This window comes from Nocardia sp. NPDC059154 (assembly GCF_042755705.1).
GTDB lineage: Bacteria > Actinomycetota > Actinomycetes > Mycobacteriales > Mycobacteriaceae > Nocardia.
Genome location: NZ_JBHZCS010000008.1, coordinates 1 through 57,671 on the forward strand (window position 1 = coordinate 1; position 57,671 = coordinate 57,671).

Sequence of the window (57,671 nt, forward strand, 5' to 3'; positions counted from 1 at the left end):
ACCGAGTGCGGACAAGCCCAACACCAGTGCCCAGCCATTCTGCTCCTCGAACTCGTCGGCCACCCCCGGCACCCCAGCCCTTCCGGGGCCGGGACACGGCCCGGCCGATTCCCCGGCGGGCAGTGCCGGAGCCCCCACTTCCGCTGTGCCCGGTACGAATTCGCAGCTTCCGGGGGCCGGTTCGCCGGGCGGCGCGTTCACGCTGCCCGGTGCCGCCGCAGCGCCGTCGAACCCGATCTCGCTGACCACCATTCCGGCCGCGCAGACTGCTCCAGTCGCGCCCGCCGCCGTCACCCCGGTCGCCGCACCCGTGGTGCCTGTGGCCGCCGCGCCCGTCGCGGTCGCGCCGGTGTCCATGGCGCAGCCGGTCGCGGTGACGCCGTTGCAGACCACCATTCAGCCCGATGCCGCCAACCAGCCGATCGCGAATCTGCTGTCGACACACGGCGGTCCGTCGCCGCTGACCGCGCCCGCGGCCGTGGCCCCCGCACTGTTCGATCATGGTCGCCAGCCGGTGCTGGCCAGTGGTGAGCCCACCGCGCCCGTCCACCCGTCGCCGCTGATGGACAAGCCGGTCCAGCCGGCGGCCACGCCGGCGCCCGCTCCGCACGTCAGCGTGCCGGCCAAGACCGATCCGGCGCCGGTGTTCACCACCGTGCCGCCGATTCCGACCACCAAGATCCCGGGCCTGGACCCCGATCTCACCAAGGGCGGCAGCACCCCGGTGGTGACTCCGCCGGTGACCTCCGGTGGCGACACCGACGTCACCGTCAAGCCGCAGAAGCCGGTCGACGATTCCGGCACCCACGGCAGTACGCCGACCGTCACGGTGCCGACCGACGAGCCCGTGCCGACCCATCAGCCGACCGTCACCAACCCGGCGCACCCGACCGTCCCGACGGCGCAGCCGACCGTGCCGACCGTGCCCGATCACAGTGGGCAGCCCAGTGTTTCGGTCGCGCCCGCGCCGACCGTCGCCCCGGTGCCGACCGTGCAGCAGCCGATCACCACGCCGCCGCACATCGACCCGCCGCAGCCGGTGAAACCCATAGCGGACCAGTTCGATTCGGGTAACCACGTGCTGCCGATCGCCGACGACTCCGCGCTGCACCCGCTTTCGGTGCACGACGGCGGTCTGCTGGTGCACGATGCCGGGCTGTTCTCCGGCCTCGGTCCCGATGCCTCGTTCGTCGACGCCCACTCCCCGGTGCAGGGTCCGGGCGATCACATGCTGCTGCTGTGAGCGCCGCCGGTCATCAGGTAGCGGTGAAGAATCCCGATGCGCTGGGTCCGCTGGTCGACCTGCTCGACCGGCTGCTCGAACTGACCCACGCCTCCGGCCGGCTCGATCTGTCCGGGCGGCTGGGCATCGCGCGTGCGCGCCTGGCCGACCCGCGGGTGCGGCTGGTCGTGGTGGGAGAATCCAAGAGCGGGATGAGCACGCTGGTCAACAGCCTGGTCGGGGCCGCGGTGAGCGCCACCGAGGGCCAGGCCAGCGTCCCGGTGATCGCCGAGTACGGTCCGCAGCCGAGCGCCACCCTGGTGAAGGCGAGCCCGGGCGGCACCGCCCAGCGCACCGCCGTGGATCCGCAGGCCGCACTGGCCGAGCTGGATTCCGGGGACGTCATCCGGGCCGAGTTCACCCAGCCCAGCCCGCTGCTGGCGGAGGGCTTCGTGGTGCTGGACGCGCCCGGCGCGCCCGCCGAGGCGCCGGCCACCTGGTCGCTGATCGCCGCCGCGGACGCGGTGCTGTACGTGGCCGATGCCCGGGCGCCGTTCACCCCGGCGCAGATCGAGCAGCTGCAGCGGATTCAGCAGGTCTGCCCGACGGTCGTCTGCGTGCTCAACAAGATCGACCAGTATCCGCAGTGGCCGCAGGTGCAGCAGCACGACCGGCAGCTGCTCGACGACGCCGGGCTGGCCTTCGCGGTGGCCCCGGCCTCGGCGCGGCTGCACGAGCACGCCGCCGCGGCGGGGGACGCGCAGCTGGATCTGGAATCCGGTGTGCCGCAACTGCTCGACCATCTGCGCTCCTATGTGCTGGGCCGCGCGGACGCCGTCGCGGTGGAGGCCGCGGTGCGCGACATCCGGCTCATCACCGACCATCTGTCGCTGGCCCTGCGCAGTGAGGCCGAGACGCTGCGGGATCCGCGCCGGCTGACCGTCATCACCGAGCAGCTGCGCCGCACCCGAGAGGAAGCCGAGCAGCTCCGCCAGCGCTCGGCCAACTGGCAGGTCACCCTGGCCGACGGCGCGGGCGAGCTGATGGCCGACACCGAACACGATCTACGGCACCGGCTGCGCAGCCTGATCCGCGACGCCGAGGCCGACATCATGAAGGGCGATCCGGTTCGGCGCTGGGCGGATTTCGGCGCGGATCTGGACGCCAAGATCTGTGAGGCGGTGGAGGAGAACTTCGTCATCGCCCACTACCGGTCGGTGGAGCTGGCCGAGCAGGTGGCGGCGAAGTTCCCCGACAGCGGCATCCCCACCCCCGATCTCAAGCTCGACAATCCGGGCGATGTCGGCGCGGTGCTGGAACCCGTTGCCGCGCTGGACAATCTGGACAGCGCCAAGCACGGCATCACCCAGCAGGTGCTGACCGCCCTGCGCGGCTCCTACGGCGGCCTGCTCATGGTCGGCCTGATCACCAGCCTGCTGCACATGTCGCTGGTGAACTGGTACTCCGGCGGCGCGGCCGTGCTGCTGGGCGTGAACGCGCTGTGGGACGACCGCAAGGCCCGCCGCCAGCGCCGCCAGGCCGAGGCCAAGATGGCGGTGGCCCGGCTCATGGACGATGTGATCTTCCAGGTGAGCAAGGAGTCCCGCTACCGGCTGCGCGCGGTGCAGCGCAGCCTGCGCGATCACTTCACCGAGATCGCCACGGCCACACTGCGTTCGGTGGACGCCTCGCTGCGCGCCGCCGAGGAGGCGGCCACCGTGCACTCGGGTGCGGGGCGGGAGGCGCGGCTGACCGAGATCGAGCGCTCGCTGGTCCGGTTGCGCGATATCCGCGAGCACGCGGATGCGATCGGCGAGAACCCCTCGTACTGACGAGAACACCTCGTGTAAAAAGGAATCGGCCGCGAGAGCGGCCGATTCCTTTTCCTGCATGCCTTTCTCAGCGCCCCGGGTGTGCCGGATGGAACTGGCCGGTGTGCCGGGATTCTTCCCCCCGGATCACGTGCATGACGGCATTGATGAGCGCCAGGTGGGTGAACGCCTGCGGGAAGTTGCCCAGGTGGCGTCCGGTCCGCGAGTCGATCTCCTCGGCGTACAGCTTGAGCGGGCTGGCGTAGCCGAGCAGCCGCTCGCACAGTTGCCGGGCGCGGTGCAGCTCACCGATTTCCACCAGCGCCGACACCAGCCAGAACGAGCAGATGGTGAACGAACCCTCCTCGCCCGACAGGCCGTCGTCGGTGGTCTCGGTGCGGTAGCGCAGCACCAGGCCGTTCTCGGTCAGGTCGTCGGCGATGGCCAGCACCGTGGCGCGGACCCGATGATCGGTGGGCGGCAGGAAGCGGACCAGCACCACCAGCAACAGCGAGGCATCCAGGGTGTCGCTGCCGTAGCTCTGGGTGAAGACGCCTTGGGAGTTCACGCCGTTGTCGAGGATGTCGGCGCGGATCTCGTCGGCGATATCGTGCCACTTCTTGGCGTAGTCGAATTCCCCGTGCAGCTCGGCCAGTTTCGCGCCACGGTCCAGCGCCACCCAGCACATGACCTTGGAGGACGTGAAGTGCTGTGGCTCGCCGCGCACCTCCCAGATGCCGCGATCCGGGTTGCGCCAGTTCTCGATGGCGGCCTGCACCTGCCGTTCAAGCATGGGCCACAACGTTTCCGGTACCTGCTGACGCGATTTCACGTGCAGGAAAACGGAATCCAGAATCGTGCCCCAGATGTCGTGCTGGTCCTGGTTGTAGGCGCCGTTGCCGATGCGCACCGGCCGCGCGCCATCGTAGCCGGACAGGTTCGGGAGTTCGGATTCGGTTATCTCACGTTCCCCGCCGATGCCGTACAGCACCTGCAGCGGAGTGGGCTTCCCCTCGTCGTCCGTGGTGACGTCGTGCAGGAAGGCGAAGAAGTCGTCGGCCTCGCGATCCAGCCCGAGCGTGTACAGGCCCCACAGTGCGAACGACGAGTCGCGCACCCAGGTATAGCGGTAGTCCCAGTTCCGTTCGCCGCCAGGGGTTTCCGGTAGCGAGGTGGTTGCGGCGGCCAGTAGCGCCCCGGTCGGCGCGTAGGTGAGGCCCTTCAGCGTCAGCGCGCTGCGTTGCAGGTACCCGCGCCACGGATGGTCAGGGAAGCGCCCCAGCGTGATCCACTGCCGCCAGCACTCGGTGGTCTGCCACATCTTCTCCGCCGCCTCGGCGAAGGTGCGCGGCGGCGGCAGGTCCGACCAGGACAGGGCCACGAACACCTCGTCGCCCTCCTTCATCCGGGTGCGGGCGCGGGCCTCGCGGCCCTCCAGCCCCAGCCGCAGATCGGTGGTCAGCGTCAGGCTCGGGGCGCCCTCGATATCGCAGGTGGCACTGGCCCTTTCGTACACGTCGCCGCTGTAGTGCCAGGTGGCCGGGCCGCGGTGGTAGTCGAAGGCGGGCTCGCAGCTCATCTCCAGTTCCACCACGCCGTTCACGCACTTCACCGTGCGCAGCAGCATGTGCTCGGCATCCCAGTCCATGGGCGTGCGCTTGTGGCTGCGGCTGCGGGAGCGGTTGTTGTGCCACGGACCCAGCACCAGCGCGTCGCGCACGATGAGCCAGCCGGTCTCGGTCTGCCAGGTGGTCTCCACGATCAGCCCGCCCGGCAGATACCGGCGCGCGGCGGGCACATTGCGGCCGTAAGGGCCGAGGCGGAAATGTCCGGCGCTGCGGTCCAGCATGGCTCCGAAGACACTGGGGGAGTCCGGGCGCGGCACACACATCCACTCGACCGAGCCATTGCGGGCGATCAAGCAACTGGTCTCGCAGTCGGACAGAAAGGCGTAGTCGTCGATCGGGGGATACACCGAATGATGCATGCCGCCGACGGCGGAAGGCAGGAAGCTGTCGGACAGGGTCGGGTCGGTCCGGTCCAGTCCGTCGCGCGGTGCGTCCACCTCGGACGGTTCATCGCAGGTTTCGGCAGGATCGACGTCGATCTCGCTGCCGAGCGGCCGTTCGCTGTTCTCGGGCTCGTCGTACGACTCCATACCCAACATCATCGGCCCGGGCAGCCCGAATCGTCCACCGCCGCGATGTCGGCCTAGGCTGGGGTCGTGCATGCGATTGCAGGATGGTGGGACGGCGTCGAACTCTGGGTGGCCGGCCTGCCCTTCGTTCCCCAGTTCGCGGTGGTGCTGGCCGCCATGGTGCCGGTCTGCCTGGCCATCGCCTACCTGCTCGACCGGACGCTGCGGGTGGTGCTGCACGTGCTCGGCCGTGATCGGATCGCCGCACGGGAGACCGCGATCCCCGCCACGCCTTCGCGCCGCATCCGGAAGGAAGCCGCCTGAGATGCCTCGCTCTCGTGTCCAGCTCGCCCTGATCGCACTTCTTGTTCTCGTAGTCGTCGCCTGGTTGTTCACTCGCTGAGCGAGTTTCGGTACCACTCGGGCGAATTCTCGGCGTACTGTGCAGACCCATGTCAACCGATGAAGGCCTGGAACTGGTGCTGTCCGAAGAAGACTTCGAGGACGAGCCCCGTCTGATCGCCACCCACCTCTGCGGCCCCGACGAGGCCATCGACATGGTGAAGGCCGCCCAACTGCTGGGCCTGGGCGTGCGCCTCACCAACCGCATCCGTCCCGACGAGGAGGATGCCGAGAGCGCCACCGAGGAGTGGATCCTCGACATCCTCGAGACCCCGCCCGTGGTCGAGGGCGACGAGTAACCCTGCGGGTTACCGAGCTTCGACTCGAATGGGGTGCGGGCGCTCGGCCCCGCCCCCATTTCCTTGTCAGTCGTCGGATCCGCGGATTCGCTTGCCCAGCTTCGAGAGTGTGTCGCTGACTTCCTGACCCACCGTGCCGACCGCGGCCCCGACATCGCGGCCGAGGTTGCGCACGGTGCGGATCAGGGGGTCCTCGGACTGGTCGAAGTTCTCCCGGTAGGACCGGGCGGCGTGTTTGATCTCCTCGCTGATGCGGGCGTTCTTGTCCTGGTCCCGGCGCGGGTACTGGCCGTCGAGAATCCGGTCGTAGTCGCCGCTCGCGATCCAGCGTCGCAGTTCGGCGGCCCGCAGCACCGAGAACGGATGGGTCTGCAGCTCCAGATTGAGGAGTTTGAGCACGCCGTCGCGCAGGTCGCCGGCCCGGTCGTAGTCATCGGCCTGGGCCAGGAAGGCGGCATGGCTCATCTGGTCCACCCGCGATCCGCCCGCCAGCTTCATGTGCACCCGGACCGACGCGTCCACGTCCTGTCCGACCAGCAGCCCGGCCCGGTCGCCGGACAGTTCGGATTTACGGCTCCACTCCAGCAGCGCCGCCACGATGGCGCGTAAAGCCCAGCCGCCCACCGGCATCCAGCCGACATTGGCCGCCAGCCGCATCAGGTGCATGAGCATGGTCCGGTAGACCGCGTGTCCCGACAGGGCGTGCCCGAGTTCGTGGCCGACCACGAACCGCAGTTCCTCGTGATCGAGTAGATCCAGCAGCCCGGTGGTCAGCACGATGAACGGCCGGTCCATGCCGATGGTGAAGGCATTGGCCTCCGGCTGCTGTAAGACGAACATCTCCGGCGTGCGTTGCGCGTCGAGGATCTTCACCGCGTCCTCGCGCAGCTGATGGATGTTCTTGAACTGCCGTTCGTCGACCCGTACCGCGGTCGCCAGGTACATGAGCCGGTGCTGCCGCTCCTGCAACAACCCGGACAGTGTGCGCAGCAGGGTGTCGAATCCACTCAGCTGCCGCAGCCCGACCAGTGCGGTGCGGTCGGCGGGATGCTCCCAGGCGCGAGTGGAGATGCCGGGGAACTCCCGGCGGAGACGAGCGGGTGTGGTCATCGATTCCCCCGTGTGTGTGCAGCAGGCGACGCGGTATCGGGCCGCTCGATACAGTCTGCCGCGTTCGTCCAGGGTTGTGCTCGAGTCGATTCCAACCGCCGTCCGAAATTCGCCACCTGACGTGCTGCTCTGCTAAAGTCGCCGGGTGTCTTCGAGTGTTGTGCCCCAGGTCCGCCATGAATTGGCGTTGATCGCTGTGGGTTGCCTCGCGGTCGCGGACATTCACTGTCGCTGATGGCCGATCGGGCACTGCTGCACGTCTGAGTAGACTTGGCGCGCGCATTTTTCGCAGTTCGTGTTCGTCCCCCGGCGGCCCTCGGGCCGGAGCGCCACCGTTGCGACATCCCACGCGACGGGTCTACGGCAGTACGTTCATTCCCGCCGGTCGACGTCCCACCGGCGGGTGCCCTGAAAGGTCCACGCCGATGTCGCGCAATATTCGTCTGTCCCGCCGATCTACCTTCGCCGTCGCCCTCACCGCGGTCGCGGCCACCGTGCTCACCGCCTGCAGCGGCGGCGCGAGCGACACCAAGGACAGCGGTCCGGCCAGCGGAGGCGGCGGCAATATCAACCTCTACGCCTACTCGGTGGCGAAGGCCGCCTACGACAAGGTGATTCCGGTCTTCAACAAGACCGACCCCGGCAAGGGCACCCAGTTCCAGGCCTCCTACGGTCCCTCCGGCGATCAGTCCCGCAAGGTGAAGGACGGCGCCGAGGCGGATGTGGTGAGCTTCTCCGTCGAGCCCGACATCACCCGCCTGGTGGACTCCGGTCAGATCGACGCGGGCTGGAACTCCGACGCCAACAAGGGTGTTCCGTTCGGTTCGGTGGTGGCCATCGCGGTCCGCAAGGGCAATCCGAAGGGCATCAAGAACTGGGACGACCTGCTCAAGCCGGGCATCGAGGTGGTCACCCCCAACCCGTTCAGCTCGGGCTCGGCCAAGTGGAACCTGCTGGCCCCGTACGCCGCCAAGAGCGAGGGCGGCAAGAACCCGCAGGCCGGTCTGGACTACCTGAGCCAGCTGCTCACCCACGTGCACGTGCAGCCGAAGTCGGGCCGCGAGGCCACCGACGCCTTCCTGCAGGGCACCGGTGACGTGCTGATCAGCTATGAGAACGAGGCCATCTTCTCCGAGACCAAGGGCGATCCGATCGAGCACATCGTGCCCGACACCACGTTCCGGATCGACAACCCGGTCGCGGTGCTGAAGAACGCCAAGAACCTCAAGCAGGCCATCGCCTTCCGCGACTTCCTCTACACCAAGGACGCGCAGCAGGCGTTCGCCGAGGCGGGCTTCCGCCCGGTCGATCCGCAGGTGCGCGCGGACCACGCCAAGGACTTCCCGACCCCGCAGAAGCTGTACACCATCGACGATCTGGGTGGCTGGAAGGTCGTGGACAAGGATCTGTTCACGCCGAACACCGGTTCGGTGGCCCAGATCTACGACAAGGCCACCAAGTAGCCGGGTGACCTGCGACACAAGCGATACTCGAAACCGTGAGTGACAGCAGCTCGAACGCCGGAGCCGATCCTGGTTCCGGCGTTTCGGTAGACGACAACCCGCGTCGGTCGGCGGGTCCGGGCCGGATCCGTTCCTGGTTCCGGGTGAGCGGGTCGGTGGGCCCGCTCGGCATCGGCACCTCCGTGCTGTGGCTCAGCATCATCGTGCTGCTGCCGCTGGCCGCGCTGACCGTCAAATCCTTCGAGGACGGCTGGTCCGGGTTCTGGGACGCGGTCACCGCGCCCGGCGCGCTGGACGCGCTGAAGGTGACCGTCTTTGTGTCGATCATCGTGACGCTGATCAATGTGGCGATGGGCACGCTCATCGCCTGGGTGCTGGTGCGCGACGAGTTCCCGGGCAAGGGCTTCGTGAACGGGCTCATCGATCTGCCGTTCGCCCTGCCCACCATCGTGGCCAGCATCGTGCTGCTGGCGCTGTACGGGCCGCAGTCGCCGTTCGACATCCATCTCAACGCCACCCAGCCGGGTCTGGTGGTGGCGCTGGCGTTCGTGACGCTGCCGTTCGTGGTGCGGTCGGTGCAGCCGGTGCTCATCGAGGCCGACCAGGATGTGGAGCAGGCGGCCGCGTCGCTGGGCGCGGACAACTGGACCACCTTCCGGACCATCATCCTGCCGACGCTGGCGCCCGCCATCGTGAGCGGCTCGGGCCTGGCGTTCGCGCGCGCCATCGGCGAGTACGGGTCGGTGGTGCTGATCGGCGGCGGCATCCCGAAGAAGACGCAGATGGCCTCGCAGTACATCCAGCAGCAGATCGAGGTGGATCGCCCGGTGAACGCCGCCGCGGTCTCGGTGGCGCTGCTGGCGATCTCGCTGCTCACCCTGTTCGTCCTGCGGGTCACGTCGGACCGCTTGGCGCGCAAGGAAAGGGAGGCGTAGATGAGACTGGGCTTCTGGACCAAGATCTCGCTGCGCACGGTGGCGCTGGCGTATCTGTTCGTGCTGTTGCTGGTGCCACTGGGCATCATCCTGTGGCGCACCTTCGAACGCGGTTTGGGCGCGTTCTACGAGTCGATCTCCACACCCGCGGCGATCTCGGCGTTCAATCTGACCTTGACGATCGTGGCGATCGTGGTGCCGGTGAATGTGATCTTCGGTGTGATCATCGCGCTCGCCCTGGTGCGCGGAAAGTTCCCGGGCCGCAATCTGCTGCAGGCCGTGGTGGATCTGCCGATGGCGACTTCGCCGGTGGTGGTGGGTGTTTCGCTGATCCTGCTGTGGGGCGCCAACGGCTGGTTCGGCGGGCTGGACCACCACGGGTTGAAGATCATCTTCAATCTGCCGGGCATGGTGATCGCCACCATCTTCGTGACGCTGCCGTTCGTGGTGCGCGAGGTGGAGCCGGTGCTGCACGAGATCGGCGACGATCAGGAGCAGGCCGCGGCCACCCTGGGCGCGTCGGGCTGGCAGACGTTCTGGCGCATCACGCTGCCGGCCATCCGCTGGGGTCTGACCTACGGCATCGTGCTGACCGTGGCGCGGGCGCTGGGTGAATTCGGCGCGGTGATCATGGTGTCCACGGGCCTGCCCGGAAAGTCACAGACGCTCACCCTGCTGGTGAACGGGCGATACGTGAACGATCACAACACCTTCGGCGCGTACTGTGCGGCGACGCTGCTCATGGGCATCGCCCTCGTCGTCCTTCTGCTCATGACCCTCCTCGAACGCAAGCGGGGCACTGCCAAATGATCACCGTGACCAATGCGAACAAGCGGTACGGCACCTTCGCCGCTCTCGACGATGTCAGCATCGACATCCCGTCGGGGGAGCTGACCGCGCTGCTGGGCCCGTCCGGTTCGGGCAAGTCGACGCTGCTGCGCTCGATCGCGGGACTGGAGACGCTCGACAACGGCCTGGTCACCATCGCGGGCCGCGACGTCACCAACGTGTCGCCGCAGAAGCGCGATATCGGTTTCGTCTTCCAGCATTACGCCGCGTTCAAGCACATGACCGTGCGCGACAATGTGGCCTTCGGGCTCAAGATCCGCAAGCGGCCCAAGGCGGAGATCAAGAAGAAGGTCGACGACCTGCTCGAGATCGTCGGCTTGGACGGCTTCCAGCACCGGTATCCGGCGCAGCTGTCCGGTGGTCAGCGTCAGCGCATGGCCCTGGCCCGGGCGCTCGCGGTGGACCCGCAGGTGCTGCTGCTGGACGAGCCGTTCGGTGCGCTGGACGCGAAAGTCCGTGCGGACCTGCGCACCTGGCTGCGGCGGCTGCACGAGGAGGTGCACGTCACCACCGTGCTGGTCACCCACGACCAGGAGGAGGCGCTGGATGTGGCCGACCGCATCGCGGTCATGAACAAGGGCCGCATCGAGCAGGTCGGCACTCCGGAGGACGTGTACGACCGGCCCGCCAATGAATTCGTCATGTCGTTCCTGGGCGCGGTGGCCAAGCTGAACGGGCATCTGGTGCGGCCGCACGATATTCGCGTCGGCCGGGATCCGAGCATGGCGCTGGCCGCACACGAGGGCACCGCGCAATCCGCCGGTGTCACCCGCGCGACGGTGGAGCGGGTCGTGCAGCTCGGGTTCGAGGTGCGGGTGGAGCTGCGCAACGCGGCCACCGGTGATCTGTTCACCGCGCAGGTGACGCGCGGTGACGCCGCTGCATTGCACCTGGCAGAGGGCGAGACCGTGTACGCCCGTGCCACCCAGATCCCGGAGCTTCCGGTCTCGTAAATGAGTCCCGTTTAAGCGATTTCGGTGAGAAGTCGCGACACGCCCAATTGATCCATCGTTTGGCGAGTTGCCCCGACGCAGGTACGCCGGATCTCGTGCTGAAGTAGCGTGAGCCTCGAAACGTGCAGGTCCAAAGGGGAAATAGTGGACGTGACGAGTGCGGGTGGAAAACGGGCCGGGATCATCGGCGCCGGTATCGCGGGGCTGGTCACCGCGAAAGTGCTGCGGGACGACGGATTCGAGGTCGTCATCTTCGAAAAGGAGGGCGCAGCGGGTGGGGTGTGGATCGAGGCACGGACCTATCCGGGCCTGCGCACCAACAACTCCCGCGATACCTACGCCTACTCCGATCACCCGTATCCGGAGTCGGCCGAGGTGTTTCCGACGGCCGCGCAGGTGCGGGAGTACCTGGCGTCCTATGTGGAGCGCTTCGGGTTGACGCCGCTGCTGCGGCTGTCGACCGAGGTGATCCGGGTGTCCGAGGTGGACGCGGGCTTCGAGCTGAAGATCTGCGGCCCGGACGGGGTCGAGGAGCTGCGGTTCGACTTCGTGGTGGTGTGCGCGGGCGTGTTCTCCACCCCGCGGCTCCCGGTCATCGAGGGCGAGGACGAGTTCGAGGGCGTGCGACTGCATTCCAGCCGGGCCACCGATCCGAGGCTGTTCGCCGGCCGGCGGGTGGTGGTGGTCGGGGCCGGGAAGTCGGCGCTGGACTGCGCGGCCTGGGCAGGGGAGCACGCGCGGGAGTGCACGCTGGTGTTCCGCCGGGCCCATCCGATGCTGCCGCGGTTTCTGCCGGGCCGGGTGCCCTCGGACCGGATCATCCTGAATCGCAGCACCGAAGCGTTCTTTCGCTATCACCGGCAGACCCTGATCGAGCGGTTCCTGCACGGGCCCGGCAAGAAGTTCGCCGAACGGTATTGGCGGGCGGTCTCGGCCTCGATGCGGTTGCTGCTGCGGTCGCCGAAGGTCATGGTGCCGGACGCACCGCTGCCGGCGGGGATCGAGAATCTGGGAGTCAGCGACGAGTTCTTCCGGATGGCCCGGCGCGGTCGAATCGCCTTGCGGCGCGACACCATCGCAGCCTTCCCCGGCGGCACCGCGGTCCAACTGGCGGGGGGTGATCGGCTCGACGCCGATGTCGTCGTCTTCGCCACCGGCTGGCGGCAGGAGCTGGAATTCCTGTCGCCCGAGCTGGCCAAGACCGTCCGGGTCGAGGGCCGGTTCCAGCTCTACCGGCACATTCTGCCGCCGACGCTGCCGCGGCTCGGTTTCATCGGATACGGCTCCTCCGACGCCTGCCAGCTCACCGCCGAGGTGTCCGCGCACTGGCTGTCCCAGCATTTCCTGGGTGAGCTCGCCCTGCCGGGCGTCGACGGCATGCACAGGGAGATAGCGCGTGTCGGGACGTGGCTGGGCGAGGTCATGCCGGAGCGGCCCGAGGGCTACTACCTCGGCCCGTACCTGACGCACCACATCGACGAGCTGATGCGCGACATGGGTCTGCCCACCCGGCGCACCGACAACTTCGTCACCGAGTACTTCGACACCCTGCTACCCGGCCGGTACGCCGATCTCACCGAGGAACGCCTGCAGGCCCGGATGTCCGGGTCGCGGCATCGCCGGTATGTGAGCGCCGGCGGTTCCCTCGGCGGAGTCGCGGCGCTCACCATGGCCTATGCCTGCTACCGGAGGATCCGGGGCCGGTGGGTGTAGCGGTGCCGGTTCGCAGCGCGGAGTTCGCTCAGCGCAGGGTCCGCACCCAGCGGCGGGTGTCGGCCGGGTCGATGACGTCGTCGAGTTCGAGAACCGTTGCGGCGGTGAGGGCCTTGCCGCTGTCGTAGGCCGCCTGGACCAGTGCGTCGAAGGCGGCCTGCCGCTGCGCCGGATCCTCGATGGCGGCCAGCTCCTTGGCGAAGCCCAGGCGGACCGCGCCCTCCAGGCCCATGCCGCCGATCTCGCCGGTGGGCCAGGCGATCACGAAGCGGGGTGCGCGGAAGGAACCCGCCGCCATCGCCTGTGCGCCCAGGCCGTAGCCCTTGCGCAGGATGACGGTGCCGAAGGGCACGTCGAGGGCGGCGGCGTCGATGAACAGGCGGCTGAACTTGGTGACGGTGGCGTGCACCTCGGCCTCGGGGCCGACCATGAAACCCGGTGTGTCGCAGAGGGACACGATGGGCAGGCCGTGGGCGCCGCAGAGCTGCAGGAAGACGGACAGTTTGTCGGCCGCCGGTGCGTCGATGGCGCCGCCCAGGTGGTGGCAGTCGTTGGCGATGAGGCCGAAGGGGCGGCCCTCGACCCGGACCAGGGCGGTGACGATGCCGACGCCCCAGTCCCGGCGCAGTTCCAGCACCGACCCGACATCCACGATGGCGTCGATGGCGGCGCGAATGTCGAAGGCGCGCAGCCGGTTCTCGGGCACCACGTGCCGGGCCAGGCGGGGGTCGGGTGCTTCCCACTCCGCGTCCGCCCCTTGGAAGTACGAGAGGTAGCGGCGGGCGAGATCGACCGCCTCGGCCTCGTCGGCGGCGACGATGTGGACCACGCCATTGCGGCGCTGCACCTCGATCGGGCCGATGTCCTCGGGCGCGTACACGCCCAGTCCGCCGCCCTCGATCATGGCGGGGCCGCCCATGCCGATATTGGCGTCGGGGGTGGCGATCACGACATCGCACATGCCCAGCAGGGCGGCATTGCCGGCGAAGCAGCGGCCCGAGACGATGCCGATGAGCGGTACGGTGCCCGACAGCGCGCCCATGGCGCGGAAGGTGGTGACGTCCAAGCCGGAGATGCCGCCGTGGTCGGTGTCGCCGGGCCGGCCGCCGCCGCCCTCGGTGAAGAAGACCACCGGAAGCCGTTGCTCGCGAGCCAGTTCCAGCATGCGGTCGGTTTTGGCGTGATTGCGCATGCCCTGGGTGCCGGCGAGCACGGTGTAGTCGTAGGACATGACCAGTGCGCGGGTGCGGTCCGGGCCGAAGCGGCCGGCATTGATGGTCGCCACGCCCGCGATCAGGCCGTCGGCGGGGGTGTTGGCGATCAGGTCCTCGAGGCTGCGGCGGCTGCGCTGGGCGGCGACCGCCAGCGCGCCGTATTCGACGAAGCTGTCGGGATCGACCAGGTCGGTGATGTTCTCGCGGGCGGTGCGGCGGCCGAGCCGATGCCGCTTGGCGACTGCGGTCTCGCGCCGGGCGTCGAGGGTGATGTCGTGGCGGTCCAGTACCTCGGCGAGGTCGGCGCGCACCGAATCCAGGTCCACCACGGTCGATTCCGCGGCCGGGCCGTCGTGATCGGCGGCCACCCAGGTGACCAGGATGGCGTGCGGGTCGACCACGTCACCCGGTGTGACCGCGTGCCGCAGCACCCGCAGCGGTTCGGTCGCGCGCAGCACGTGCTGCATCTTCATGGCCTCCAGGACCGCGACCTCGGCTCCGGCGGCGAGCACCGTTCCGGGCTCGGAGAGTGAGACGACGGTGGCGCCCATCGGGGAGCGCAGGGCCTGTTCGTTTTCGTCCAGATCGAGCTCGGCGGCAGCGGCCTGCCGTACCGGCTGCGGTCCGGTCGGATCCTCGAAACCCTCTGCCCGGGAGCGCAGGTCGTCGAGGCGCTGCTCGAACCAGGCCGTGCTCACCGGGCCCGCGTCGCCGAGTTCGGCCAGCACGGCGCGCAGCAGGTGCAGGTTGGTGTCGACGCCGCTGATCACGGTCTCGGCCAGCGCGTCCGAACACCGTTGCAGCGCGGCGCGGTACGACGGCGCCGACGCGATGATCTTCGCGAGCAGCGAATCGAACTGCACCCCTTGCCGCATCCCCACCTGGGCGGCGGTGTCGACCCGCACGCCCGTGCCGGTCGGGGCGTCGAAGCGGCTGATCACGCCGGTGCTGGGCAGCACCGCGCCGTCGGCCGCGAGCAGTTCGGCATTGACCCGCGCCTGCACGGCGTAGCCGCGGGTCTCGTTCTTGGGCAGGTCGAGTTCGGCCAGTGTGCGGCCCTGTGCCAGGTCCAGTTGCAGCGCGACCAGATCCACGCCGGTCACCGCCTCGGTCACGGTGTGCTCGACCTGCAGGCGCGGATTCACCTCCAGGAACCAGACATTCGTGCCGTCCACCAGGAACTCCACGGTGATGACGCCCCGGCAGCCCACGGCCTCGGCGATCAGTACCGCCTCCCGTTGCACCCGATCCCGCACGGCCGCGGGCAGTTCCGGCGCGGGCGCGATCTCGATGAGCTTCTGCCGCCGCCGCTGCACGCTGCAATCGCGGTCGCCCAGCGCCACCGCGCCGAGCCCGTCGGCCACCACCTGCACCTCGATGTGCCGCGCCCGGTCGACCAGGGCTTCGGCGTAGACGCTGTCGTCGCCGAATCCGGCGCGGGCCTCGGCCCGGCAGCGTTCGACGGCCTCCGCCAGCAGCGCCGCCTCGGTCACGGGCCGCATGCCGCGGCCGCCGCCGCCCGCGGCGGCCTTCACCATGACGCCGCCGGGATGTTCGGCGAGCAGCGCGGCGATCTCGTCCGTTCCGGCTCCGGCCCGGGTCGCGGGCAGCACGGCCGCCCCGGCCCGCGCGGCCGCCTCGCGTGCCGCGACCTTGTCCCCGAAGATGCGCAGCACATCCGGTGCGGGCCCGGCGAAGGTCAGCCCCGCCGCCGCGCAGGCCGCCGCGAACTCCGCACTCTCGCTGAGGAATCCGTACCCCGGGTGCACGAGCGCGCCCGGTCCGCAGGCGGCCGCGGCCCGCACCACGGATTCGACATCGAGGTATCCCGCCGCGCCGCTGCCCGGCAGCACGAGCGCCCGGTCGGCCAGCCGGACCGCCAGACTTCCGCTGTCCTCGGCGGTGTGCAGGACCTCCGTCACATATCCGAGCTCCCGGGCCGTCCGCACCACCCGGACCGCGACCTCACCACGATTCGCCACCACAACTCGCACGCCGCCAGGCTCCACAACTCGCACGCCGCCAGGCTATGGCACGAATCACCCGGAACGGTCAGAACTTCGTGACATAGCAGTCGTAGTTGCGTTGGTGGCGCCGGCCGCGACGGCTCGGTGATACCGGACGGCCGGCTCGATATTCGGATGGTCGGGCATATCACTCACCGGGCCAGTCGAACACGGCGGCGGGTGCGGCGGGGGCTATGTTCGGGGCATGCATTGGGATCAGATGACGGCCACGCCGGGTGCGCTGCGGACGGCCGCGGCGCGGCTGCGGCGCGGGGTGGGGCAGCTGGAAATTCTGGCGGCCATCATCGAGGCGGCGGACGGGCCGTGGCTGGGGGCCATGGATTCCGATGGGCGGGGGACCGCCGAGCTGCGCATGCACCTGGCGGGGAAGTACCGGTTCACGGCGGTGGTGACCAGCGCCGGGAAACTGTCCCTGGCGGAACTGAATTCGCCCGGGCGCGGGAAGCGGGCGGGGCTGGTGCTGTCCACCAAGGCCGCCCAGCGCAAGGGCTGGGACGAGCCCAAGGACATGCCCAAGCCGCAGGAGTGGGTGGACTACGTGGTCGGGTGGGTCCAGGCCGCCAGCGCCGCCGTCGGCCGGCGGGACGTGGTGGAGTGGCTGCTCAGGGGCGCCGACCAGCGGCTGGCCGCGATGAACGACAGCGTCGAGACCATGCGGGCCGCCCTCGCCGAACGCGAGCAGATGCGGGACGAACTGGCGGCCGAGGTCGCGGAGCTGCGGGCAGAGCTCGAGGCGGAATCAGCCCTCGCCGACAAGCGCGTCGTCGTCGGCGACGTAGCGCCAGACGGGGAGGAGGGCGTGGTCGTCGAGGGGGTCGCCGGCGAGATGGGCGGTGGCGCGGAGGCGGGCGGTGACGTCGCCGGCGTCGAGGCCGGAGCCGATGAGGACCAGGTTGCTGACCCGGGGTTCGTGACGGGTCCAGGCGGTGGGCTCGATGGTGATGTGGCGGCCGACCATGTGCAGCACGAACTTTCGCGGGTCGTCGGGGACGGCGAAGGCCAGCACGCCCTTGGCGCGGAACAGGCCGGCGGGCGGATCCTCCAGTAGCGCAATGAGTTCGCGCGGATTCAGGTCGGTGTCGGAGGTGAAGGAGACGCTGTCGTAGGCGTCGTGCAGGTGCCGGTGGTCGCGGCAGTCCCCGCCGTGCTCGTGGCAGTGGTCTCCATGCTCATGACGGTGGTCTCCGTGCCCGTCATCCGTGTGCTCGTCGAGCAGTAGCTCGTCGAAGCTGAGCTGTTCACCGACCCGCGGCCGGTGCGGTTCGCGGGTGGGGACGTCGAACAGCAGGCCCGGGTCGACGCGCCCATGGCTGGTCGGATACACCGGGACCTGACCGACCAGGCCGGTGATCTCCGACCGCAGCCGCTCCAGCGCGGCCGGCTCGACGCGGTCGGCCTTGTTGAGCACCACCAGATCCGCCATCCGCAGATGCGTCGCGAGTTCCGGGTGCAGTTCGCGGCTCGCGGGGAAGTGCTCGGCGTCGACCACCTCGACCAGCCCGCCATAGCGAATGCGCGGATTGTCGCTGTTCACCACCATGCGAATGAGATTGCGCGGCTCCGCCAGTCCGCTGGCCTCCACCACGATGACGTCGATCTTCTGCCTGGGATGCGCCAGCCGGTCGAACAGGTCGTCCAGTTCGCTGACATCCACCGCGCAGCACACGCACCCGTTGCCCAGCGAGACCATGGCGTCGACCTGCCCGGCCACCAGCATGGCGTCGATATTGACCGCGCCGAAGTCGTTGACCACCACTCCGATTCGCGTGCTCCGGGTCCGCAGCAGCCGGTTGAGCAGCGTCGTCTTCCCGGCGCCGAGGAATCCGGCCACGATCAGGACTGGAATGCGGCGGCTCACGGCGACCACCCTACCGACCGGCTGTGAGCCCGCCGCAGCACGCCGGAAACCGCGTGGAAATAACAGCCTCCTACCGTGACGGACTATCCGGACCGACCACGGGAGGTGCGCTGTGCGGGTGCGCGACATTCTCGATGCGCCGCAGTTGCGGATGCGGCTGCTGCACGGGGACGCGGGGGAACTGGATCGGCCGGTCGCCAGGGTCTGTGCGACGGACATGCCCGACCCCCGGCCCTTCGTGACACCGGGCGCGCTGGTGTGTACCGGATTGGTGTGGCGGCAGCAGGCGACGGACGCGGACCGCTATGTGGGCCTGCTGGCGGGTGCCGGGGTCGCCGGCGTGGTGGCCGGGCAGGCGCTGCACGGGCACGTGCCCGAGGACGTGGTCGAGGCCTGTCGCCGGCACGGATTGCCGCTGTTGTCCGCACCGCAGAGCGTGCCGTTCAGCCGGATCATCGAGTACCTGGCCGAGCAGGCGGCGGAGGTGCGCTGGCGGCGGGTGCAATCGCGCGCCGACCGGCAGCGCAGGCTGCTGACCGCGGTCGCCGCCGGGACGGGTATCGAGACCCTGGTCGCGGATTGCGCGGCGGAACAGCGGGTTTCGGCCTGGATCCTGACCTCGACCGGGACGGTCATCGCCGGCACCGAGGACCTGGCCGAGCCGGACATCGATCGCATCGTCGCCACCGCGCTCACCGCGCCGCGCCTGCCCGCGGTCACCACCGGAGCGATGCGAGTCCTCCAGGTCGGTGCGGGCGACCGCATTACCGCCTGGTACCTGGTGATCCGCCCGTCGGCCCCGGAACTCGACCCGTTCGGCGCGGATCTGGCGGCCGTGGCGGAGCTGTATCGGCAGCGTCGCGCCGACCGGCAGCACCTGGATTGGGAACTGGCCGACCGCTTTCCGGTGCCGTTCACCGAACGGGCGGACCGGTGCGAGGTGGCTCTCGTCTGCGAGGTCCACGCCGCCGATGGGCTGACCGGCTCACGGAAACCGGATGCGCCGCAGCGCCGACCGCTGCCCGGGGGTGTCTCGGGCGCCATCGAACGGGCGGGGGCACCGGCTCACAGTGCGGGACCTGTGGCACCGCAGCAGGTTTCGACCTGGGCCGATTCGTCCGCCGGACTGCCGACCGTACGCGCGGCCCTGCACGACGCCCTGCCGGATATCGCCACGTCGATCGACCGCGAAGGCAGGCTGGTCGGCGTGACGGCCGGAACCCAGGACGGCATCGCGGCCGCGGTGGTCCGCCGTCTCGGGCGAATCACACCGGCGCTCACCGAGATTCGGATCGCGGTCGGTGTGGGCGCCCGGCAGCCGGAGGAGACCCTGGCGGGTGCGATCGGCGCGGCGGCCGCCGCCGCCACCGCGGCCCGCAACGCCGCAGAACCAGTCAGCCTGCGGGTAGCCGATATCGATTCGGCCGTCGGCCTGCTCACCGCGGTGCCCGGCGGCCTCCAGCGGCGATTCGCCGAACGCGTACTGGGTCCGGTGCTGGAGTACGACCGGCGGCACGGGGCCGGACTGCTGGAGACCCTGGAGGTGTTTCTCGGGTGCGAAGGCTCGTGGCGGCAGGCGGCCGATCGAATGCACCTGCACCTCAATACCGTTCGTTATCGGATCGGCCGGATCGAGGAGCTCACCGGGCGCGATCTCAGGCGGCTCGACGATCGGCTGGATCTGTATCTGGCGGTGCGCACGCTGGCCGGTCAGACCGCGCCGGTGTAGGGATCCCAGGCGGTTCCGGCGTCCGGGGCGCCCTCGCGCAGCACACTCGCCTGAATCAGGCCGTAGGGGCGGTCGTCGGCGTGGAAGACCTCGCCCTGGTTCGGGACGCCGAAACGGTCTGTGTCATAGGCGAAGTGGTGTTTGTTGGGGGCCGACATGCGGATCTCCGCCAGGCACGGATACGCCGCCAGCGCGGCCCGGCCCATCTCGAAGAGGGTCTGCTGCAGGGCCTTCGAGTGCAGGATCGCGAAGGTCTCGACCATGACGGCGCGGATCCCGTGGTAGGCGGCATCCCAGTCCTCGGGTGGGGTGGCGAAGCGCCAGCGGGCGATCAGGCTGGTGGCCAGGATCCGGTCGGAGGCGGGTTCGAGGACGGTGAACGGGTCTTCGAGGAAACCCGCGAACTCCGAACCCGTGGACTTGAGGATCACCAGATCCTTGACGCCCCCGATCACCCACTCGCGGCGGTCCGTACCGGTCCCGCTCACGGTGATCGCCGCGATCCGCACCTCCGGCCCCACCCGCGTCCAGGTGTGGTCGTGCCCGCTGCCGCCGACCGGAACCCGTTGCCACGCATACTCTTCGATCTCGAGACGCGCCGAATCCACGGGCTCGATGTCGTCGACGAAATGCCGGCCCAGTGCCAGCCCGTACTCCTCGATGCTGCCGTCGCCGTGGAGCTTGGCGTAGGTGTAGATGGTCTGCTTCTGCGAATCCGTCGGCAGCACCGCGCCCTGATCGCCGACGGTGTGCGCGTCGTCGAACGCGCCGCGCAGACACGAGGACACGTTCAGGTCCCGGATCTCGTGCCGGGCGGTATCGCGGTAGATGCGCACCACCCGGTTCTCGGCCTTGCCGTACTGGTGCGGGCCGAGCACGATCCGGCCGCCGGCTTCGCTCATGGTCGCCTCCCGTCGTCGCTGATCACTGTGCCCACTGTGACGTACGGGAGCCGCCGCACACGCTGGTTCCGAGGACAAAACGCCGTACTCCGCCACCACGACGTTTGGGCGAATCGGACAAAGCCTCGCGGCGCCGGCGCTGCCCAGCCTGACGATCGATCGACGCTTTGCCGGCCGGATCACCCGCAGGCGTTGACCCATTCCGAGAGGCCGTCGGTGAACATCTGGCGCTTCCAGATGGGGACCTCGTGCTTGATGCGGTCGACCAGTTCGGCGCAGGTGGTGAAGGCTTCGGCGCGGTGGGGCGCGGCGACGGCGACGACGATCGCGAGATCGCCGATGGTCAGGGGGCCGATGCGGTGCACGGCCGCCACCGGCAGTCCGGAGGACTCGCCGACTTCCGTGCACACCTTGCGCAGGAACTCCTCGGCCTGCGGGTGCGCCGAGTACTCCAGCGCCGAAACCGATTGCCCGCCATCGTGATCGCGCACCTTGCCGGTGAACACCACGATGCCGCCGTGCTCCGGCCCGCTCACCGCCCGCTCCACCTCGGCCGGATCCAGCGGTTGATCGCTGATCCGGGCCAGCAGTTCACTCATGGCTGCCTCCTCCGGCCACCTGGGCCAGCAGATGTTCGAGAAGCGGTGTCAGTACGGCCATGCCGTCCTTCACCCCGCCCGGCGAACCGGGCAGATTGACGATCACGGTGCGTCCGGCCAGGCCCGCCACGCCCCGGCTGAGCGCGGCGAGCGGGAACTTGGCGGTGCCCGCCTGGCGGATGGCGTCGGCCACGCCCGGCAGCTCCCGATCGAGCAGGGCCAGCGTCGCCTCCGGGGTGGCGTCGGTGGGGGAGGCCCCCGTGCCGCCCGTGCTGATGACCAGATCCGGCTCGGTGGACAGTGCATTCGCGAGGCCGAAGGCGATATCCGCGTCCGCGAACACCAGCGGCCCGCGCACCGAGAAGCCCTGCGCGCCCAGCCATTCGGTCAGAACGGGGCCGGTGGTGTCCTCGCGGCTACCGGCGGCGACCCCGGTCGAAGCGACCACGACGGTGGCCGTCCGGCCCGTGCCTGCGAGCGGAGTCGTTGCGGCAGCAGTCTTTTCGTGCTTCTCGTGCCGGTGGTGGTGCTCGCCGTGGTGGGCCTCGGCCTCCGGCCGCACCCAATGCCCGTGCTTCCCACCCTCTTTGGTGATCAGCCGCACCCCGTTCAGGGTGGCGGCCGGATCCACCGCCTTCACCATGTCGTGCAGCGTGAGGCCCGCGACCGCGACCGCGGTCAGCGCCTCCATCTCGACGCCGGTCGGGCCCTTGGTCTTGGCGCTCGCCTCGATGGTGATGGTGGTGTCGGTGAAACCGAAGTTCACGGTCACCGACGACAGCGCCAGCTGATGGCACAGCGGAATCAGCTCGGAGGTCTTCTTCGCGCCGTTGATGCCGGCGATGCGCGCGGTGCTGAGCACATCGGCCTTGGGCATGTCGTCGGCGCGGACCAGCCGGATGACCTCCGCGGTGGTCTGCAGTTCGCCCGCGGCGACCGCGATGCGCGCGGTGTCGGCCTTCGCGCTCACATCGACCATGCGGGCGCGACCTTCACGGTCGACATGCGACAACTCACTCATGGCAACCACCTTGGCACAGGGAGAACGTGTCGTTCACAGCGGCCGGACCTCGACAATCGTGCCCGCCGGCAGCTCGGTCGCGGTGGCCGGAACATCGATGAGGACATCGGCGTGGGCCATGGCGGCGATCAGATGTGAGCCCTGGCCCGACACCAGCGCCACCCCGCCCTCGGCGAGCTTGCCGCGCAGGAACTGCCGCTTCCCGGCGGGGGACCGGACCGGTTCCAGCAGTGGCAGTTCGGAAATCGGCAGCGCGGGCAGGCCCGCCAGCTCGCGCAGGATGGGCCGCGCGAAGACCTCGAAGGACACCATGGTGCTCACCGGATTGCCCGGGAAGCTCAGCACCGGCACCTCGTCCACCATGCTCAGCCCCTGCGGGCCGCCGGGTTGCATTGCCACCGCGCCGAATTCGCCGCCCCGCGCCGACAGCACCTCCTTGACGACCTCGAAGTCGCCCATGGAGACGCCGCCGGAGGTGAACACCACATCGGCCTGCGCCACGGCCTCGGCCAGCCGGGCCCGGAACTCCTCGTGGTCGTCGGTCGAATGCGCCACCGACACCACCTCGACACCGTTGTCGGTGAGGGCCGCGGCCAGTGCGATGCCGTTCGAGTTGAAGATCTGGCCGGGCAGCAGGGTCGCCCCGGCGGGCCGCAGTTCGTCACCGGTGGTCAGGACTGCCGCGTACACGGGTCGCCGCACCGACAGCTCGCCCAGCCCGACCGCCGCCAGCGCCGCGATGTGCCGGGGCCGCAGCAGGGTGCCCGCGGCCGCCAGCAACTGCCCGGCGCGCACATCGGTGCCCGGCTCGCGCACGAAATCGCCTCTGGCACGGCTGGTTCGGATCGTCACGGTGACGCCGTCGGACTCGGTGTGCTCCACCGGCACCACGCAGTCCGCCCCGGGCGGCACGGGTGCACCGGTCATCACCTTGACGGCGCTGCCAGCGGGCAGCGTCAGCTGCTCGGTGTTCCCGGCCGCGACTACGCCGACCAGCGGCAGGGTCGCGGGGACGATGGCCACCGACTCCGCGAGCACCGCGTACCCGTCCATGGCCGAGTTCCGGAACACCGGCAGATCCAGGGGCGCGTACACATCCACGGCCAGCCGCCGCCCCAGCGCCCGGTCCATCGGCACCGTCTGGGCGGAGCGCCCGGCCAGCGGCCGGAGCACATCCTCGATGCGTCGGCGGTGGTCATCGACGGGTCGGGCCGGGGCTAGCGCGTGCCGGGAACTCATGCCGGTGAGCCTATACGCGGGTGGATCCTCCAGGCCGTGACCGGCTGTTCGCCGGGCTCGCCTCGTAGGAATCTACGAACACTTGCGGTCCCGGCAATAATGGTGCCATGACCGTGGTCGCGATGGGTATGCCCGCTGTGCGAACCGGGCGGCCCGCGATGGACGGACGCCCGGACACGCCCCTGCTGCTGGACCGTTTCGGCCGGGTCGCGCGGGACCTGCGGGTATCCATCACCGAGAAGTGCTCGCTGCGCTGCACCTACTGCATGCCGGAGGAGGGCCTGCCACCCATCCCCGCCGACGAACTGCTCTCCACCGAGGAGATCGTCCGCCTGGTGACGCTCGCGGTCCGCGAACTGGGTGTGCACGAGGTGCGATTCACCGGCGGCGAACCGCTCATGCGGCGCGATCTGGAAAGCATCGTCGCCGGTTGCCATGCGGCGCTGCCGGATACGCCGCTCGCCATGACCACCAATGGCGTCGGGCTCGAGCATCGGGCGCGCGGACTGGCCGCGGCCGGGCTGCGGCGCATCAATGTCTCGCTCGACACCGTGGACCGCGACGGCTTCCACCGGCTCACCCGCCGGGATCGCCTCGATTCGGTGCTGGCCGGGATCCGCGCCGCCATCGCGGCCGGGCTCGCCCCGCTCAAGGTGAACGCGGTGCTCATGCGCGAAACCCTGGACGGCGCGGCCGATCTGCTGCAGTGGTGCCTGGACGAGGGCGCGGAGCTGCGGTTCATCGAGGAGATGCCGCTGGACGCCGACCACGAGTGGGCGCGCGCCAATATGATCACCGCCGCCGAACTCCTCGACGTGCTCGGCACCCGCTTCGACCTGACCGAGACCGGCCGCGAGGATCCCTCCGCGCCCGCCGAACGCTGGCTGGTCGACGGCGGGCCGGCGACGGTCGGCATCATCGCCACCGTGACCCGCAAGTTCTGCGCCGACTGCGACCGCACCCGCCTGACCGCCGACGGCCGGATCCGCTCCTGCCTGTTCAGCGACCAGGAGTACGACATTCGCGCCGCGCTGCGGTCCGGCGCGACCGACGCCGATATCGCCGGACTGTGGCGCGGCGCCATGTGGAACAAATCGGCCGGGCACGGCATCGACGCCGCCGGCTTCGTTCCGCCCGAACGAACGATGGGAGCCATCGGTGGTTGAGGTCCGCTATTTCGCCGCGATCGCCGATGCGGTCGGCAAGGAAAAGGAAACCCTGGACCTGCCGTCCGGGGCCACCGTCGCCGACCTGCGCACCACCCTCTCGGCGGTCTACGGCCCGAAGCTGGACCCCATGCTGAAGGTCTGCGCCTACCTCATCGGCGACGAACTCACCCGCGACGCGGCCACCCCGCTCTCCCCGCGCGTGGACGTGCTGCCCCCGTTCGCGGGCGGCTGACCCGCGGCGCAGCGCCGCGCCGCCGCGAATTTCACTGCCGGGCGCTAACATTCGCCGGTCCCCGCACGCCTCGCCAGGAGACCGATCCGAATGACGCACGCCCCCCGGCCCCAGCACCCCGCCGTCGCGAAAGTGCGGCAGGATCGTGCCGCCAGTCTCCAGCTGCGCGTGGCCGACTGGATCACGAAGTTCGCGGGCTCGATGCCCTTCGTCTACATCCACGCGATCGGCTTCGCGGTGTGGATGATCTTCCTCGAGAAGAGCCCCTGGCCCACCCTGACCCTGGTGGTCTCCCTGGAAGCGATCTTCCTGTCCACCTTCGTCATGATCGGCCAGAACCGCCAGGCCGATTTCCAGCAGGCCAAGGCCGATCACGATTTCCAGGAGCAGGAACTCGAGCTCAAGACCAATACCGAACTGACCCGGGCCATTCACGCCATGACGGCCGAGCTGCACCGCCGCCTCATCGAGGACGCGGATCAGAAATGAGCAGCGCCCGCTGCTCGATTCACAGATGTGCCCACTGCGCGTGAGCGCAGCGGGCACGAGGTCCGGAGCGGGCTACTTCCACCAGGTGTCGAGCGGGGTCACCGGGACGGTGCGCTTGTGGCGGGTGTTCCGGAAGATGGTCTCGACCCGCTCGGAGACCTCGGGGGCGACGGGCTTGCCCTCGAGGTAGTCGTCGATCTGGGAGTACTCGAGGCCCAAGGCTTCCTCGTCGGGAAGGGAGGGGCGATCGTCCTCGAGGTCGGCGGTCGGGACCTTCTGCCAGACGCTCGGCGGTGCGCCGAGTTCCTGTAGCAGCGCCGCGCCCTGACGCTTGGTGAGACCGGTCAGCGGGGTGATGTCGACGCCGCCGTCACCGTACTTGGTGAAGAAGCCGGTGACCGCTTCGGCGGCGTGGTCGGTGCCGACGACCAGCATGTTGAGCTGACCGGCGATGGCGTACTGCAGCAGCATGCGCTCGCGGGCTTTGATGTTGCCGCGCACGAAGTCTCGCAGGCGGGGCTCCTCGTGCAGTTCCACGATGCCGAGAGCGGCTTCTCCGGCGGCGGCGTCCGCGCTGGGCTTGACGTTCACCACGACCGACCGGTCGGGCTGAATGAACCGCAGGGCGATCTGGGCGTCTTCCTCGTCGAACTGGACGCCATAGGGCAGGCGCGCGGCCACGAAGGTGGCGACGTGGCCCTCGGCGCGCAGCTCCTCGGCGGCGAGCTGGCACAGGCGACCGGTGAGGGTGGAGTCCTGGCCGCCGCTGATGCCGAGCACGAAACCGGTCGCGGGCGTGGAGCGCAGATAATCCTTGAGGAAGTCGATGCGCCGCCGCACTTCGGTTTTCGGTTCGATGTCCGGCAGGACGCCCAATTCGGCGATGATCTGTGCGCGCAGGTTCCCCATGGCCACACTCTACTGAACGGCCTGCGGCTCTATTGACCGACGGGAGCGGTCACCTGCCGGACCAGGTGTTCCCAGTGATCGCCCACCTGGTCCAGGGTGTAGCGCAGTTCGCGGATCTGGTGCAGCACCAGCCCGGCGTCCAGGCTGGCCAGCAGCGTGTCGGCGGTCAGCGAGATGTCGCCGGGCGCGCCCGCCTGCCGGAGCAGCAGGGCGACATGGGTTTTCGCGATGTTGTAGGGCGGGCCGGAGTACTGCCCGCCGATGTCGGCGTTCTTGCGCACGTCGCCCTCCACCTCGACCAGGGCCAGGCGCGCGCGCCCGAAGGCGATCAGCCGCTCCACGGGCGGCGCGCCCGGGCCCAGTGGCGGCGGCCCGAACATGTAGGCCCACTGGAGTTTCTGATCGGATTGGTCGAGCAGTGCCAGCATGAGCCCGGCCCGATTGCCGAAGCGCCGGAACACCGTGCCCTTGCCGACGCCGGCCAGCTTGGCGACCGCGTCCATGGTGACGCCGTCCGCGCCGCACTCGCGGACCAGCTGTTCGGCGGCATCGAGCAGCAGCTGCCGGTTGCGGGCGGCGTCGCTGCGCTCATGGCTGCTGCCGGGCATGAGCAGCGGCACCGAGTGCGCGGGCGGCCGCTGCGTGCCGACGGGTTCGATCGGCAGCGCGATGCTCGGCAGGGCCGGAACGACCTCATCCGGTGAGGTGTCGCGTGTCACAGGCTCTCTGCTCCTACCCGGGAATGTAAGCGGACTGCAGTCCGGTTACAGTCTATCGAAAGTTCCGCTGCTGAGTCAGTAACCCTTGGAGTGATCATCATGTCGCAGACCCGCATTCTCGTTCTGGTCGGCAGCCTCCGCGCCGCGTCGATCAACCGCCGCCTCGCCGAGGCCGCCGCGAAGGCCGCCCCGGAGGGCGTCGAGCTCGCGATCTACGAGGGACTCGGTGAGATTCCTTTCTACAACGAGGACGTCGACGCCGAGGGCAAGGTCCCGGCCACCGCACAGGCGCTGCGTGACGCCGTCGGCGCCGCCGACGCGCTGCTGCTGGTGACCCCCGAATACAACGGCACCCTGCCGGCCGTGCTGAAGAACGCCATCGACTGGGCCTCCCGTCCGTACGGCGCGGGCGCGCTCAAGGATTTCCCGGCCGCGGTCATCTCCGCGTCGATCAGCCCGAACGCCGCCAAGTGGTCGCACGACGACGCCGTCAAGGCGCTCGGCGTGGCCGGTGCGAAGGTGGTCGAGGCGGCGTCGCTGAACTTCGGCGTCATCGGCCAGCGCTTCGGTGAGACCCACCCGGCCGACGATGCGGAGGCCCTGACCCAGCTGGCCGCCACCGTGCACCTGCTGGCGGAGACCGCCAACGCGCGGGCGAACGTCTGACAGCTCGGGCGAACACTCGGCATACGCAGTGATTACTCGCTGAATTCAGCACAAGGCCACGGCTTTTGAGTCGTGGCCTGTAGCTTTTCTCGGACAAATCGGGCTACCGTCACACCATGAAGCTATCAACGGGCAACACTGTGTTAGGCCGTTGTTTCATGGCGGTTACCCTGGCCGTCTCCGCCGCCTCGGTGGTGGTCAATGCGGCCGACGCGGCGGCCGAGTCGTATGTCCGTCTCTACCTGGGCAACTGGGCCGGGTACGTGGTGCGGGGGGAGTTCCGGGAGGTCAGCGCCACCTGGGTGCAGCCGCGGGTGGACTGTCTCGATCCGGGCATCCTGCAGCGCGTGGTGCCCTGGGTGGGATTGAACGGCGCCGCCGGGCTCGACAATCAGGTCGCACTCCCGCTCGTGCAGACCGGCGTCGAATCCCTGTGCGCCAGTGACGTAGCCGTGTACGCGGCCCTGCCGGGTCTGCAGGTCGAATCCGCCGCCGCGGGCCTGGCGTACGCCGATCCGGACCTGGCCGGGACGGTCATGAACGCCGGGGGCAAGCTGTCCGACCTGCTGGGCGCGGCCGCGGACGGCCTGTGCTCGCTCGGTCTCTTCGGTGGTGCCTGCACCCCCGATACGCAGGTCGACGGCTGGTGGGAGCGCTATCCCGACGCGCCGGTGAGTTACGACGACGTGGTGGTCCGGCCTGGCGACACCATGCATTCGGTGGTCAGCTGGGACCGCGGGCGCTACGTCATGACGCTGGAGAACCGCACCGCGAAGTGGTCCCGCACCACGGTCTCCGCCTCTCCGGTGCCCGCCCATACCGCGGAGATCATCGTCGAGGGCCATCTCAGCGGCGCGCTGCCCGGTTTCGATCCGATCACCTTCACCGACATCACCATCGACGGTCTGCCACTGGCGGCCTACGACGCCGACGCCTACGGGATCGCGGCCACCAATCGGTTGCTGACGCCCGGTCCGATCGACGGCGCGTCCTTCACCATCCGGTAGAGCGGGCACAAACGCCGCGACACGCCGAGCGGAGCGGGGGACCCTGGAATTGGGGCAGGGCTCGGCCGGGTGGCAAACCGGGTGGTCGCTCGAGTCTGCTGTGACTCGTGGGATGGGTGTTGATCAGCGGTGATGGTGTGTTTGCTGGAAATGAACTGAATGCCGAAATTGTGATGTGCGTCGCAGTCGTGTCGAGTTGCGAATCGAGTGTCCAGGTACTTACGACACCGGAATTTCACCTTTGTGAGTCGCAACATGTCGTGTTGTATGAATCTGTCGGCCACTAGGTGTAGTGTCTTGGGAGCTGGAAGGCCACTAGGTGAACACCTCGAAATTCACCGAGCGACCAGGGGCTTCGGTTCCACTTCCAGGGGTTTGCGCACTTACTACGTGGATCTTGTTTGAGCCGTGCACTGCAGACAGATCAAAGGCTAAGGAGAAGGGGATACCAATGACCATCACCGTTTACACCAAGCCCGCTTGTGTCCAGTGCAACGCCACGTACCGCGCCCTCGACAAGGCTGGTGTCGACTACAGCGTCATCGACATCTCCGAGAACCCCGAAGCCCGCGACTACGTCATGGCCCTGGGCTACCTGCAGGCCCCCGTCGTCGTCGCCGGTGACGATCACTGGTCCGGCTTCCGCCCGGACCGCATCAAGGCTCTGGCCGACATCGTCGCCGTCGCCTGACGCCGCGCCGCCGGTCAGGGCCGGCGGCCTCCTGCAGGTTCGTCCGAATCGAAAGGAGGGGAGATGACCGAGATGTCCAGCGCGACACCGAATCTGGTCTACTTCTCGAGCGCTTCGGAGAACACGCACCGCTTCGTCGAACGACTGGGCCTGCCCGCCGTTCGCATACCGCTTCACACCGCTGACTCGCTTCGCGTCGACCAACCCTTCGTGCTGATCGTCCCCACCTACGGGGGAGGTCGGCACGTTTTGGGTGGGCAGCGATCCGACAAGGAATTCGTGCCCCGCCAGGTGGCCAAGTTCCTCAACGACCCGCACAACCGCGCCCTGCTGCGCGGCGTGATCGCGAGCGGCAACACGAACTTCGGCGATACGTACTGCTATGCGGGAGAAGTGATCTCACGTAAGGCAGGGGTCCCGTACCTGTATCGCTTCGAACTCATGGGAACTGCCGAGGACGTAGAGCGCGTCCGAGAGGGATTGGGATTGTTTTGGCAACGACAACAGCACCGGTCGGAAAGACTGCCCGCGTAGAGCGCCCCGTCAGCGGCGACTCCGCGACCGAGGGACTGGACTATCACGCCCTCAACGCGATGCTGAACCTGTATGGCCCCAACGGCGAGATCCAGTTCGACAAGGACCGGGAAGCCGCGCATCAGTACTTCCTGCAGCACGTCAACCAGAACACGGTCTTCTTCCACAATCTGGAGGAGAAGCTCGACTACCTGGTGCGCGAGAACTACTACGAGACCGAGGTTCTCGACCAGTACTCGCGTGAGTTCGTCAAGCAGCTGTTCAAGCAGGCGTACGCCAAGAAGTTCCGGTTCCCGACCTTCCTCGGCGCGTTCAAGTACTACACCTCGTACACGCTGAAGACCTTCGACGGCAAGCGCTACCTGGAGCGTTTCGAGGACCGCGTGTGCATGGTGGCCCTGGCCCTGGCCGCCGGTGACGAGACCCTGGCGCGCGAGCTGGTCGAGGAGATCATGGACGGCCGCTTCCAGCCGGCCACCCCCACCTTCCTCAACTCGGGCAAGCAGCAGCGCGGCGAGCCGGTGTCCTGCTTCCTGCTCCGCATCGAAGACAATATGGAGTCGATCGGCCGCTCCATCAACTCCGCCCTGCAGCTGTCCAAGCGCGGCGGCGGTGTTGCCCTGTTGCTCAGCAATATTCGTGAGGCCGGCGCGCCGATCAAGAAGATCGAGAACCAGTCCTCCGGTGTCATCCCGATCATGAAGCTGCTGGAGGACTCGTTCTCCTACGCCAACCAGCTGGGTGCGCGGCAGGGCGCGGGTGCGGTGTACCTGCACGCGCACCACCCCGACATCTACCGGTTCCTGGACACCAAGCGGGAGAACGCGGACGAGAAGATCCGCATCAAGACGCTGTCGCTGGGTGTGGTGATTCCGGACATCACCTTCGAGCTGGCGAAGAAGAACGAGGACATGTACCTGTTCTCGCCATACGACGTGGAGCGCATCTACGGCGTGCCGTTCGCCGACATCAATGTGACCGAGAAGTACTACGAGATGGTCGACGACAAGCGGATCCGCAAGTCGAAGATCAAGGCTCGCGAGTTCTTCCAGACCATCGCCGAGCTGCAGTTCGAGTCGGGCTACCCGTACATCATGTACGAGGACACCGTGAACCGGGCCAACCCGGTCGCGGGCAAGATCACCCACTCCAACCTGTGCTCGGAGATCCTGCAGGTCTCCACCGCGTCGGAGTTCAACGACGACCTGTCCTACGCCAAGGTGGGCAAGGACATCTCGTGCAACCTGGGTTCGTTGAACATCGCCAAGACCATGGACTCGCCGGACCTCGGCAAGTCGGTCGAGGTCGCGATTCGCGCGCTGACCGCGGTGTCTGACCAGACCCACATCTATTCGGTGCCCTCGATCGAGCAGGGCAACAACGAGTCCCACGCCATCGGCCTGGGCCAGATGAACCTGCACGGCTACCTGGCGCGCGAGCGGGTCCACTACGGCTCCGAAGAGGGCGTGGACTTCACCAACATCTACTTCTACACGATCGCCTACCACGCGATCCGCGCCTCGAATCTGATTGCGATGGAGCGGGGTTCGGCGTTCGGCGGCTTCGCCGACTCGAAGTACGCCACCGGCGAGTTCTTCGACAAGTACACCGACCAGGCGTGGGAGCCCAAGACCGACCGCGTCGCCCAGATCTTCGCCGACGCCGGCGTCCACATCCCCACCCAGGACGACTGGCGCGCGCTGAAGGCGTCGGTCATGGAGCACGGCATCTACAACCAGAACCTGCAGGCGGTGCCGCCGACCGGCTCGATCTCCTACATCAACCACTCCACCAGCTCCATCCACCCGGTGGCGTCCAAGATCGAGATCCGCAAGGAAGGCAAGATCGGCCGCGTCTACTACCCGGCCCCCTACCTGACCAACGACAACCTCGAATACTTCGAGGACGCCTACGACATCGGCTACGAGAAGATCATCGACACCTACGCCGCGGCGACGCAGCACGTCGACCAGGGCCTGTCCCTGACCCTGTTCTTCAAGGACAGCGCCACCACCCGCGACGTCAACCGGGCCCAGATCTACGCCTGGCGCAAGGGCATCAAGACCCTCTACTACATCCGCATCCGCCAGATGGCCCTGGAAGGAACCGAAGTCGAGGGCTGCGTGAGCTGCATGCTCTGACAGGTGCTATCGATAAGGGCGTCCCGGCAACTGCCGCGGACGCCCTTTTTCGTGAAAGCCGATGTGGGGGAGGCAGGATGGAAACCGCCGATCGATACCGGGCATTCGCCGAGAAGGAGGTACAGGGCTACTCGCCCTGCTACGAGCACTGGTGCCTCGGAATCGCCGGGGCCGCAGAGCTTCTCGCCCTCATCGACACCCTGCCCGTGCACAAGCGCCAGCCCAACCTGATCCTCGGTGCGGCCCGCTACCTGGGCGTGACGGTGGGGCCATTCGAGGAGTTCAAGGACTTCCTGATCACCAACTGGCCCGGGGTCCGGGATGTCGCCATGACCCGTCGCACCCAGACCAACGAGGTGGGCCGGACCGCGACCCTGCTCCCGCTGCTCGCCCGGCACGGCTCGGATCCGGTGGCGCTCATAGAATTCGGTGCCTCTGCCGGACTGTGCCTGTACCCCGACCGGTACAGCTACACCTACGACGACGGCCCCACCCTCGACCCCCGGGACGGGCGCTCGACCGTCGTCCTGCCATGCGCCACCACCGGCAACCCGCCACTGCCCACCGAACTACCGAACGTCGTGCACCGCGCGGGTATCGACCTCAACCCGCTCGATGTCCGGGATCCCGAGGACATGCGCTGGCTGGAATCTCTCGTCTGGCCCGAACAGCGAAACCGCCTGGACCGCTTGCGCAATGCCGCCGCCATCGCCCGGGAGAACCCGCCGCATCTGGTGCGGGGCGATCTCAGCAATGCCCTGGCGGACCTGGTCCACGAGGCTCCTTCCGATATACCCGTCATCGTTTTCGGTAGTGCTGTCCTGCTCTATCTGGCCCGCGCCGACCGTGCGGCTTTCCCGGCGATGATGCGACAGCTTCCATGTGAGTGGATTACCAATGAGCCGCCGGGAGTAGTTGATTTCGGCACCGATGTACTCCCGGCTGGACCGGCAGACGTGCACCTGGTACTTGCATCGAACGGCGTTCCGATGGCGTATACGCGCCCGCACGGGCAGAGCCTCGACTGGTTCGGGAAGTGCTGAAAGGCAAAGGACCAGAAAACAAAAGCCGAAGAACCAAAACCAAAGAGAGAAAAGATCAAAGGACGAAGATGCCTGGAGGAGAGAGGGTGCCGAGCTTGCGAGGCCGATCTCCCGTTCCCGCCCCCACCTTTTTGAAGCTTGACGTCGGTGTGTCTGTAGAAGGTGATCCGTGCAGTCCCTGGGCCGGGATCGGCGGGTAACGGTTCCCAGGTTGGCGTGAGCCCAAGTCCGGTAGGGCTGGCAACGCAACCACGCTGTCTCGTCCCTGCGTACGCCGGTTGGGCACGAGCAGCCGGTGTGGACGCAGCCCGAAGGGCCCCACCTTCGGTGAGGCTCGACCGGGAGTTAGGGACGTGACCACCACCGCACCGGTGGGCGGGTGCGGTCGCGGATCTGGGCCAGCTTCGCGGCCATCAACTCCCCGGCGTGGTGGCGGTCGTTGACCTGCGGGGTCCGGGAGGGGTCGATATGCACTGGCGCGATCCAACCCGTCCGACCCGCGTGTTCGGAATCCGGGGGCATGACAACGGTTTTCCAGCCACCGGGCCCGTCGTGGATCATCGCGTGACAGGCATCGCAAGCCAATGTCAGGTTCTCGATGTCGGTGGCGCCGCGGTGGGCCCATTCGGTGATGTGGTGCACGGCGCTCATGGTGGCCGGTGCATTACAGCCAGGTCGGGTGCAGCCTCACACCGACCGCGTCCACCGCGGTGATGTCATCGATGATTTGCCCACCCCAATCCATACCCCCATTCTACCGCTCGAAGATCATTCAATGAATCCGAATTGTCCAGTATCGCAATATAATTCGGCAAGGGTCACGCCCAATTCTCAAGCCGGTAATCCAATGACCACCGTTCCTGTTAATGCACTTGCGATCCCGATCGCGCCTTGTCGAGAAATCCTTTCGTCGAGCAGGATTCGATTGAGAATCGCGCCCACGACAATGCTGGATTCTCGAGCGCTCGCCACCACCGCCACCGGCAGCTGGGTCATAGCGATCGGCGTCAGACCGAAGGCTCCGAGCATTGCCGCACCACCGATGGCGGTGAGGGGAAGTGAGCGTAGGGAAAGCGTGCCGGCATGGTTGCCGCGGGCTATGTCCTTGACCTTCAGGGCAATTCCGGAGCCGCCCATGACCGTGACGAGGTAGGGAATGGGCGCGGCGTGATGAACACCAACACCGTCGAAGAGTGTGTAGGAGGCTACGCAGCAGCCGATTGTGAGACCCCACAAGACGGATCGGCGGCCGCCGGTGATGCCCGGAGCGGCCGGCCGGGCTCGGGAGACGGCGATCAGCAGGACGCCGGAGGCGAGGAAGGCCACGCCCAGCCAGCGGGTCCATACGATGGTCGTCCCGACGATGGCGGAGGCGGCGACGACCAGGACCGGGGAGCTGCCGCGCACGATCGGGTAGACCTCGACGACCGGGGCGGTGGCGTAAGCCTTCTCGGGCAGTGCGAAGTAGATGGTGCTGAAGCAGATCGAGGCGGCGGAGCCGGCTCAGGGCGACGTTCCAGCCCGGTGCAGGAAGACGGAGACCGCCAGGTTCGGATATCCCATCGACTGCACGCGTGATTTTCCTCTCGATTGCATCGAATCCGGATTGGGTATCGGTCCGGATGGTCTAGGCCAAACAATCCGGTACGGACCTGGCCCGGCGGCAATGTGCTGGTCAACGTGATTCTCGAGGTGAAAACGGCTGGTTGACAACGCGTTTCGGGGGATTGACCAGTAGGCGACGCGGCGGGGATAACCGCTGCTGTGGTCGATCCCACGGCCGCGCCGCCCGTTGTTGTGAACTCTCCAGAAGGTGGCTCGCGCCCTGCCGATCACGGTTCGAGCCTGGTTAGGCTCGCTGTGATTCGGGTATCGAGTCACCGAACTGCGCGGTCGATGCCGGAATCGGAATCGCATCAGGACTCCCGTTTTTGGAGGTGAGTAAGAAGTCCTCTCCTGCCCCCGCATGCCGAGGACTGCTTGTTCGAGACATGTACTGCCGGTGCAGTCCCAACTGCACTCCCATCGGATGAAAGACCCACCGAGCGGCCAACCTCGCACCCGCTCGGTGGGTTCTTCGGATATCACGCCCCGCGTGAGGAGTTAGCTTGTCGCACAACATGATTCGGATGATTCCCGATACGGGAGCGGAGTCGTGAGGTCCCGGGCTGCCGCCGGGGTCGCGGTGGCGCTGGCGATACTCGCGTGCCCGCCGCTGGGCGCGACCGCCCATGCCGGAATGCCGTACCGGGCCGCCTCCCCGGCGGATGTGACCCGGGTGCATCAGTTCGGCCCGAACTGGGAGCGGGTGGAGGTCACCTCCGCCGCCATGGGCCGCAACGTCGCTCTCGATGTGCTGCACGGCTCCGGCACGGGTCCCCGGCCCACCCTCTATCTGCTGGACGGGGTGGACGCCGAGGGCGTGTCCGACTGGCTGACCAAGGGGCACGCGGCGGAATTCTTCGCGGACAAGCCCGTCGACGTGGTCCTGCCCGCGGGCGCGACCGGCAGCATGTACACCGACTGGCTGCATGCCGACGCCGCGCTCGGCTGGAACCGCTGGGAGACCTTCCTGACCGCCGAGCTACCCGGCGCCATCGAGCCCTATCTGCACTCCGACGGCCGCCGGGCCATCGCGGGCGTCTCGATGGGCGCGCAGGGCGCGATGATGCTCGCCCACCGCCACCCCGGCTTCTACCGTGCCGTCGCCGGATTGAGCGGCTGCTACTCGACCATCGACCCCTCCGGCAGTGCGATCACCGCGCTCACCGTCGCCTCGCGCGGCGGCAACATCATGAACCTGTGGGGCCCGCCCGGCACCTTCGACTGGCTGATCCACGACAGCACCGTCTGGGCGGAAGCCCTGCGCGGCACCGTGATCTATCTGTCGGCCGCCTCCGGTCTCCCGGGCCTGCCCGATCTGACCCAGGTGCTGAAGTCGCCCGACATCCCCGCCGCCCTGGAGGCCGCCGGGGGCGGCGTGGTGCTGGAGGCCGGCGCCCGCGTCTGCACCGAGCATTTCGCGAAACGACTGAGCGACTTGGGAATTCCCGCCACCGTGCACTACGAGCCGAGCGGAATTCACGCCTGGGAGGACTTCTCCGCCGAGCTGGGCCCGGCCTGGGATACCCTCGCCTCCGCGTTCGCCCCGGCCTCCGGGCGGTAATAGCACCGCCCGAATGCGCTTGGGGCGCACGGTATCTCAGTGCCGGAATCCGTAGCGGGGCAGTCGGCGGAGTCCCGGCCGGATCCGGCTGTCCACCGTCACGGCCAGTCCGGCGTGCACGGCCGCCACGGTGAAGTCCGACGCCTCTTTCCAGGTGGCCGCGTATTCCATGGTGAGCTCGGCCCCTTCGTCGGGCCCGCCCAGGTACACGGTGACGCGATGGGTGAGCGCCTCCCCGATGCTGTCGAACAGAACCTTGCCTTCGGTGATGCCGGCCATGCGTGCTGCTCCTCGAATAGTGGCGGGGAGACGCGCGAGCCGACCCCTGCGGCGGCTGCGCGTCTCTGTAACCGAAAGTAACTGGATTGGTTTGCACGGGAACGTGTTCCGGTTCGACCTTGGAAATGTCACAAGCGCCGCGCGAGGCTAGTTGTTACGCATTGGAACAGAAATGTTGGCACCCCAGACTGGACACGCGCTCACAAACGATCACGATGCCCATTGTGACTATTCGGAAGGTTCGTCCTCCCCTCTGTTCCGGCACACCGCGCCTTCCTACGCTGCCCGGCATGAGGATTCGTGTTCCCATCGCGGTGATCGGCGCGCTGCTGCTGACCGTCGCCGCGGGATCGGCTGCCGCACAGCCACTTCTCGCCGCGCCCGATCCGGACCCCTTCTACGCCGCCCCCGCCGATCTGGCCGACCACCAGTCCGGCGACGTGCTCGCCGTGCGCGCCATGCCCGCACTGCCCACCTTCCCCGACACCGATATCACGCTGATCAAGTTCCGCTCCACCGACTCCACCGGCCGGCCCATCGCGGCCACCACCACGGTGCTGTCCCCGCACAACCGCCGCCCGGACGCGCCGGTGCTGTCCTACCAGCAGATCATCAACGGCCTCGGCGCGCAGTGCGCGGTCTCCCGCGCGCTCTACACCAGCGACCCGAACCTCGTGGTCCGCGAGGCCCCCGCCTGGAACGTGCTGCTGCAGCGCGGCTGGACCCTGGCCCTGCCCGACCACCTCGGACCCCGATTCGCCTACGGCGCGGCCAAACTCGGCGGTCAGATCACCCTGGACGGCATCCGCGCCGTGCAGCGGGTGCCGGATCTGCGGGTCGAGCACAGTCCGGTCGCCATGGCCGGATACTCGGGCGGCGGCATGGCCACCGCGTGGGCCGCGGCGCTGGCCGCCACCTACGCCCCCGACCTGCACCTCGCGGGCGCGGCCATGGGCGGCGTGCCGATGAACCTGGTCAGCATGCTGGAAACCCTGGGCATGAACCGGCATCCGGCCTTCGGGCTGGCGCTGGCGGCCGGACTGGGCCTGGAACGCGAATACCCGGACCGATTCCCGCTCACCGACCAGCTCAACGCGCACGGTCTGGCCGTGCGCGACCGGCTGCTCAACAGCTGCACCAATGACATTCTGGCCGCCGGTGCGGGCCAGGGCGCGCTGGATATCGCCAAGTCGACGGTCATGACCGAGGACCCGCAGGCCCGCTCGGTGGTGGAGGAGAACAGCCTGGAGCTGTACCCCGGCATCCCCGATATGCCTGTCTTCGAATGGCATTCACCCATCGACGGCCTGATTCCCGTGGACGCCGTGGTGGACACCGTGCACCGCTACTGTGCGGCCGGCGCGCAGGTGTGGAGCGTGCAGGTTCCGGTGCCCGACCATCTCACCGCCGCCGTCCTCGGTCTCCCGCCCGCGCTCGCCTGGCTGGATGCCCGCCTGCGCGGCGAGCCGGCACCGACCAACTGCTGAACCCGCCGGCCGACTATCGACGGGCGGGCCGACCGCTGCAGGTCAGCAGCCTGCCGCCTGATAGGTGCGGGCCACCAACGCCGAACGCAGATACCACAGCCCCGACGCTTGGGTGGGATCGAACCCGGTCAGCTGCCCTATCCGCTTGAGCCGGTAGTCCACGGTATTGGTGTGCACGTGCAGCATGCGCGCCGTGCGCTGCCGGTTCAGGTTGTTGCTGATGTGCGACTGCAGCGTCTCCAGCAGCTCGGCGTGCTCGTCGAGCGGATCCAGCAGCGACCCCAGATGATCGCGGCCCGGTCCCGGCCGGGTGAGCTGATATTCCAGTGCCAGTTCGTCGAAGCGGAACAGCCCGCGCACCAGCCGCAGCCGGTGCACGATGTCGAGCAGCTCGTGCGCCTGGTCGGCGGCATCCGGAATCTGTTGCGGCGCAGCGGAAACCAGTGTGGCGGTGATCGGAACCCGGGCCGCCCGCGACAGCTGTTCGACCAGTTCGTCCAGCTGCTCGTCCGCGAGCGCCGTGACCGGCACCAGCAGCGTGCCGCCGTCCACGCTCAGCAGCGACAGCACCCGGTCGGGATACCGGTGGGCCAGTTCGGCCTGTACCCGGCGCAGCTTGCGCCGTGCCACCACCGCACCGTCCACGGTGGGGGAGTGCTCCTCGGGATGTTCGGGAATCGCCAGCGCCAGTACGTGATACGTCTCGGCGATCTCGATCCCGCATTCGCGCGCCATGGTGGAGGTGCTGTGCCCGCCCAGCAGCGCGGAGGTGAGCGTGTGCACTGCGGTGTGGTGTTCGCTCACCACCGACCGCAGCTCCCGCACATAGGCCATGGCCACCGCGGAGGTCATCCGGTCCAGCAGCTCCACCACGAGTTTGGCCCCGCCCATGATGCTGTCCATGTCGGCGGCCGCGATGACCAGCGTGACATCGCCGTCGTCGTCCTCGCGGCGCACGTGCCCGGCCATGGCATTGGCCATCACCAGCTCCGAGCCGATCTTGAAGCCCTCGTGGATGGCGTGGTGGATGGTGTCGATCGGTATGCCCTCCCGCGCCCACTGCGCGGCGGCCTCCTCCAAACGCTTGGTCTTCTCCGGAATGTCGCGCCCGTCCAGCATGCCCACCGCCAGCTCCAGGCAGGTGCGGGTGATGGCGGTGACGTCGCCGTGAATGGCGTCGCCGGGCAGCGTCCCGCACGGCGCGACGGTTTCGACGAAATGCCCCACCATGTGCTGCGCGAGCCCGCGCACATCCTTGAGCGGCGACGATATCGGGTTGCCCGACACGGTGAGCCCCGCCCGGGCCGGAATTCCCACGGACATCCGTGACTCCCTTCCACCCCCGGGTTGCGCCCCTTCCGGGACCTGAAACGCTAACGCATGCCGCGAGTACCAGCGGCCGGATCGATCTCTCCTGTGAGGCACAGTAATGCGCTTTCGGCGCTCTTGTGACTTCTCACATGCGCCAGGCCGGCCCCGCATGACGGCCGGGCAGCGTCGACGCGGGGCAATTCGCGTGGACACGCGGGTGAAACGGGCGCTCGCCCGAGGCGCGAGAGCGCCACCGGGGTGATCTATCCGACTCCACCTCGGAACGGAATCCTGTCAGCCCGGGTGGACATGCCCGGGGCGGTGATCAGCCCAGGTGGCTCGTGTCGTTGTACGCGGTGAGCCGCATCCCGGAATCGCCTCGCTCCCAACGGGTTATGGAAGCATTGCGGACCTGGGCGCTGGTCTGGGCGCTGATCTCGGCCTCGTCCAGATCCCCGAAGATGTAGCGGGTCAGCACGATTGCGATGTCATGGGTGAAAACCAGGACATGGCCGTGCATTTCGCGGAGCACGGCCCGCAGCCGGAGCGCGACGTCGGGCCAGGATTCGCCGCCCGGCGGGCGATGGTAGAAGCCGCCCGAGCGCTGCATCGCCCGGAATTCGTCCGGGTAGCGGCGCTGAATGCCGATCCTGGTGAGCCCGAACAGCACCCCGGGCTCCCGGTCCCGGATCCGCTCGTCGAAGTGCACGGGCGGCGTCGACAGGAAAACGAGCGCGATGCGGGCGGTCTCGCGGGTGCGCAGGTACGGCGAGCAGAGCACCAGGTCGAAGCCCGGATCGAACCCGGCCAGCCGTCTCCCGGCCGCCGCCGCCTGCGCCGCGCCCAGCTCGGTCAGCGGCACGTCGGCATCCCGTGTGCCCGTGATGAATTCCTCCGACCCGGTGTACGGCGCCGCGTTGACGGTGCTCTGGCCGTGTCGCACCATGGTCAGTGATTCCAGTCCCGCTCCCGTCGCGTCCACCCATATATCGTGCGCGCAACCATGGCCGTCCGCCCGCCGAAATGTTAAGTGTGGGCGATGACCACATTCGGTGACGCCCGCGATGCCCGGACCGGTCCGCCGGTGCGACTGGACGATCTGCCGCTGGGTTCCGTGCACTACAGGCTGGTCGCCCTGGTCGGCATGGGCCTGTTCTTCGACCTCTACGAGCTGTTCCTGGCCGGCACCATCACCGGCGTGCTGCGGCAGCAGCTGCACCTGTCCACCTACCAGCTCAGCGGCATCCTGGCCTCGGCCTTCGCGGGCCAGTTCCTGGGCGCGCTGGTGATCGGGCGGCTCTCGGACGTGTTCGGCCGCCGGCGCATGTTCATGGTGAACATCGGCCTGTACGCGGGGTTCACGCTGCTGGGCGCGTTCACCCCGAACGTGTGGTTCCTGATGGCCACCCGGGCGCTGGCCGGTCTCGGCATCGGGGCGGAGATGACGGTCTCCGACACCTACCTGTCGGAGACCATGCCCGCCCGGGTGCGCGGGCGGATGATCGCCATCGCCTACACCCTCGGCTTCTGCGCGGTCCCCGCCGTCGGCTTCCTGGCCCGCTGGCTGGTGCCGCTGCGGCCCCTCGGGATCGACGGCTGGCGCTGGCTGTTCGTGCTCGGCGGCCTCGGCGCGGCGCTGGTGTTCGTGGCGCGGCGGCACATGCCGGAGTCGCCGTACTGGGAGGCGGGCCGGACCCGGCAGCGCGTGTCCTTCACCGAGATCCTGCGCCGGCCCTTCCGGGGCCGCACCACCTTGTTCTCCGCGGTGATGATCCTGCAGGTCTTCGGCTACTACGGGTTCGGCACCCTCGCCGTCCTGGTATTGCAGCACAAGGGATTCACGGTGGTGAACTCCCTCGGATACCTGGCCATCACCTATCTCGGCTACCCGCTGGGCTCGCTGCTGGCCATTCCGCTGATGGAGCGCGTGGAACGGAAATACCTGGTGATGGGCAGCGCCGCCCTGATGGCGGTGTTCGGCCTGGTCTTCGGTTTCGCCACCGCCGTGCCGCTGATCCTGGTGTCGGGCGGGTTGTTCACCCTGGCCAGCAATGTGTTCTCCGACGCCATCCACACCTATCTGCCGGAGTCCTTCCCGACCAGCGTGCGCGGCACCGCGTCGGGCACCACCTATTCACTGTCCAAGCTGAGCACGGCCGTGCAGCCGTTCCTGCTGCTGCCGCTGCTGGACCGCCGCGGGCCGGGCGCGGTGTTCACCGTCATCACCGTGGCCCTGGTGATCATGGTCGTGCTCATCGGCCTCTGGGGTCCGATCAGCGGCCGCAAGCCGCTCGACGCCGGGTGAACCCCGGCCGCGCACCGGGTTTCGCTACCGGTGCGCGGCGACCGGACTGCCCACCGTGATGTCGGCGGGCGGTAGCCACAGCGTGGCGATGGTGCCGCCGCCGACCGCGGGCTCGATGGAGGCATTGCCGCCGTGCGCCTGCGCCACCCAGGCGACCAGGGCCAGCCCGATGCCATTGCGCCCGCTGCGCCCGGCCGCGCCGCGATTGAACGGGCTGGCCGACATGACCGGATCGACGCCCGGGCCGTGGTCGCGAATGCTGACCCGCCCCTCCGCCACATGCACCTCGACCGGCGCGGCCCGATTCACCGCGCCGTGGGTCAGCCCGTTCTCCAGCATGTTCCGGATCGCCAGGCTCAGCAGCTGCGGATCGCCCACCACCACGCTCGGATGCGCGGTCACCACGATGCGCTCGTCGGCGGCCTCCTCGGCCACCGCCTCGGCCAGCTGGTCCAGCCGGAGCAGGGTGCGCTCGGGTTCGGCGATACCGGACTGCATGCGGGCGCGGGCCAGCAGCCCGGTCACCAGGCGCGCCATCCGATCCGCGAGCCGGCGCGCCTCGGCCAGCGTCTGCTGCACCTCCTCGGGCTTGGGCCGGGATTCGGTGAGCAGCTTCAATGTGGTGAGCGGCGTACGCAATTCGTGCGCGGCGTCGCCGAGGAACTGCTCGTGCTCGTCCAGCATGCGCAACGCCTGCCGCTGACTGCGCCCCGACAGCAGGAAGGTGGCCGCCGCCGACAGCAGGACCAGCAGGCCACCGCCGGCGATCAACTCCCACACCAGGATTCGATGCGCCCCGGCGTCGGCCATGGACTCGGTCCCGGCCAGGATGACCACGATGCTGTCCCAGTCGTTCCAGAACACCGGGGCGCCCGCCACCGTCACCGAGCGGCCGGTGATGTCGGTGCCCGCGAACCGGCTGCCCTGATACAGCAGGCCGTCGGCGTGATCCTCGGTTTGCGTTGCGAGCGTGGAGATCTGGGTGTCGTCGGGCATGAGCGAACGCTGGTAGGTGTGCGCCTGCTTCCACGGCTCGCCCGGTTTGCGCACTGTCACCACGACCGCCGTCGACCCCTTGGCCAGCTCGTCGTCGATGACGGTGGACAGGTCCAGCACCTGCTTGTCGTCGTGCTGAATGGCCCGGGCCAGCCCGCCCGCCACCTGCTCGGCCTGATCCTGCGCCCGGGTCTGGCGCGCGTGGGCGTCGATGGAGGCGGCCACGAAGCCGAACACCAGCACGGCCGTCGCCGTGATCACGGTGACCAGCGCGGTCATGATCCAGCGGGCCCGTTTCAGCCGGGCCACGGCGGGAGAGCGGTGCGCGCTCACGAGATCCCGCCGCCGATGAGGAATCCCGTACCCCGCACGGTCTCGATCACGCTCGGCTCCCCGAGCTTGCGGCGCAGCTTCGCCACCACCGCGTCCACCACATTCGAAGCGGGCTCGGCCATTTCGTCCCAGCAGCACTCGATGAGATCGGTGCGGGTCACCACGCTGCCGCGCCGGGTCGCCATGAGTTCGAGCACCGCGAACTCCTTGGGGGTGAGCATCAGCATGATGCCGGCGCGGGTGACTCGGCGGCGCATCAGGTCGATATCGATGTCCGCCACCGCGATTCGCGACGCGGTGGGCTGTTCGCGGCGGCGGCACAGCGCCCGCACCCGCATCACCAGCTCCGGCAGCGCGAAGGGTTTGGTCAGGTAGTCGTCGGCGCCGTGCTCGAAACCGGCCAGCCGATCGTCGAGCCCGTCGCGGCCGGTGAGCATGAGCGCGGGCACCGTGTGCCCGGCGCTGCGCGCCCCGGCGACCAGGTCCAGGCCGTCGCCGTCGGGCAGGCCGCGATCCACCACCAGGCAGTCGTAGCGATTGATGGCGATCTTGAAATCCGCGTCGGCGATGCTCTGGGCGAGGTCCACCGCGAACCCGGCCGAGCGCAACCCATCGGTCACCTCACGGCAGAGCTGGTGGTCGTCCTCTAGCACCAAAACACGCACAGAGGCAGAGAGTAGGGCATCCCGGACGCCTGCCCAACGGCTGCGGCGACCGGATCGGCGAAAAATGATCGGAAAATGATCCGACGGCAAACCGCCGCGCTACCACCGGCTTCCGACCCTCTCACGGAACGGCCCGCCAGGTCGAGCTGCGCGATCTGGTGCTCGGCTCACCGGAGGCCATGATCGCGGATCTGGTTGTGGCCGAACCGGTCTCGGTGCGCGCCACCGACTCGGCGGAGCGGGCGGCCCGGCTCTTGCAGGGCGCCAACCTGATCAACCTGCCGGTGGTGGACAGCGAGGACCGCCTGGTGGGCCTGCTCACCATCGACGACGCCGTCGAGGTCATCGAGGCCGCCGATTCCGAGGACATGGCCCGGCAGGCCGGCACCACCCCGTGGTCCGGGCACTACATGGCCGCGGGCGTGTTCCAGCTGGCCCGCTACCGCGCCCTGTGGCTGATGCTGCTGCTGGTCGCCGCGACCCCGACCGTCACCGTCACCAACTTCTTCGAGCCGACCCTCGAACAGGCCGCGCACCTGGCGCTGTTCATCCCCCTGCTCATCGGATCCGGCGGCAATGCGGGCGCCCAGGCCGCGACCACCTGCGTGCGCGCGCGGTCGGCGAGGTCCGGGCCTCGGACCTGTTCGCCGTGATCTGGCGGGAATGCCGGGTCGGGTTGCTGCTGGGCTGCATGCTGGCCGCGGTCGGCATGGTGATCGGCACGCTGTTCGTGGGCGTGAAGATCGCCGTGGTGGGGGGCATCGCGCTGGTGATCATCTGCGCCTGGGCGGCGACCATCGGCGGAACCATGCCGCTGCTGGCGAAGAAACTGCGCATCGACCCGGCCGTCATCTCCGTGCCCATGGTGACCACGCTGGTGGACGCGACCGGGCTGGTCATCTATTTCACGACTGCGAAAGTGGTGCTGGGGATCTGACACCGTGGTGCTGGGGATCTGACATGGTGGTGCTGGGGATCTGACATGGTGGTGCTGGGCATTTGATCGGCAAACCTGGGGCGGGTACGGACACGCCGACCCCGGGTCGCTGTGACGGATTGCACCGCTGTAATTTTCTGCAGTCGGTGGCGTGCTTGCCCATCCCCGTTTCGCATTCTCGCAGGACAGTGTGAGGACACGTGAAGACACAACTTCTTGTGCTGCATGGGGATGTCACCTACCAGTAGTAGTGTTCAGGGTAAGGGAATTCCGCAGGGTCCGGTGAGCTGAGAAGGGTGTGTGAGCGGGCGTGAAACTGATCGATCGGGTGACGGCGATCAACTGGAACCGCGTGCAGGACGAGAAGGATGCCGAGGTCTGGGATCGGCTCACCGGCAACTTCTGGTTGCCGGAAAAGGTCCCGGTCTCCAATGACATCCCGTCCTGGAACACGTTGACCGCCAATGAGAAGCAACTCACCATGCGGGTCTTCACCGGCCTCACCCTGCTCGACACCATCCAGGGCACGGTCGGCGCGGTCAGCCTCATCCCGGATGCGCTGACCCCGCACGAGGAGGCGGTGCTCACCAATATCGCCTTCATGGAGTCGGTGCACGCCAAGAGCTACAGCTCGATCTTCTCCACGCTGTGCTCGACCCGCGAGATCGACGAGGCCTTCCGCTGGTCCGAGGAGAACCGGAACCTGCAGCGCAAGGCCGAGATCGTGCTGGAGTACTACAACGGCGAGGACCCGCTCAAGCGCAAGGTCGCCTCCACCCTGCTGGAGTCGTTCCTCTTCTACTCCGGCTTCTACCTGCCCATGCACTGGTCCTCGCGGGCCAAGCTCACCAACACCGCCGACATGATCCGCCTGATCATTCGCGACGAGGCCGTGCACGGCTACTACATCGGCTACAAGTACCAGAAGGGCCTCGAACTGGTCTCCGAGGCCGAGCGCGAGGAGCTCAAGGCATACACCTTCGAGCTGCTGTTCGAGCTGTACGAGAACGAGGTCGAGTACACCCAGGACCTCTACGACGAGGTCGGCCTCACCGAGGACGTCAAGAAGTTCCTGCGCTACAACGCCAACAAGGCCCTGATGAACCTCGGCTACGAGGGCCTGTTCCCCAAGGACGAGTGCGACGTCAACCCGGCCATCCTCTCGGCCCTCTCGCCCAACGCCGACGAGAACCACGACTTCTTCTCCGGCTCCGGCTCCAGCTACGTCATCGGCAAGGCCGTCAACACCGAAGACGAAGACTGGGAGTTCTGACAAGTCGCGGCGCTCGACCCGATGCCGCGGGGAAGTCGCCACCCGGCCGAGCGCCGACCGCGAAGTTCACCAGCAAGATCGTGAACTTTTCGTGATCACGGGTGTTCCCCACGGACAGACATGGCAAACGGCCCCGAGCAATGATTCGCTCGGGGCCGTTTGCTGACCGCAGCAACTGATTTCGCAACGTTCGGGGTAACTCGTCGGGTACGACCAGAATCGGTTTGCTCCCCGACCGCCGGCACGCGTGCCCAACGGTCGACGGCTCTCGGCCGCGCGCTGAAGGTCCGGAGAGGCGGGGGGAGCTCAGTCCGTGACGTATCCGTTGAGGTTGTTGCGGACGTCGTCGAGCAGGGCCCGGGCGGCGGTGATGCCGCTGCCGTGCCAGATGGCGTCGTCGACGGCGAACTCGCGGCGGTCGCTCACGGCGGCGAGCTGTTTCCAGTTGTCGCCCTTCATGATCGACTTGCCGTAGTCGAGGCCGTCCTTGCCGTCGAACATGAGGAAGATGAGGTCGCCCTCGATCCGGTTGCGGGCGTCCTGGCTGCTCAGGCTGGTCACGTCGAAGGAGTCCCCGCGCTGCGGCTGCGGCCGCTGCACGCCCGCGTCGCCCAGTACCTGCGCGGCGAAGCTGTTGCCGCCCTGCACCTGAATGACATTGGGCTCGAAGCGGATCACCGACGCCTGGGTGAGGGCGGCATTGGCGGCGACGCCCGCGTCCTTGGCGGCCGTGCGGTAGTCGTCGAGCGCCTTGACCCCGGCGGTCTGGCGGTCCATGGCCTCCGCGAAACCGGTGAAGGTGGCCTGCCAGCCGTTCTCCGCACCGACCAGCACCGTCGGGGCGATGCCCTTCAGTGCGTCGTAGCGCGAGCTGTCGGAGGCCGGGCCGATGATCAGGTCCGGCTTCAGCTCCGCGATCTTCGCCGGATCCGGGTTGCCCACCGGGCCGACCGAGGGAATATCGACGACGCCGGTGCCCAGATAACCGGGCTGCGGCGCGGGACCGGCGAGCGTGGTCGCGCCGACCACGCGCTCCCACAGCCCCAGCGCGCAGGTGGCGTCCAGGGCGGACGTGGAGAGCACCACGATGCGCTTGGGATCGGCCGGTACCTCCGAGGTGCCCGCGGCATGGGCGACGGTCTTCGTGCCCGCGGCCGAGTCCGGGCTGGACGGCAGCGGGCACGCCTTGGAGGTGTCGCGCTCGATCCCGACCACGCCCGCACCCGCGATATTCGTGGTGGTGCGCACGATCGAGGCGGAGTTGTCATCGGTCTTGCCGCATCCCGCGACCAGACCCACCGTCAGCAGCGTGGCCGCCGAGACCAATCCCACACTGCGCAAATGCCGCAAAGATCGCCAATGGGGAGCGACCAGGGGGGAGAAGGTGGGGGCGAACGTGTTTCGGGTGGAAGCGGACTCGCGCACCGGCATGCGGGGCAGCCTACAGCCGTGCCCGGCGACTCCCAATTACGACACCGGCGCCGCCGAAATACGACACAGAGTAGGACCCGGAGCGAGCGCTGTGGGAACACGGTTTACGATCTGTCACAGCGCAAGCCACCGTCGTTCGTCATGTGCCGAACCGGACGCCGGAAGCAGCGTACGAACGATGGCATACCTGTGGAGGTTTCGTGACTGCCGTAGAACCGCGGCCGGCCAGCCTTGTGGAGGCGGCTCGGCCCTATCCTCAAAGGACGGGTCCGAAGGGATCGTTCATCTACAAGATGGTCACCACGACGGACCCGAAGGTTCTCGGCGTCATGTACCTGGTGACGGCCATGTCCTTCTTCATGGTCGGCGGCATCATGGCGCTGCTCATGCGCGCCGAGCTGGCCCGCCCGGGCATGCAGTTCCTGTCGCCGGAGCAGTTCAACCAGCTGTTCACCATGCACGGCACGATCATGCTGCTCTTCTACGCGACCGCGATCGTGTTCGGCTTCGCCAACATCATCCTGCCGCTGCAGATCGGCGCCCCTGACGTCGCCTTCCCGCGTCTGAACGCGTTCAGCTACTGGCTGTACCTGTTCGGCGGAACCATGGCGACCGCCGGCTTCATCACCCCCGGTGGCGCGGCCGACTTCGGCTGGACCGCCTACGCCCCGCTGTCGGACATCGTCCACTCCCCGGGCGTCGGCGGCGACCTGTGGATCCTGGGTCTGGCCGTCTCCGGTCTGGGCACGATCCTCGGTGGCGTCAACATGCTCACCACCGTGGTCTGCCTGCGCTGCCCGGGTATGACCATGTTCCGGATGCCGATCTTCACCTGGAACATCGCCGTCACCTCGGTGCTGGTGCTGCTGGCCTTCCCGCTGCTCACGGCGGCCCTGTTCGGCCTGGCCTACGACCGCCACCTGGGCGGCCACATCTACGACCCGGCCAACGGCGGCGTGCTGCTCTACCAGCACCTGTTCTGGTACTTCGGCCACCCCGAGGTGTACATCATCGCGCTGCCGTTCTTCGGCATCGTGTCGGAGATCTTCCCGGTCTTCAGCCGTAAGCCGATCTTCGGTTACACCACGCTGGTCTACGCGACGCTGGGTATCGCGGCGCTGTCCATCGCGGTGTGGGCGCACCACATGTACGCCACCGGTGCCGTGCTGCTGCCGTACTTCTCGTTCATGACCTTCCTCATCGCGGTTCCGACCGGTGTGAAGTTCTTCAACTGGATCGGCACCATGTGGCGCGGTCAGCTCACCTTCGAGACCCCGATGCTCTGGTCGGTCGGCTTCCTGGTGACCTTCCTCTTCGGTGGTCTGTCGGGTGTCATCCTGGCCTCGCCGCCGCTGGACTTCCACGTGTCCGACACCTACTTCGTGGTGGCGCACTTCCACTACGTGCTCTTCGGCACCATCGTGTTCGCCACCTTCGCGGGCATCTACTTCTGGTTCCCGAAGATGACCGGCCGCATGATGGACGAGCGCCTGGGCAAGTGGCACTTCTGGGCCACCTTCGTCGGCTTCCACACCACGTTCCTGGTGCAGCACTGGCTGGGCAACATGGGTATGCCGCGTCGCTACGCCGACTACCTGCCCTCGGACGGCTTCACCACCCTGAACACCATCTCCACGATCGGTGCCTTCATCCTGGGTTCGTCGATGCTGCCGTTCATCTGGAACGTCTTCAAGTCCTACCGCTACGGCGAGGTCGTGACCGTGGACGACCCGTGGGGCTACGGCAACTCGCTCGAATGGGCGACCTCCTGCCCGCCGCCGCGGCACAACTTCTACGAGCTGCCGCGCATCCGCTCCGAGCGTCCCGCGTTCGAGCTGCACTACCCGCACATGGTCGAGCGCATGCGCGCCGAGGCCCATGTCGGCTGGGGCTCCAAGTCCCACACCGTCAAGGAGCTGGAGAAGGTTTCCAGCTAGTCTCGACACCTGAACACCAACGCGGCACCCGTCTGACGACGGGTGCCGCGTTGTTTTCGGGGAGGGGAGTGCCGACCCGACCGCGGGCGTCCCGCACTCGTATATATCTCCCGCTCGTAAGGCCGCCCGGTTTTTGCCAGACGTACGCACTGTGCAACAGTTGTCAAGTGCATGATTCAGTGGCTCAGCGGCGGCCGGGAACCAGCGCGACCGCGCGCCGCGACATCGGGCATCTGGCCGACTTCACCGCGACCCCGCGAATGCTGTTCATCGCGGCCCTCGCCATCCCCATCGGAGCGCTCGGCGCCTGCGCGGCCTGGGCGCTCTCCCGCCTCATCGCGGTGATCACCAATCTGGTCTGGTACCAACGGCTCAGCGCCGATCCGGTGTCCGTCGGCGCGACGCACCACAATCCGCTGCTGATTCTCGGCGCGCCTGTGCTGGGCGGCCTGATCGTCGGGCTCATGGCCCGCTACGGGTCGGAGAAGATCCGCGGCCACGGCATGCCCGAGACCATCGAGGCGATCCTGCTGGGCGGCAGCAAGGTCGCGCCCCGGGTCGCCGCGCTCAAGCCGGTGTCGGCCGCGGTCTCCATCGGCAGCGGCGGACCCTTCGGCGCGGAGGGACCGATCATCATGACCGGCGGCGCGCTCGGCTCGCTGCTCGCGCAGTTCCTGCACCTGACCGCGGACGAGCGCAAGGCGCTGCTGGTCTCCGGCGCGGCCGCGGGCATGGCCGCCACCTTCAATACGCCGTTCGCGGCACTGTTGCTGGCGGTCGAACTACTGCTGTTCGAGTGGCGGCCACGCAGTTTCGTGCCGGTCGCGACCGCGGTGTCGGTGGCGGCGGTGCTGCGCCCGGCGCTGCTCGGCTCGGGCGCGCTGTTCCCGGCGGCGGGCACGCTGCACATCACCGCGCTCACCTGCGCGCTGTGCGTGGTCTCCGGCATCGCGTGCGGCCTGCTGGCCGTGGTGGCGACCCGGTTGGTCTACGCCTCCGAGGACGGCTTCCGGCGGCTGCCCGTGCACTGGATGTGGTGGCCCGCCCTGGGCGGAGTGATCATCGGCGTCGGCGGGCTGTTCGTGCCGCAGGCCCTCGGCGTCGGGTACGACGTGATCGGGGCCGAGCTCGACGGGTCGATCGGACTGGGCCTGGTGGTCGGCATCCTGATAGTGAAGACCCTGATCTGGTCGCTGTCGCTGGGATCCGGCACCTCGGGCGGCGTGCTCGCGCCCATGTTCATGATCGGCGGCGCGCTCGGCGCGCTGGAGGCGCACGTGTTTCCCGCCGTGGGCCCGGGCTTCTGGGCCCTGATCGCACTGGCCGGGGTGCTCGGCGGCGTGATGCGCTCACCCATCACGGGGGTGGTGTTCGCCGTCGAGCTGACCCACCGCTTCGACGCGCTGCTGCCGCTCATCATCGGCGCGTGCACGGCGTACGCGTTCTCGGTGCTGGTGCTCGAGCGGTCGGTGCTGACCGAGAAGATCGCCCGCCGCGGCTTCCACCTGTCCCGCGAATACGACGTCGACCCGCTGGAGATCCTGTTCGTCGGCGAGGTCATGCAGCGCGATGTGCGGGCCTTCGTCGGCGACGTCACCGCCGGGGCCGCGCTGACCGCCATCTCCGGCCACGATCCCGCCGAGCTGGTGGGCCGGCGGCAGATGCTCTACCCGGTCCTGGATGTCGGCGGCCGCCTGCTCGGCGTCGTCACCCGCACCGCCCTCGAAACCGTCGTGCACGACGGCGAATCCGGCCTGACCCTCGGCCGGCTGTGCATCCCCGCCACGGTCACCCACCCCGACGAGACCCTGCGCGCGGCCGCAATGACCATGGCCGCCAACGACATCGACCGCCTCCCGGTTGTGGACCGCAACAATCCGGACATCGTGCTCGGCATGGTCAGCCTCACGATGTTGCTCGCCGGGCGGGCCCGTGACCACCACGAAGAACATGCCGCCCAGCGCATTCTGCGCCTGCCGACGATCCGGCCCTCCCGCGTCGAGGTCGGCGCGACGGCCTAGCGCCTGTTCGATGTGTTGCTATTGGCTTATGGAGGATCCGGGAGCGATGTCGGAAACGGGACTGTCCACCGAGTGGTCGCGTGCGCTGGGGCTGCGGCGGCCGGTGGTGAACGCGCCGATGGGCGGGGTTGCCGGTGGCAGGCTGGCGGCCGCGGTCGCGGCGGCGGGTGGCCTGGGCATGATCGGGATGGGGAGTGCGGGGTCGGTGGAGGCCCTCGAACGGGAACTGCCGTACGTCGCCGACGCTGCCGGTCCGGTCGGGATCGGTCTGGTGGATTGGGTGATGGCCGCCCGTCCCGGGCTGTTCGAGCTCGCCCTCGCGGCCGCACCCGCGCTGCTGTCGGTGAGCTTCGGGTCCGACCTGTCGTGGGCCGACCGGGCTCGCGCCGCCGGAATCCGCACGGCGACACAGGTTTACACCGTCGACGATGCCCGGCGTGCGCGCGATGCCGGTATCGATGTCCTGGTGGCACGCGGTCTGGAGGGTGGTGGGCACGGCGCTCCCGAACTGGCGACGCTGCCGCTGCTGGAGGCCGTGCTCGACGCGGTGCCGGGTCCGGTGCTGGCCGCCGGTGGAATCGGGTCGGCGCGCGGGGTCGCCGCGATGCTGGCGGCCGGAGCCTCGGGAGTGTGGCTGGGGACCGCCCTGGCCGCCTGTGCCGAATCGCTGCTCTCGCCGGGCGGCCGGCGGGCCCTGCTCGCGGCCGAGGACAGCGACACCATCGTGACCCGGACCTTCGACGTCGGCATGGAACTGCCCTGGCCACAGCGCTTTCCGGCCCGGGTGCTGCGCAACGACTTCACCGCGCGCTGGCACGACCACCTCGGCGAGCTGGCCGGTGACACCGCCGCGCGGTCCGAGCTGACCACCGCCAATGCCGCCGACGACCCCCGTATCGCCCCGGTCGACGCGGGCCAGGGCGTCGGCCTGGTCACCGCGGTGCGCCCGGCCGCCGATGTGCTGACCGAAATGTGTTCGGGCGCCGCGCGCCTGCTCGGTCGCTGACGCACCGGCTCTCGGTCGGCGGTCGCCCTGACCTCCGGTGGCCCGGTCGCTGACCTCGGGCGGCGTGATGCCCGCCACCGTCGGCGGCGGTCGGCGCGGTCCCGTTCGCGCCGACCTGACAGAATGAGCTGCCGCCGCATGCCGGGCGGGACAGGCAGTCGCATGGAACGGAGTTATCGATTGAGCGCGTCTGACACGACGGTTCTGGTCACGGTCACCGGACCCGACAAGCCGGGCGTCACATCGGTACTTCTGGCCGCCCTGGCCAATAGCGCGGTCAGTCTGCTGGATGTGGAGCAGGTCGTGATTCGCGGCCGGCTCACCCTGGGCGTGCTGGTGTCGTGTCCCACCGATCCCGAAGCGCTGCAGGATCAGCTCGAGGATGCCATGGCCTCCATCGGCATGGATGTCGATGTCGAGATCGGGGCGAGCGCCGTCTCGGGCGCGAAGCTGTCCACCCACGCGGTCGTGGTGCTGGGTTCGCCGGTCACCGCCCGCGCCTTCAGCGCCATCGCGCGCAAGCTGGCCGCGCAGCGGGTGAACATCGACTCCATTCGCGGCATCGCCGACTATCCGGTCACCGGCCTGGAACTCATGGTCACCGTCCCCACCGCCGATGCGGACGCCGAGACCGAGCTGCGCACCGCGCTGGCCACGGTCGCCGCCAAGGAGAGCGTGGACGTCGCCGTCGAGAAGGCGGGCCTGGCGCGACGGGCCAAGCGGCTCATCGTGTTCGACGTGGACTCCACCCTCATCCAGGGCGAGGTCATCGAGATGCTGGCCGCGCACGCCGGTGTCGAGGAGGAGGTCCGCAAGGTCACCGAGGCGGCCATGCGCGGCGAGATCGACTTCTCCGAATCCCTGCGTCAGCGGGTGGCGACCCTGGCCGGGCTGGACGCCTCGGTCATCGACGAGGTCGCCGAGCGGATCGAGCTCACCCCCGGCGCCCGCACCACCATTCGCACCCTGCGCCGCCTGGGTTTCCGCTGCGGTGTGGTGTCCGGCGGTTTCCGTCAGGTCATCGAGCCGCTGGCGCACGAACTGGAACTGGACTTCGTGCAGGCCAACACCCTCGAGATCCGCGACGGCAAGCTGACCGGCGCGGTGGTCGGGGAGATCGTGGACCGGGAGGCGAAAGCCGTTGCGCTGCGCCGATTCGCGGCCGAGACCGGGGTGGCCATGGATCAGACCGTCGCGGTCGGCGACGGCGCCAACGACATCGACATGCTCAATGCCGCCGGGCTGGGCATCGCGTTCAATGCCAAGCCCGCGCTCCGCGAGGTCGCCGACGCGGCGCTGTCGCATCCATTCCTGGACGCGGTGCTGTTCATCCTGGGCGTCACCCGCGACGAGGTCGAGGCGGCCGATGCCCGCGACGGCGGCATCCGCCGGGTGCCGCTGCCTCGCTGAGGCGTGTGGGTCCTGCCTCGCTGAGGCCGGCAACGCGTCCAATTCGGTTGCGGCACTCGCAGCTCCGCTCTCGGTACCGTGGTCGGGGAGTCCGGCCACGATCGAAGGAGAGTCCGTGCGTGTGCGTATGCCGCTGGCAGTGCTGATGGCCGCGCTGGCGCTGGCCGGCTGCGGCAGTTCGACCTCGTCCGAGCACGAGCCGGTGCGGGTCGGCGCCGACTCCGACGGCAAGGACGTGAGTCTCGCGGTCGGTCAGGGACTGATCGTCACCCTCGAGGCCAACCCGACCACCGGATACGCCTGGATGCTGGGCGGTCTGGACCAGAACGTGGTGAGGCAGAACGGCTCGCCGGAATACGAGCAGGACCCGAATCCGGACGGCAAGGTCGGGGTCGGCGGCAAATCGGTGTCGAATTTCGTGGCGGTCGCGGCGGGTTCCACCCGATTGAGCCTGGAATACAAGCGAGCCTGGGAACAGGGTGTGGAGCCGGCCAAGAGCTTCACCCTGAACCTGACGGTTCATTAGCCCGAACAGTTGTGTAGGAGTGGTTGTGTCGAGCGTCGGATCCACCATCGATGCCGGTTTCGTGGCCAGGCACGCGGAATTGGCGCGGGGGTATGGCGGCGGAGGCGATCCGGCGGACCCGGCGCTCGTGCAGGCCATGCAGATGGTGCTGCACATTCCGAAGAACGATCCACCGGCGCGCAGCGCACTGCTGGCAGCCGCCGCCTCGGCGGTGGTGGCGCTGTGCCTCGACGAGCGGGTCGGGCCCGATGGGGAGTGGGAGGAGCGCTATCTGACCTGGAAACGCTCGCGTATTCGCAAGGTGGCGCGGCGGGCGCGCGGGGCGCAGTGGCTGGCGGCGCAGGAAGTCGACGGTGTCACAGTCGATTTCGCGGGTGCGCAGGCGCGGGCGCTGGTGCCGGGACCGGTCGGCGAGGTGGATCCGCGCATCCGGCGCCTCCAGATCAGCGGCACCGAGCTGCAGGTCGAGGAGGAGATCGCAATCGACCCGGAATCTCCGGTGCTATGGGTGAACGCGGAACTGGGTATGACTGTAGGGAAGGCTGCGGCACAGGTAGGGCATGCCAGTATGTTGCTGGCAGGCGCTCTGCCGGTGCAGCGGGCGTATGCGTGGGCCGCACAGGGATTCCGGTGCACCGTCGCGGAGGCCGATCCGGGCCGCTGGGCGGAGTTGCAGCGGCGGGTGGCCGAGGGCAGCGCGGTGGCGGTGCGCGATGCCGGTTTCACCGAGGTGGCACCGGGGTCGACGACCGTGATCGCGGTGGCGTAGTGCGGATGTCGCACTAGCGAAACCGGATGGTCGGCGCACTGACCTATATGGGCAGTGCATATCGACTTCCCCGGTCGGGTCGGCAAGGATCGATTCACGTTTCCTCGAAAGGAAACCACCGAAATGACAACACTGCTGGTTGTTCTCATCGTGTGGGCGGCGCTCTCGGTCCCGGCGGCACTCATTCTGGCGCGCATGTTCCGGTCCACGCGGGCGGATGCGCGGGACCGCGGGTTGGCGGGCCCGGAGCGCGAACCATCGGAATTCGATGGTGGCGCACACGAAATCGCTTATCGCCATCGCAATTCCGGAGAGGACACGCACCGAGTTTTCCCACCACGTTGACGAGCATCCAGGGCGGTGGGCCAAGATGGACCCCGTGCCGCAACCGGATCCCGATCTGCTCATCGATTTCAGCGACGTCACCGTCCGACGTTCCGGACATACTCTGGTCGGTCCGGTCACCTGGCAGGTGGAATTGGACGAGCGCTGGGTCGTTCTCGGCCCCAACGGCGCCGGCAAGACCTCGCTGCTGCGCATGGCCGCCGCCGAGATGCACCCCACCTCCGGGGTCGCCAACCTGCTCGGCGAGACCCTGGGCCGGGTCGACATCAACGAGCTACGCCCGCGCATCGGCCTGTCCTCGGCCGCCATCGCCAGCCGGGTGCCGCTCGACGAGAAGGTTGCCGACCTGGTGGTCTCGGCCGGCTACGCGGTGATGGGCCGCTGGCGGGAGAGCTACGACGACATGGACACCGACCGGGCTGTCGACATTCTGGAAAGCCTGGGCGCGGAACACCTTTCCGATCGCGCCTACGGGACGCTGTCGGAGGGGGAGCGCAAGCGGGTGCTCATCGCCCGGGCGCTCATGACCGATCCGGAACTGCTGCTGCTCGACGAACCGGCCGCCGGACTGGATCTGGGCGGGCGTGAGGAGCTGGTCGAGCGGCTCGGCGATCTGGCCGCCGATCCGGATGCGCCCGCCACCGTGCTGGTCACCCACCACGTGGAGGAGATTCCGCCGGGCTTCACCCACGGCATGCTCCTCAATGAGGGCAGTGTGGTCGCGCAGGGTCTGCTCACCGATGTGCTGACCTCCGAGAACCTGAGTGACGCGTTCCGCCAGTCGATTCAGCTGGACCGTATCGAGGGGCGCTATTTCGCACGCCGCAGCCAGCGCTTCGGGCGGCACCGCAACCGCTGAAAGCTGCCTCCCGCAACCTGTCTCGCGAACCGCGGCGCGCTGCGATTGCATCCGCCGCTACCGCCGGGCAAACTGTCCGCAACTGCCGCGGATGGAGGGAGCTGGCTGTGGGCCGGTGCATCGGCGCCATCACGATTCTGGCCATCGCGGTGGTCGCCACCGGCTGTGTGGCCGATCCACCGGCCGCCCAGCGGGTTTCGAATTCGCACGCCGCGGAAACCCTGGGCCGGGCCACGGTCCCGTCGGACCTGAACGGTAGGACCGTGCAGCTCAGCTATGACAGCGGCTCGGGCGGAACCATTGTCTTCTCGGCGGACGGGCGCACCCTGACCTACATCGCCGCCGACACCGGACGCCGGTCGAGCATGCCGGTAACGGTCGCATCCATTGCGGCCGGCATCTTCCTGGTTACCTGGGCCGACGACTCCGGCGTGGTGGTCAGCCAGGTGCAGGACTATCGGACCGGCAAGGTGGAGGGCACCTGGACCCGGCGCGATGACGCCGGTCGGGCCGTCATCGAAACCCGCACCGGATCAGTCCGTGTGACCGACTGACCATCAGTCCATGTGACCGAGTGACCAGCGAACCCGCAGCGCGTGGTATCGCTTAGCCGGGGCAACGGTTATGGTGCGAAAGGTGAGCGAAGCAATGGCCCAGTCCGAATCCCAGCCCGCGGCCGCGCCCGTCAAGGACGCGTCCACGGTCATGCTGGTGCGCGACGGTGCGCACGGGCCCGAGGTGTTCCTGCAGCGTCGAGTGGGTGGAATGGCCTTCGCGGCCGGCATGACCGTCTTCCCCGGCGGCGGCGTCGACCCCTCCGACGCGTCCATCGCACTGGACTGGGCCGGACCCGAACCCGCCTGGTGGGCCGAGCGATTCGGCATCGACGCCGGCCGTGCCCAGGCGCTGGTCTGCGCGGCCGTGCGCGAGACCTTCGAGGAGTGCGGGGTGCTGCTGGCGGGACCGACCGCCGACAGCGTCGTCAGCGACACCGCGGTCTACGCCGAAGCGCGCGGGCAGCTGGAACGCCGCGAACTGTCCTTCGCCGAATTCCTCACCCGCGAGAACCTGGTGCTGCGCGCCGACCTGCTGCGCCCGTGGGACAACTGGATCACCCCGGTGATCGAGCCGCGCCGCTACGACACCCGCTTCTTCGTCGCGGTGCTGCCGGAGGGTCAGCTCGCCGACGGCGCCACCTCCGAGGCCGACGTGGTCGCCTGGTGCACCCCCGCCGAGGCCATCGGCCGCTGGCGCGAGGGTGTGGACGTGCTGCTGCCGCCGACCTGGACCCAGCTCGCGGCGCTGAACGAATTCGCCTCCACCGCCGAGATTCTCGCGGCCGGCCGGGACATCACCCCGATCATGCCGGTGTACGACCCGTCGGGCGGCGGTCCGGCGCTGGCGTTCCCGCACGCCGACCGCTACTTCGCCGAGTTGCCCGACAATTCGCGTATCCGCGGTTCGCAGCGACCCGAGTAGTGCCCGCCCGGGCGGAGCGTCCCGGTGCCCGGGGTCCGAAGTAGGGTGATCGG

The 57,671-nt window shown here is 68.5% G+C and carries 52 protein-coding genes and 2 pseudogenes; 36 read left to right on the forward strand and 18 right to left on the reverse strand.

Features of this window, described 5'->3' with window-relative positions:
• Positions 1-1,243, forward strand: a pseudogene (locus ACFXN1_RS09380) (hypothetical protein); the annotation flags it as partial.
• Positions 1,240-3,054 (forward strand): hypothetical protein, encoded by a 1,815-nt coding sequence (locus ACFXN1_RS09385; protein ID WP_379398819.1) that lies wholly within the window; start codon positions 1,240-1,242, stop codon positions 3,052-3,054. The pseudogene ACFXN1_RS09380 and the gene ACFXN1_RS09385, both read left to right, overlap by 4 nt.
• A gap of 67 nt (positions 3,055-3,121) precedes the next feature.
• On the opposite strand, the gene ACFXN1_RS09390 is transcribed toward ACFXN1_RS09385, so the two are convergent.
• Positions 3,122-5,020 carry a glycoside hydrolase family 15 protein gene (locus ACFXN1_RS09390; protein ID WP_379399020.1) on the reverse strand — a complete coding sequence of 633 codons (1,899 nt, stop codon included), beginning with the start codon at positions 5,018-5,020 and terminating at the stop codon, positions 3,122-3,124.
• A 237-nt stretch (positions 5,021-5,257) separates the two neighbouring features.
• Between ACFXN1_RS09390 and ACFXN1_RS09395 the strand changes: the two genes are divergently transcribed.
• Positions 5,258-5,494 (forward strand): hypothetical protein, encoded by a 237-nt coding sequence (locus ACFXN1_RS09395; RefSeq protein WP_379398818.1) that lies wholly within the window; start codon positions 5,258-5,260, stop codon positions 5,492-5,494.
• A 128-nt stretch (positions 5,495-5,622) separates the two neighbouring features.
• The gene (locus ACFXN1_RS09400; RefSeq protein WP_379438913.1) at positions 5,623-5,871 is read left to right on the forward strand and encodes a hypothetical protein; all 249 of its coding nucleotides are present in this window, start codon (positions 5,623-5,625) and stop codon (positions 5,869-5,871) included.
• Between the two features lie 66 nt (positions 5,872-5,937).
• On the opposite strand, the gene ACFXN1_RS09405 is transcribed toward ACFXN1_RS09400, so the two are convergent.
• Positions 5,938-6,981, reverse strand: coding sequence for a M48 family metallopeptidase (locus tag ACFXN1_RS09405; protein WP_379398817.1), 1,044 nt, complete (start codon positions 6,979-6,981; stop codon positions 5,938-5,940).
• A 145-nt stretch (positions 6,982-7,126) separates the two neighbouring features.
• On the opposite strand from ACFXN1_RS09405, the gene ACFXN1_RS09410 reads away from it, so the two are divergent.
• The 6 genes from ACFXN1_RS09410 (at position 7,127) to ACFXN1_RS09435 (ending at position 12,894) form a co-directional block, all read left to right on the forward strand.
• Entirely contained in the window at positions 7,127-7,216 is a 90-nt protein-coding gene (locus ACFXN1_RS09410; RefSeq protein ID WP_328601465.1) for an Ms4533A family Cys-rich leader peptide, read from the forward strand.
• 190 nt (positions 7,217-7,406) lie between these two features.
• The gene (locus ACFXN1_RS09415; protein ID WP_379398816.1) at positions 7,407-8,444 is read left to right on the forward strand and encodes a sulfate ABC transporter substrate-binding protein; all 1,038 of its coding nucleotides are present in this window, start codon (positions 7,407-7,409) and stop codon (positions 8,442-8,444) included.
• 125 nt (positions 8,445-8,569) lie between these two features.
• Positions 8,570-9,379 carry a sulfate ABC transporter permease subunit CysT gene (gene cysT / locus ACFXN1_RS09420; protein ID WP_379438942.1) on the forward strand — a complete coding sequence of 270 codons (810 nt, stop codon included), beginning with the start codon at positions 8,570-8,572 and terminating at the stop codon, positions 9,377-9,379.
• Positions 9,380-10,189, forward strand: coding sequence for a sulfate ABC transporter permease subunit CysW (cysW, locus tag ACFXN1_RS09425; protein WP_379398815.1), 810 nt, complete (start codon positions 9,380-9,382; stop codon positions 10,187-10,189). It begins immediately after the preceding gene.
• Complete coding sequence (locus ACFXN1_RS09430; protein ID WP_379398814.1) at positions 10,186-11,181, forward strand: sulfate/molybdate ABC transporter ATP-binding protein; 996 nt, start codon at positions 10,186-10,188, stop codon at positions 11,179-11,181. Before cysW ends, ACFXN1_RS09430 begins: the two co-directional genes overlap by 4 nt.
• A gap of 150 nt (positions 11,182-11,331) precedes the next feature.
• Entirely contained in the window at positions 11,332-12,894 is a 1,563-nt protein-coding gene (locus tag ACFXN1_RS09435) for a flavin-containing monooxygenase (protein ID WP_379438914.1), read from the forward strand.
• Between the two features lie 28 nt (positions 12,895-12,922).
• On the opposite strand, the gene ACFXN1_RS09440 is transcribed toward ACFXN1_RS09435, so the two are convergent.
• Together ACFXN1_RS09440 and ACFXN1_RS09445 are read right to left on the reverse strand one after the other, a co-directional pair.
• The gene (locus ACFXN1_RS09440) at positions 12,923-16,126 is read right to left on the reverse strand and encodes a carboxyl transferase domain-containing protein (RefSeq protein WP_379438916.1); all 3,204 of its coding nucleotides are present in this window, start codon (positions 16,124-16,126) and stop codon (positions 12,923-12,925) included.
• Positions 16,127-16,874: 748 nt separating this feature from the next.
• Positions 16,875-17,993, reverse strand: a complete 1,119-nt coding sequence (locus ACFXN1_RS09445) for a CobW family GTP-binding protein (RefSeq protein ID WP_379438917.1) — start codon at positions 17,991-17,993, stop codon at positions 16,875-16,877.
• A 118-nt stretch (positions 17,994-18,111) separates the two neighbouring features.
• Between ACFXN1_RS09445 and ACFXN1_RS09450 the strand changes: the two genes are divergently transcribed.
• Positions 18,112-19,722 carry a helix-turn-helix domain-containing protein gene (locus ACFXN1_RS09450; protein ID WP_379463538.1) on the forward strand — a complete coding sequence of 537 codons (1,611 nt, stop codon included), beginning with the start codon at positions 18,112-18,114 and terminating at the stop codon, positions 19,720-19,722.
• Here ACFXN1_RS09450 and pucL read toward each other — a convergent pair.
• The 4 genes from pucL to glp all read right to left on the reverse strand — a co-directional run bounded on the left by pucL (position 19,704) and on the right by glp (position 23,483).
• Positions 19,704-20,624, reverse strand: a complete 921-nt coding sequence (pucL, locus tag ACFXN1_RS09455; protein ID WP_379438921.1) for a factor-independent urate hydroxylase — start codon at positions 20,622-20,624, stop codon at positions 19,704-19,706. The genes ACFXN1_RS09450 and pucL overlap by 19 nt on opposite strands.
• 179 nt (positions 20,625-20,803) lie before the next feature.
• Positions 20,804-21,223, reverse strand: coding sequence for a molybdenum cofactor biosynthesis protein MoaE (locus ACFXN1_RS09460; RefSeq protein WP_379438923.1), 420 nt, complete (start codon positions 21,221-21,223; stop codon positions 20,804-20,806).
• Entirely contained in the window at positions 21,216-22,244 is a 1,029-nt protein-coding gene (gene moaCB / locus ACFXN1_RS09465) for a bifunctional molybdenum cofactor biosynthesis protein MoaC/MoaB (RefSeq protein ID WP_379438924.1), read from the reverse strand. The genes ACFXN1_RS09460 and moaCB overlap by 8 nt, the downstream gene beginning before the upstream one ends.
• A 33-nt stretch (positions 22,245-22,277) precedes the next feature.
• Positions 22,278-23,483, reverse strand: coding sequence for a gephyrin-like molybdotransferase Glp (gene glp / locus ACFXN1_RS09470; protein WP_379438926.1), 1,206 nt, complete (start codon positions 23,481-23,483; stop codon positions 22,278-22,280).
• Between the two features lie 107 nt (positions 23,484-23,590).
• On the opposite strand from glp, the gene moaA reads away from it, so the two are divergent.
• The 3 genes from moaA (at position 23,591) to ACFXN1_RS09485 (ending at position 25,373) form a co-directional block, all read left to right on the forward strand.
• Positions 23,591-24,649: a GTP 3',8-cyclase MoaA gene (moaA, locus tag ACFXN1_RS09475; RefSeq protein WP_379463539.1), complete on the forward strand. Its 1,059-nt coding sequence runs from the start codon at positions 23,591-23,593 to the stop codon at positions 24,647-24,649.
• Entirely contained in the window at positions 24,642-24,884 is a 243-nt protein-coding gene (locus ACFXN1_RS09480; protein ID WP_354835084.1) for a MoaD/ThiS family protein, read from the forward strand. Before moaA ends, ACFXN1_RS09480 begins: the two co-directional genes overlap by 8 nt.
• A gap of 90 nt (positions 24,885-24,974) precedes the next feature.
• Complete coding sequence (locus ACFXN1_RS09485; RefSeq protein WP_379398803.1) at positions 24,975-25,373, forward strand: DUF1003 domain-containing protein; 399 nt, start codon at positions 24,975-24,977, stop codon at positions 25,371-25,373.
• A gap of 72 nt (positions 25,374-25,445) precedes the next feature.
• On the opposite strand, the gene nadE is transcribed toward ACFXN1_RS09485, so the two are convergent.
• Both nadE and ACFXN1_RS09495 read right to left on the reverse strand, forming a co-directional pair.
• Complete coding sequence (gene nadE / locus ACFXN1_RS09490) at positions 25,446-26,282, reverse strand: ammonia-dependent NAD(+) synthetase (RefSeq protein WP_379438929.1); 837 nt, start codon at positions 26,280-26,282, stop codon at positions 25,446-25,448.
• A gap of 29 nt (positions 26,283-26,311) precedes the next feature.
• Complete coding sequence (locus ACFXN1_RS09495; protein ID WP_379438943.1) at positions 26,312-26,890, reverse strand: TetR/AcrR family transcriptional regulator; 579 nt, start codon at positions 26,888-26,890, stop codon at positions 26,312-26,314.
• Between the two features lie 210 nt (positions 26,891-27,100).
• On the opposite strand from ACFXN1_RS09495, the gene ACFXN1_RS09500 reads away from it, so the two are divergent.
• The 6 genes from ACFXN1_RS09500 (at position 27,101) to ACFXN1_RS09525 (ending at position 33,083) form a co-directional block, all read left to right on the forward strand.
• The gene (locus tag ACFXN1_RS09500; RefSeq protein WP_379438930.1) at positions 27,101-27,667 is read left to right on the forward strand and encodes an NAD(P)H-dependent oxidoreductase; all 567 of its coding nucleotides are present in this window, start codon (positions 27,101-27,103) and stop codon (positions 27,665-27,667) included.
• A 158-nt stretch (positions 27,668-27,825) separates the two neighbouring features.
• A complete protein-coding gene (locus ACFXN1_RS09505) occupies positions 27,826-28,674 on the forward strand; it encodes a G1 family glutamic endopeptidase (RefSeq protein ID WP_379398800.1) in 849 nt (282 codons plus the stop codon).
• Positions 28,675-29,125: 451 nt separating this feature from the next.
• Entirely contained in the window at positions 29,126-29,365 is a 240-nt protein-coding gene (locus ACFXN1_RS09510; protein ID WP_040860114.1) for a redoxin NrdH, read from the forward strand.
• Positions 29,366-29,428: 63 nt separating this feature from the next.
• Positions 29,429-29,899, forward strand: coding sequence for a class Ib ribonucleoside-diphosphate reductase assembly flavoprotein NrdI (gene nrdI / locus ACFXN1_RS09515; protein WP_379438932.1), 471 nt, complete (start codon positions 29,429-29,431; stop codon positions 29,897-29,899).
• Positions 29,900-29,958: 59 nt separating this feature from the next.
• A complete protein-coding gene (gene nrdE, locus ACFXN1_RS09520) occupies positions 29,959-32,040 on the forward strand; it encodes a class 1b ribonucleoside-diphosphate reductase subunit alpha (protein WP_379438945.1) in 2,082 nt (693 codons plus the stop codon).
• Positions 32,041-32,117: 77 nt separating this feature from the next.
• Positions 32,118-33,083: a DUF2332 domain-containing protein gene (locus ACFXN1_RS09525; protein ID WP_379438933.1), complete on the forward strand. Its 966-nt coding sequence runs from the start codon at positions 32,118-32,120 to the stop codon at positions 33,081-33,083.
• 345 nt (positions 33,084-33,428) lie between these two features.
• Here the strand turns inward: ACFXN1_RS09525 and ACFXN1_RS09530 are convergent.
• Both ACFXN1_RS09530 and ACFXN1_RS09535 read right to left on the reverse strand, forming a co-directional pair.
• Positions 33,429-33,740: pseudogene (locus tag ACFXN1_RS09530) on the reverse strand (HNH endonuclease signature motif containing protein); the annotation flags it as partial.
• A 174-nt stretch (positions 33,741-33,914) separates the two neighbouring features.
• Positions 33,915-34,409, reverse strand: a complete 495-nt coding sequence (locus tag ACFXN1_RS09535; RefSeq protein ID WP_379438934.1) for an EamA family transporter — start codon at positions 34,407-34,409, stop codon at positions 33,915-33,917.
• 829 nt (positions 34,410-35,238) lie between these two features.
• Here ACFXN1_RS09535 and ACFXN1_RS09540 point away from each other — a divergent pair.
• The gene (locus ACFXN1_RS09540) at positions 35,239-36,249 is read left to right on the forward strand and encodes an alpha/beta hydrolase (protein WP_379438936.1); all 1,011 of its coding nucleotides are present in this window, start codon (positions 35,239-35,241) and stop codon (positions 36,247-36,249) included.
• 36 nt (positions 36,250-36,285) lie between these two features.
• Here ACFXN1_RS09540 and ACFXN1_RS09545 read toward each other — a convergent pair whose 3' ends face one another.
• The gene (locus tag ACFXN1_RS09545; protein WP_364613198.1) at positions 36,286-36,528 is read right to left on the reverse strand and encodes a hypothetical protein; all 243 of its coding nucleotides are present in this window, start codon (positions 36,526-36,528) and stop codon (positions 36,286-36,288) included.
• A 290-nt stretch (positions 36,529-36,818) separates the two neighbouring features.
• Between ACFXN1_RS09545 and ACFXN1_RS09550 the strand changes: the two genes are divergently transcribed.
• Positions 36,819-38,015, forward strand: coding sequence for a lipase family protein (locus ACFXN1_RS09550; protein WP_379438937.1), 1,197 nt, complete (start codon positions 36,819-36,821; stop codon positions 38,013-38,015).
• A gap of 42 nt (positions 38,016-38,057) precedes the next feature.
• On the opposite strand, the gene ACFXN1_RS09555 is transcribed toward ACFXN1_RS09550, so the two are convergent.
• Positions 38,058-39,338, reverse strand: a complete 1,281-nt coding sequence (locus ACFXN1_RS09555) for a PucR family transcriptional regulator (protein ID WP_379438938.1) — start codon at positions 39,336-39,338, stop codon at positions 38,058-38,060.
• Between the two features lie 313 nt (positions 39,339-39,651).
• The gene (locus ACFXN1_RS09560; protein ID WP_379402326.1) at positions 39,652-40,308 is read right to left on the reverse strand and encodes a histidine phosphatase family protein; all 657 of its coding nucleotides are present in this window, start codon (positions 40,306-40,308) and stop codon (positions 39,652-39,654) included.
• 57 nt (positions 40,309-40,365) lie between these two features.
• Between ACFXN1_RS09560 and ACFXN1_RS09565 the strand changes: the two genes are divergently transcribed.
• Positions 40,366-41,631 carry an MFS transporter gene (locus tag ACFXN1_RS09565; protein ID WP_379438939.1) on the forward strand — a complete coding sequence of 422 codons (1,266 nt, stop codon included), beginning with the start codon at positions 40,366-40,368 and terminating at the stop codon, positions 41,629-41,631.
• A gap of 24 nt (positions 41,632-41,655) precedes the next feature.
• Here ACFXN1_RS09565 and ACFXN1_RS09570 read toward each other — a convergent pair whose 3' ends face one another.
• Together ACFXN1_RS09570 and ACFXN1_RS09575 are read right to left on the reverse strand one after the other, a co-directional pair.
• Positions 41,656-42,960: a sensor histidine kinase gene (locus ACFXN1_RS09570; RefSeq protein ID WP_379437695.1), complete on the reverse strand. Its 1,305-nt coding sequence runs from the start codon at positions 42,958-42,960 to the stop codon at positions 41,656-41,658.
• Entirely contained in the window at positions 42,957-43,625 is a 669-nt protein-coding gene (locus tag ACFXN1_RS09575) for a response regulator transcription factor (protein ID WP_354835110.1), read from the reverse strand. The genes ACFXN1_RS09570 and ACFXN1_RS09575 overlap by 4 nt, the downstream gene beginning before the upstream one ends.
• Before the next feature lie 158 nt (positions 43,626-43,783).
• Here ACFXN1_RS09575 and ACFXN1_RS09580 point away from each other — a divergent pair, with 158 nt between their 5' ends.
• The 3 genes from ACFXN1_RS09580 (at position 43,784) to nrdF (ending at position 45,835) form a co-directional block, all read left to right on the forward strand.
• Complete coding sequence (locus ACFXN1_RS09580) at positions 43,784-44,278, forward strand: CBS domain-containing protein (protein WP_379437697.1); 495 nt, start codon at positions 43,784-43,786, stop codon at positions 44,276-44,278.
• Positions 44,275-44,562, forward strand: coding sequence for a magnesium transporter (locus ACFXN1_RS09585; RefSeq protein ID WP_379437699.1), 288 nt, complete (start codon positions 44,275-44,277; stop codon positions 44,560-44,562). The genes ACFXN1_RS09580 and ACFXN1_RS09585 overlap by 4 nt, the downstream gene beginning before the upstream one ends.
• A 310-nt stretch (positions 44,563-44,872) precedes the next feature.
• On the forward strand, positions 44,873-45,835 hold the full coding sequence (gene nrdF / locus ACFXN1_RS09590; protein ID WP_354835114.1) for a class 1b ribonucleoside-diphosphate reductase subunit beta: 963 nt from the start codon (positions 44,873-44,875) through the stop codon (positions 45,833-45,835).
• A gap of 306 nt (positions 45,836-46,141) precedes the next feature.
• On the opposite strand, the gene ACFXN1_RS09595 is transcribed toward nrdF, so the two are convergent.
• Positions 46,142-47,266, reverse strand: coding sequence for an ABC transporter substrate-binding protein (locus tag ACFXN1_RS09595; protein ID WP_379437700.1), 1,125 nt, complete (start codon positions 47,264-47,266; stop codon positions 46,142-46,144).
• 200 nt (positions 47,267-47,466) lie between these two features.
• Here ACFXN1_RS09595 and ctaD point away from each other — a divergent pair, with 200 nt between their 5' ends.
• From ctaD to ACFXN1_RS09645, 10 genes are all read left to right on the forward strand, one after another.
• Entirely contained in the window at positions 47,467-49,203 is a 1,737-nt protein-coding gene (gene ctaD / locus ACFXN1_RS09600; RefSeq protein ID WP_354835118.1) for a cytochrome c oxidase subunit I, read from the forward strand.
• A gap of 167 nt (positions 49,204-49,370) precedes the next feature.
• Positions 49,371-51,224 carry a chloride channel protein gene (locus ACFXN1_RS09605; RefSeq protein WP_379437702.1) on the forward strand — a complete coding sequence of 618 codons (1,854 nt, stop codon included), beginning with the start codon at positions 49,371-49,373 and terminating at the stop codon, positions 51,222-51,224.
• A 46-nt stretch (positions 51,225-51,270) separates the two neighbouring features.
• Entirely contained in the window at positions 51,271-52,230 is a 960-nt protein-coding gene (locus ACFXN1_RS09610) for an NAD(P)H-dependent flavin oxidoreductase (protein WP_379437704.1), read from the forward strand.
• Between the two features lie 180 nt (positions 52,231-52,410).
• The gene (gene serB / locus ACFXN1_RS09615; protein ID WP_354835124.1) at positions 52,411-53,640 is read left to right on the forward strand and encodes a phosphoserine phosphatase SerB; all 1,230 of its coding nucleotides are present in this window, start codon (positions 52,411-52,413) and stop codon (positions 53,638-53,640) included.
• A 115-nt stretch (positions 53,641-53,755) separates the two neighbouring features.
• Complete coding sequence (locus ACFXN1_RS09620; protein ID WP_379437705.1) at positions 53,756-54,166, forward strand: protease inhibitor I42 family protein; 411 nt, start codon at positions 53,756-53,758, stop codon at positions 54,164-54,166.
• A gap of 25 nt (positions 54,167-54,191) precedes the next feature.
• Entirely contained in the window at positions 54,192-54,935 is a 744-nt protein-coding gene (locus ACFXN1_RS09625) for a peptidyl-tRNA hydrolase (RefSeq protein ID WP_379402334.1), read from the forward strand.
• A gap of 54 nt (positions 54,936-54,989) precedes the next feature.
• Positions 54,990-55,280: a hypothetical protein gene (locus tag ACFXN1_RS09630; RefSeq protein WP_379437706.1), complete on the forward strand. Its 291-nt coding sequence runs from the start codon at positions 54,990-54,992 to the stop codon at positions 55,278-55,280.
• A 25-nt stretch (positions 55,281-55,305) separates the two neighbouring features.
• Entirely contained in the window at positions 55,306-56,139 is an 834-nt protein-coding gene (locus ACFXN1_RS09635) for an ABC transporter ATP-binding protein (protein WP_354835130.1), read from the forward strand.
• Between the two features lie 107 nt (positions 56,140-56,246).
• Entirely contained in the window at positions 56,247-56,693 is a 447-nt protein-coding gene (locus tag ACFXN1_RS09640) for a hypothetical protein (protein WP_379437707.1), read from the forward strand.
• Positions 56,694-56,763: 70 nt separating this feature from the next.
• Positions 56,764-57,618, forward strand: coding sequence for an NUDIX hydrolase (locus tag ACFXN1_RS09645; protein ID WP_379402336.1), 855 nt, complete (start codon positions 56,764-56,766; stop codon positions 57,616-57,618).
• Positions 57,619-57,671: the final 53 nt, after the last annotated feature.

What these genes read in the sequence shown, in the direction of transcription:
- ACFXN1_RS09525 (WP_379438933.1), top strand. Translation starts at nt 32,118, where the DNA reads ATGGAAACCGCCGATCGATACCGGGCATTCGCCGAGAAGGAGGTACAG.
- ACFXN1_RS09555 (WP_379438938.1), bottom strand. Translation starts at nt 39,338, where the DNA reads ATGTCCGTGGGAATTCCGGCCCGGGCGGGGCTCACCGTGTCGGGCAAC.
- ACFXN1_RS09510 (WP_040860114.1), top strand. Translation starts at nt 29,126, where the DNA reads ATGACCATCACCGTTTACACCAAGCCCGCTTGTGTCCAGTGCAACGCC.
- ACFXN1_RS09400 (WP_379438913.1), top strand. Translation starts at nt 5,623, where the DNA reads ATGTCAACCGATGAAGGCCTGGAACTGGTGCTGTCCGAAGAAGACTTC.
- moaCB (WP_379438924.1), bottom strand. Translation starts at nt 22,244, where the DNA reads ATGAGTGAGTTGTCGCATGTCGACCGTGAAGGTCGCGCCCGCATGGTC.
- ACFXN1_RS09645 (WP_379402336.1), top strand. Translation starts at nt 56,764, where the DNA reads ATGGTGCGAAAGGTGAGCGAAGCAATGGCCCAGTCCGAATCCCAGCCC.
- ACFXN1_RS09545 (WP_364613198.1), bottom strand. Translation starts at nt 36,528, where the DNA reads ATGGCCGGCATCACCGAAGGCAAGGTTCTGTTCGACAGCATCGGGGAG.
- ACFXN1_RS09460 (WP_379438923.1), bottom strand. Translation starts at nt 21,223, where the DNA reads ATGAGTGAACTGCTGGCCCGGATCAGCGATCAACCGCTGGATCCGGCC.
- ACFXN1_RS09390 (WP_379399020.1), bottom strand. Translation starts at nt 5,020, where the DNA reads ATGCATCATTCGGTGTATCCCCCGATCGACGACTACGCCTTTCTGTCC.
- pucL (WP_379438921.1), bottom strand. Translation starts at nt 20,624, where the DNA reads ATGAGCGAAGCCGGCGGCCGGATCGTGCTCGGCCCGCACCAGTACGGC.
- ACFXN1_RS09500 (WP_379438930.1), top strand. Translation starts at nt 27,101, where the DNA reads ATGTCGCAGACCCGCATTCTCGTTCTGGTCGGCAGCCTCCGCGCCGCG.
- ACFXN1_RS09595 (WP_379437700.1), bottom strand. Translation starts at nt 47,266, where the DNA reads ATGCCGGTGCGCGAGTCCGCTTCCACCCGAAACACGTTCGCCCCCACC.
- cysW (WP_379398815.1), top strand. Translation starts at nt 9,380, where the DNA reads ATGAGACTGGGCTTCTGGACCAAGATCTCGCTGCGCACGGTGGCGCTG.
- ACFXN1_RS09610 (WP_379437704.1), top strand. Translation starts at nt 51,271, where the DNA reads ATGTCGGAAACGGGACTGTCCACCGAGTGGTCGCGTGCGCTGGGGCTG.
- ACFXN1_RS09415 (WP_379398816.1), top strand. Translation starts at nt 7,407, where the DNA reads ATGTCGCGCAATATTCGTCTGTCCCGCCGATCTACCTTCGCCGTCGCC.
- nrdI (WP_379438932.1), top strand. Translation starts at nt 29,429, where the DNA reads ATGACCGAGATGTCCAGCGCGACACCGAATCTGGTCTACTTCTCGAGC.
- ACFXN1_RS09550 (WP_379438937.1), top strand. Translation starts at nt 36,819, where the DNA reads ATGAGGATTCGTGTTCCCATCGCGGTGATCGGCGCGCTGCTGCTGACC.
- ACFXN1_RS09495 (WP_379438943.1), bottom strand. Translation starts at nt 26,890, where the DNA reads ATGCCCGGCAGCAGCCATGAGCGCAGCGACGCCGCCCGCAACCGGCAG.
- glp (WP_379438926.1), bottom strand. Translation starts at nt 23,483, where the DNA reads ATGAGTTCCCGGCACGCGCTAGCCCCGGCCCGACCCGTCGATGACCAC.
- nadE (WP_379438929.1), bottom strand. Translation starts at nt 26,282, where the DNA reads ATGGGGAACCTGCGCGCACAGATCATCGCCGAATTGGGCGTCCTGCCG.
- ACFXN1_RS09505 (WP_379398800.1), top strand. Translation starts at nt 27,826, where the DNA reads ATGGCGGTTACCCTGGCCGTCTCCGCCGCCTCGGTGGTGGTCAATGCG.
- nrdE (WP_379438945.1), top strand. Translation starts at nt 29,959, where the DNA reads ATGCTGAACCTGTATGGCCCCAACGGCGAGATCCAGTTCGACAAGGAC.
- ACFXN1_RS09405 (WP_379398817.1), bottom strand. Translation starts at nt 6,981, where the DNA reads ATGACCACACCCGCTCGTCTCCGCCGGGAGTTCCCCGGCATCTCCACT.
- ACFXN1_RS09430 (WP_379398814.1), top strand. Translation starts at nt 10,186, where the DNA reads ATGATCACCGTGACCAATGCGAACAAGCGGTACGGCACCTTCGCCGCT.
- moaA (WP_379463539.1), top strand. Translation starts at nt 23,591, where the DNA reads ATGACCGTGGTCGCGATGGGTATGCCCGCTGTGCGAACCGGGCGGCCC.
- ACFXN1_RS09485 (WP_379398803.1), top strand. Translation starts at nt 24,975, where the DNA reads ATGACGCACGCCCCCCGGCCCCAGCACCCCGCCGTCGCGAAAGTGCGG.
- ACFXN1_RS09565 (WP_379438939.1), top strand. Translation starts at nt 40,366, where the DNA reads ATGACCACATTCGGTGACGCCCGCGATGCCCGGACCGGTCCGCCGGTG.
- ACFXN1_RS09635 (WP_354835130.1), top strand. Translation starts at nt 55,306, where the DNA reads ATGGACCCCGTGCCGCAACCGGATCCCGATCTGCTCATCGATTTCAGC.